Origin of the sequence: Rhizobium sp. BK060 (assembly GCF_014193145.1) — a bacterium.
Lineage (GTDB): Bacteria > Pseudomonadota > Alphaproteobacteria > Rhizobiales > Rhizobiaceae > Rhizobium.
This window is the reverse complement of sequence record NZ_JACHYW010000038.1, coordinates 1-52,384: the sequence shown is the minus strand read 5'-3', so window position 1 is coordinate 52,384 and position 52,384 is coordinate 1. Positions and strand designations below refer to the sequence as shown.

55 protein-coding genes and 1 pseudogene are annotated in these 52,384 nt (G+C 60.6%); 29 read left to right on the top strand and 27 right to left on the bottom strand.

What is annotated here, in order from left to right; genetic code table 11:
* Positions 1 to 655: 655 nt before the first annotated feature.
* Together FHT71_RS28620 and FHT71_RS28615 are read left to right on the top strand one after the other, a co-directional pair.
* A complete protein-coding gene (locus tag FHT71_RS28620; RefSeq protein WP_132595333.1) occupies positions 656 to 862 on the top strand; it encodes a hypothetical protein in 207 nt (68 codons plus the stop codon).
* Positions 863 to 1,066: 204 nt separating this feature from the next.
* On the top strand, positions 1,067 to 2,107 hold the full coding sequence (locus FHT71_RS28615; RefSeq protein ID WP_132595331.1) for a fatty acid desaturase: 1,041 nt from the start codon (positions 1,067 to 1,069) through the stop codon (positions 2,105 to 2,107).
* A 163-nt stretch (positions 2,108 to 2,270) separates the two neighbouring features.
* Here FHT71_RS28615 and uvrB read toward each other — a convergent pair whose 3' ends face one another.
* Positions 2,271 to 5,279, bottom strand: coding sequence for an excinuclease ABC subunit UvrB (gene uvrB / locus FHT71_RS28610; RefSeq protein ID WP_132594327.1), 3,009 nt, complete (start codon positions 5,277 to 5,279; stop codon positions 2,271 to 2,273).
* Between the two features lie 178 nt (positions 5,280 to 5,457).
* On the opposite strand from uvrB, the gene FHT71_RS28605 reads away from it, so the two are divergent.
* The 4 genes and pseudogenes from FHT71_RS28605 to FHT71_RS28590 all read left to right on the top strand — a co-directional run bounded on the left by FHT71_RS28605 (position 5,458) and on the right by FHT71_RS28590 (position 7,402).
* Positions 5,458 to 6,117 carry a dihydrofolate reductase family protein gene (locus FHT71_RS28605; protein WP_132594325.1) on the top strand — a complete coding sequence of 220 codons (660 nt, stop codon included), beginning with the start codon at positions 5,458 to 5,460 and terminating at the stop codon, positions 6,115 to 6,117.
* Positions 6,118 to 6,199: 82 nt separating this feature from the next.
* Positions 6,200 to 6,526 (top strand): hypothetical protein, encoded by a 327-nt coding sequence (locus tag FHT71_RS28600; RefSeq protein ID WP_132594323.1) that lies wholly within the window; start codon positions 6,200 to 6,202, stop codon positions 6,524 to 6,526.
* A 151-nt stretch (positions 6,527 to 6,677) separates the two neighbouring features.
* Positions 6,678 to 6,857 (top strand): annotated as a pseudogene (locus FHT71_RS28595) (hypothetical protein); the annotation flags it as partial.
* Between the two features lie 191 nt (positions 6,858 to 7,048).
* On the top strand, positions 7,049 to 7,402 hold the full coding sequence (locus FHT71_RS28590) for a DMT family protein (RefSeq protein ID WP_007799405.1): 354 nt from the start codon (positions 7,049 to 7,051) through the stop codon (positions 7,400 to 7,402).
* A gap of 28 nt (positions 7,403 to 7,430) precedes the next feature.
* Here FHT71_RS28590 and FHT71_RS28585 read toward each other — a convergent pair whose 3' ends face one another.
* From FHT71_RS28585 to FHT71_RS28570, 4 genes are all read right to left on the bottom strand, one after another.
* Entirely contained in the window at positions 7,431 to 7,763 is a 333-nt protein-coding gene (locus FHT71_RS28585) for a metalloregulator ArsR/SmtB family transcription factor (protein ID WP_183722985.1), read from the bottom strand.
* Complete coding sequence (locus FHT71_RS28580; protein WP_007799409.1) at positions 7,756 to 8,202, bottom strand: SRPBCC family protein; 447 nt, start codon at positions 8,200 to 8,202, stop codon at positions 7,756 to 7,758. The genes FHT71_RS28585 and FHT71_RS28580 overlap by 8 nt, the downstream gene beginning before the upstream one ends.
* Positions 8,203 to 8,272: 70 nt before the next feature.
* On the bottom strand, positions 8,273 to 8,860 hold the full coding sequence (locus tag FHT71_RS28575; protein ID WP_132594319.1) for a hypothetical protein: 588 nt from the start codon (positions 8,858 to 8,860) through the stop codon (positions 8,273 to 8,275).
* Between the two features lie 3 nt (positions 8,861 to 8,863).
* On the bottom strand, positions 8,864 to 9,250 hold the full coding sequence (locus tag FHT71_RS28570) for an acyl-CoA thioesterase (protein WP_132594317.1): 387 nt from the start codon (positions 9,248 to 9,250) through the stop codon (positions 8,864 to 8,866).
* Positions 9,251 to 9,569: 319 nt separating this feature from the next.
* On the opposite strand from FHT71_RS28570, the gene FHT71_RS28565 reads away from it, so the two are divergent.
* From FHT71_RS28565 to FHT71_RS28540, 6 genes are all read left to right on the top strand, one after another.
* Positions 9,570 to 11,390 carry a methyl-accepting chemotaxis protein gene (locus tag FHT71_RS28565; RefSeq protein ID WP_183722983.1) on the top strand — a complete coding sequence of 607 codons (1,821 nt, stop codon included), beginning with the start codon at positions 9,570 to 9,572 and terminating at the stop codon, positions 11,388 to 11,390.
* Between the two features lie 157 nt (positions 11,391 to 11,547).
* Positions 11,548 to 13,209 carry an alpha/beta-hydrolase family protein gene (locus FHT71_RS28560; protein ID WP_132594313.1) on the top strand — a complete coding sequence of 554 codons (1,662 nt, stop codon included), beginning with the start codon at positions 11,548 to 11,550 and terminating at the stop codon, positions 13,207 to 13,209.
* A 128-nt stretch (positions 13,210 to 13,337) separates the two neighbouring features.
* Positions 13,338 to 13,496 carry a hypothetical protein gene (locus FHT71_RS28555; RefSeq protein WP_007799420.1) on the top strand — a complete coding sequence of 53 codons (159 nt, stop codon included), beginning with the start codon at positions 13,338 to 13,340 and terminating at the stop codon, positions 13,494 to 13,496.
* A 161-nt stretch (positions 13,497 to 13,657) separates the two neighbouring features.
* On the top strand, positions 13,658 to 13,852 hold the full coding sequence (locus FHT71_RS28550; RefSeq protein ID WP_037083729.1) for a hypothetical protein: 195 nt from the start codon (positions 13,658 to 13,660) through the stop codon (positions 13,850 to 13,852).
* Positions 13,853 to 13,924: 72 nt separating this feature from the next.
* Entirely contained in the window at positions 13,925 to 14,167 is a 243-nt protein-coding gene (locus tag FHT71_RS28545; RefSeq protein ID WP_007799422.1) for a hypothetical protein, read from the top strand.
* A 145-nt stretch (positions 14,168 to 14,312) separates the two neighbouring features.
* A complete protein-coding gene (locus tag FHT71_RS28540; protein ID WP_132594311.1) occupies positions 14,313 to 15,722 on the top strand; it encodes an aspartate aminotransferase family protein in 1,410 nt (469 codons plus the stop codon).
* 27 nt (positions 15,723 to 15,749) lie between these two features.
* Here the strand turns inward: FHT71_RS28540 and FHT71_RS28535 are convergent, their stop codons facing one another.
* Both FHT71_RS28535 and FHT71_RS28530 read right to left on the bottom strand, forming a co-directional pair.
* Positions 15,750 to 16,169 (bottom strand): DoxX family protein, encoded by a 420-nt coding sequence (locus FHT71_RS28535; protein WP_132594309.1) that lies wholly within the window; start codon positions 16,167 to 16,169, stop codon positions 15,750 to 15,752.
* Between the two features lie 110 nt (positions 16,170 to 16,279).
* A complete protein-coding gene (locus FHT71_RS28530; protein WP_132594308.1) occupies positions 16,280 to 17,326 on the bottom strand; it encodes a GGDEF domain-containing protein in 1,047 nt (348 codons plus the stop codon).
* A gap of 287 nt (positions 17,327 to 17,613) precedes the next feature.
* Here FHT71_RS28530 and FHT71_RS28525 point away from each other — a divergent pair, with 287 nt between their 5' ends.
* The 3 genes from FHT71_RS28525 to FHT71_RS28515 all read left to right on the top strand — a co-directional run bounded on the left by FHT71_RS28525 (position 17,614) and on the right by FHT71_RS28515 (position 21,018).
* A complete protein-coding gene (locus FHT71_RS28525; RefSeq protein ID WP_132594306.1) occupies positions 17,614 to 18,945 on the top strand; it encodes an extensin family protein in 1,332 nt (443 codons plus the stop codon).
* Positions 18,946 to 19,333: 388 nt separating this feature from the next.
* Positions 19,334 to 20,260 carry an ABC transporter ATP-binding protein gene (locus FHT71_RS28520; protein ID WP_132594304.1) on the top strand — a complete coding sequence of 309 codons (927 nt, stop codon included), beginning with the start codon at positions 19,334 to 19,336 and terminating at the stop codon, positions 20,258 to 20,260.
* Positions 20,257 to 21,018, top strand: coding sequence for an ABC transporter permease (locus FHT71_RS28515; RefSeq protein WP_007799433.1), 762 nt, complete (start codon positions 20,257 to 20,259; stop codon positions 21,016 to 21,018). Before FHT71_RS28520 ends, FHT71_RS28515 begins: the two co-directional genes overlap by 4 nt.
* 30 nt (positions 21,019 to 21,048) lie before the next feature.
* On the opposite strand, the gene FHT71_RS28510 is transcribed toward FHT71_RS28515, so the two are convergent.
* Genes FHT71_RS28510 through FHT71_RS28500 form a run of 3 tightly spaced genes read right to left on the bottom strand, consistent with a single transcriptional unit; the run spans position 21,049 to position 22,763 of the window.
* Positions 21,049 to 21,750 carry a TIGR02281 family clan AA aspartic protease gene (locus tag FHT71_RS28510; protein ID WP_132594302.1) on the bottom strand — a complete coding sequence of 234 codons (702 nt, stop codon included), beginning with the start codon at positions 21,748 to 21,750 and terminating at the stop codon, positions 21,049 to 21,051.
* A complete protein-coding gene (locus FHT71_RS28505) occupies positions 21,747 to 21,962 on the bottom strand; it encodes a DUF1289 domain-containing protein (protein WP_037083732.1) in 216 nt (71 codons plus the stop codon). Before FHT71_RS28505 ends, FHT71_RS28510 begins: the two co-directional genes overlap by 4 nt.
* A gap of 18 nt (positions 21,963 to 21,980) precedes the next feature.
* On the bottom strand, positions 21,981 to 22,763 hold the full coding sequence (locus FHT71_RS28500) for an adenosylcobinamide-GDP ribazoletransferase (protein WP_037083738.1): 783 nt from the start codon (positions 22,761 to 22,763) through the stop codon (positions 21,981 to 21,983).
* A gap of 139 nt (positions 22,764 to 22,902) precedes the next feature.
* On the opposite strand from FHT71_RS28500, the gene cobT reads away from it, so the two are divergent.
* Positions 22,903 to 23,919: a nicotinate-nucleotide--dimethylbenzimidazole phosphoribosyltransferase gene (gene cobT, locus FHT71_RS28495; RefSeq protein WP_132594300.1), complete on the top strand. Its 1,017-nt coding sequence runs from the start codon at positions 22,903 to 22,905 to the stop codon at positions 23,917 to 23,919.
* Positions 23,920 to 24,038: 119 nt separating this feature from the next.
* Entirely contained in the window at positions 24,039 to 24,419 is a 381-nt protein-coding gene (locus FHT71_RS28490) for a diacylglycerol kinase (RefSeq protein WP_007802791.1), read from the top strand.
* A gap of 183 nt (positions 24,420 to 24,602) precedes the next feature.
* Here the strand turns inward: FHT71_RS28490 and FHT71_RS28485 are convergent, their stop codons facing one another.
* Entirely contained in the window at positions 24,603 to 26,138 is a 1,536-nt protein-coding gene (locus tag FHT71_RS28485; RefSeq protein ID WP_132594298.1) for a HAMP domain-containing sensor histidine kinase, read from the bottom strand.
* Positions 26,139 to 26,244: 106 nt separating this feature from the next.
* On the opposite strand from FHT71_RS28485, the gene FHT71_RS28480 reads away from it, so the two are divergent.
* From FHT71_RS28480 to FHT71_RS28470, 3 genes are all read left to right on the top strand, one after another.
* Positions 26,245 to 26,781, top strand: a complete 537-nt coding sequence (locus FHT71_RS28480; protein ID WP_132594296.1) for a thermonuclease family protein — start codon at positions 26,245 to 26,247, stop codon at positions 26,779 to 26,781.
* Positions 26,775 to 27,425 (top strand): uracil-DNA glycosylase family protein, encoded by a 651-nt coding sequence (locus FHT71_RS28475; protein ID WP_183722981.1) that lies wholly within the window; start codon positions 26,775 to 26,777, stop codon positions 27,423 to 27,425. Before FHT71_RS28480 ends, FHT71_RS28475 begins: the two co-directional genes overlap by 7 nt.
* 67 nt (positions 27,426 to 27,492) lie before the next feature.
* Positions 27,493 to 27,981, top strand: coding sequence for an Lrp/AsnC family transcriptional regulator (locus tag FHT71_RS28470; RefSeq protein WP_007533095.1), 489 nt, complete (start codon positions 27,493 to 27,495; stop codon positions 27,979 to 27,981).
* A 20-nt stretch (positions 27,982 to 28,001) separates the two neighbouring features.
* On the opposite strand, the gene FHT71_RS28465 is transcribed toward FHT71_RS28470, so the two are convergent.
* On the bottom strand, positions 28,002 to 28,997 hold the full coding sequence (locus FHT71_RS28465) for an ABC transporter permease (protein WP_132594292.1): 996 nt from the start codon (positions 28,995 to 28,997) through the stop codon (positions 28,002 to 28,004).
* 40 nt (positions 28,998 to 29,037) lie between these two features.
* Positions 29,038 to 29,862, bottom strand: a complete 825-nt coding sequence (locus FHT71_RS28460; protein WP_245505566.1) for an ATP-binding cassette domain-containing protein — start codon at positions 29,860 to 29,862, stop codon at positions 29,038 to 29,040.
* 130 nt (positions 29,863 to 29,992) lie between these two features.
* Here FHT71_RS28460 and FHT71_RS28455 point away from each other — a divergent pair, with 130 nt between their 5' ends.
* Positions 29,993 to 30,973: an NAD(P)-dependent oxidoreductase gene (locus FHT71_RS28455; RefSeq protein ID WP_132594290.1), complete on the top strand. Its 981-nt coding sequence runs from the start codon at positions 29,993 to 29,995 to the stop codon at positions 30,971 to 30,973.
* Positions 30,974 to 31,023: 50 nt separating this feature from the next.
* Positions 31,024 to 32,013, top strand: a complete 990-nt coding sequence (locus FHT71_RS28450; RefSeq protein ID WP_132594288.1) for a substrate-binding domain-containing protein — start codon at positions 31,024 to 31,026, stop codon at positions 32,011 to 32,013.
* Positions 32,014 to 32,082: 69 nt separating this feature from the next.
* On the opposite strand, the gene FHT71_RS28445 is transcribed toward FHT71_RS28450, so the two are convergent.
* Both FHT71_RS28445 and FHT71_RS28440 read right to left on the bottom strand, forming a co-directional pair.
* Complete coding sequence (locus FHT71_RS28445) at positions 32,083 to 32,784, bottom strand: DNA alkylation repair protein (protein ID WP_132594286.1); 702 nt, start codon at positions 32,782 to 32,784, stop codon at positions 32,083 to 32,085.
* A complete protein-coding gene (locus tag FHT71_RS28440; protein WP_007802809.1) occupies positions 32,781 to 33,650 on the bottom strand; it encodes an NAD(P)-dependent oxidoreductase in 870 nt (289 codons plus the stop codon). Before FHT71_RS28440 ends, FHT71_RS28445 begins: the two co-directional genes overlap by 4 nt.
* A gap of 250 nt (positions 33,651 to 33,900) precedes the next feature.
* Between FHT71_RS28440 and FHT71_RS28435 the strand changes: the two genes are divergently transcribed.
* The 4 genes from FHT71_RS28435 (at position 33,901) to FHT71_RS28420 (ending at position 37,858) form a co-directional block, all read left to right on the top strand.
* Entirely contained in the window at positions 33,901 to 34,866 is a 966-nt protein-coding gene (locus FHT71_RS28435; protein ID WP_183722979.1) for an aliphatic sulfonate ABC transporter substrate-binding protein, read from the top strand.
* A 30-nt stretch (positions 34,867 to 34,896) separates the two neighbouring features.
* Positions 34,897 to 36,072, top strand: a complete 1,176-nt coding sequence (ssuD, locus tag FHT71_RS28430) for an FMNH2-dependent alkanesulfonate monooxygenase (protein WP_183722977.1) — start codon at positions 34,897 to 34,899, stop codon at positions 36,070 to 36,072.
* Positions 36,073 to 36,186: 114 nt separating this feature from the next.
* Positions 36,187 to 37,023 (top strand): aliphatic sulfonate ABC transporter permease SsuC, encoded by an 837-nt coding sequence (gene ssuC, locus FHT71_RS28425; protein WP_183722975.1) that lies wholly within the window; start codon positions 36,187 to 36,189, stop codon positions 37,021 to 37,023.
* A gap of 10 nt (positions 37,024 to 37,033) precedes the next feature.
* Complete coding sequence (locus FHT71_RS28420) at positions 37,034 to 37,858, top strand: ATP-binding cassette domain-containing protein (RefSeq protein WP_132594278.1); 825 nt, start codon at positions 37,034 to 37,036, stop codon at positions 37,856 to 37,858.
* Positions 37,859 to 37,890: 32 nt separating this feature from the next.
* Here the strand turns inward: FHT71_RS28420 and FHT71_RS28415 are convergent, their stop codons facing one another.
* From FHT71_RS28415 to FHT71_RS28400, 4 genes are all read right to left on the bottom strand, one after another.
* Complete coding sequence (locus FHT71_RS28415) at positions 37,891 to 38,643, bottom strand: ABC transporter ATP-binding protein (protein WP_132594276.1); 753 nt, start codon at positions 38,641 to 38,643, stop codon at positions 37,891 to 37,893.
* Positions 38,637 to 39,704 carry an iron ABC transporter permease gene (locus FHT71_RS28410; protein ID WP_132594274.1) on the bottom strand — a complete coding sequence of 356 codons (1,068 nt, stop codon included), beginning with the start codon at positions 39,702 to 39,704 and terminating at the stop codon, positions 38,637 to 38,639. Before FHT71_RS28410 ends, FHT71_RS28415 begins: the two co-directional genes overlap by 7 nt.
* Entirely contained in the window at positions 39,704 to 40,840 is a 1,137-nt protein-coding gene (locus FHT71_RS28405) for an ABC transporter substrate-binding protein (protein ID WP_183722973.1), read from the bottom strand. The genes FHT71_RS28410 and FHT71_RS28405 overlap by 1 nt, the downstream gene beginning before the upstream one ends.
* Positions 40,841 to 40,937: 97 nt before the next feature.
* Entirely contained in the window at positions 40,938 to 42,071 is a 1,134-nt protein-coding gene (locus tag FHT71_RS28400; RefSeq protein ID WP_183722971.1) for an ABC transporter substrate-binding protein, read from the bottom strand.
* Positions 42,072 to 42,182: 111 nt separating this feature from the next.
* Here FHT71_RS28400 and FHT71_RS28395 point away from each other — a divergent pair, with 111 nt between their 5' ends.
* Positions 42,183 to 42,998 carry a class I SAM-dependent methyltransferase gene (locus tag FHT71_RS28395; RefSeq protein ID WP_132594329.1) on the top strand — a complete coding sequence of 272 codons (816 nt, stop codon included), beginning with the start codon at positions 42,183 to 42,185 and terminating at the stop codon, positions 42,996 to 42,998.
* A gap of 293 nt (positions 42,999 to 43,291) precedes the next feature.
* On the opposite strand, the gene FHT71_RS28390 is transcribed toward FHT71_RS28395, so the two are convergent.
* The 4 genes from FHT71_RS28390 to FHT71_RS28375 form a co-directional block, all read right to left on the bottom strand.
* Positions 43,292 to 43,768: an SRPBCC family protein gene (locus tag FHT71_RS28390; RefSeq protein ID WP_183722969.1), complete on the bottom strand. Its 477-nt coding sequence runs from the start codon at positions 43,766 to 43,768 to the stop codon at positions 43,292 to 43,294.
* An 8-nt stretch (positions 43,769 to 43,776) separates the two neighbouring features.
* Positions 43,777 to 44,109 carry a metalloregulator ArsR/SmtB family transcription factor gene (locus FHT71_RS28385; RefSeq protein ID WP_132594266.1) on the bottom strand — a complete coding sequence of 111 codons (333 nt, stop codon included), beginning with the start codon at positions 44,107 to 44,109 and terminating at the stop codon, positions 43,777 to 43,779.
* Complete coding sequence (locus FHT71_RS28380; RefSeq protein WP_132594264.1) at positions 44,106 to 44,789, bottom strand: glutathione S-transferase family protein; 684 nt, start codon at positions 44,787 to 44,789, stop codon at positions 44,106 to 44,108. The genes FHT71_RS28385 and FHT71_RS28380 overlap by 4 nt, the downstream gene beginning before the upstream one ends.
* A 277-nt stretch (positions 44,790 to 45,066) precedes the next feature.
* Positions 45,067 to 45,882 (bottom strand): class I SAM-dependent methyltransferase, encoded by an 816-nt coding sequence (locus FHT71_RS28375; protein WP_007802833.1) that lies wholly within the window; start codon positions 45,880 to 45,882, stop codon positions 45,067 to 45,069.
* 125 nt (positions 45,883 to 46,007) lie between these two features.
* On the opposite strand from FHT71_RS28375, the gene FHT71_RS28370 reads away from it, so the two are divergent.
* Positions 46,008 to 46,730 (top strand): DUF2270 domain-containing protein, encoded by a 723-nt coding sequence (locus FHT71_RS28370; RefSeq protein ID WP_007802835.1) that lies wholly within the window; start codon positions 46,008 to 46,010, stop codon positions 46,728 to 46,730.
* An 18-nt stretch (positions 46,731 to 46,748) separates the two neighbouring features.
* Here the strand turns inward: FHT71_RS28370 and FHT71_RS28365 are convergent, their stop codons facing one another.
* The 4 genes from FHT71_RS28365 to FHT71_RS28350 form a co-directional block, all read right to left on the bottom strand.
* Positions 46,749 to 47,015: an aspartate-semialdehyde dehydrogenase gene (locus tag FHT71_RS28365; RefSeq protein ID WP_132594262.1), complete on the bottom strand. Its 267-nt coding sequence runs from the start codon at positions 47,013 to 47,015 to the stop codon at positions 46,749 to 46,751.
* A 159-nt stretch (positions 47,016 to 47,174) separates the two neighbouring features.
* Positions 47,175 to 48,005, bottom strand: coding sequence for an ABC transporter permease (locus FHT71_RS28360; RefSeq protein ID WP_007802838.1), 831 nt, complete (start codon positions 48,003 to 48,005; stop codon positions 47,175 to 47,177).
* Complete coding sequence (locus FHT71_RS28355; protein WP_007802840.1) at positions 48,002 to 48,805, bottom strand: ABC transporter permease; 804 nt, start codon at positions 48,803 to 48,805, stop codon at positions 48,002 to 48,004. The genes FHT71_RS28360 and FHT71_RS28355 overlap by 4 nt, the downstream gene beginning before the upstream one ends.
* Before the next feature lie 112 nt (positions 48,806 to 48,917).
* Positions 48,918 to 49,694 carry an ABC transporter substrate-binding protein gene (locus tag FHT71_RS28350; RefSeq protein WP_007802843.1) on the bottom strand — a complete coding sequence of 259 codons (777 nt, stop codon included), beginning with the start codon at positions 49,692 to 49,694 and terminating at the stop codon, positions 48,918 to 48,920.
* 322 nt (positions 49,695 to 50,016) lie between these two features.
* Between FHT71_RS28350 and FHT71_RS28345 the strand changes: the two genes are divergently transcribed.
* Positions 50,017 to 52,245, top strand: a complete 2,229-nt coding sequence (locus tag FHT71_RS28345; RefSeq protein WP_183722967.1) for an OmpA family protein — start codon at positions 50,017 to 50,019, stop codon at positions 52,243 to 52,245.
* The last annotated feature ends 139 nt before the right edge of the window (positions 52,246 to 52,384 follow it).

Genomic DNA, 52,384 nt, shown 5'->3' with positions numbered 1-52,384 from the left:
GCGTCGCGCGCAGCATCCAACTGCTCGTCCCCCCGCAAGAGCTGCCAATTCTGGGCATAGACCAACCCGTCATAATCTCTGAGATGGGACACTAGTTACCTCAACCCATTCTACCCGCCTGGCCCGAGTCTTTGGACACAAGCCAAGTGCGAGCGCTTCAATGACAATGTGGACCAGCTTCTGGTATCGCTTCGGGGAGAGTTGGGGGCAGAATTCGTGATGGCAGATGAGCAGAAACGCCATACCGAGGTCCCGACCCTTGGCGAATTCCTCGCCGCGAATCCCAATCAGAAGCCGATGCGCTAGCATTAGATCGAATGTCCGCAATGGGTGCCAATGGCGGCCTCTGAAATATATCTCCAATCAATCCGCGCACTGGAATTCCATCTTAATTTCCGCGCGCATTCTCTTATTGTTATAGAACGGCATTTGTTGTTTTTTGTGATTTTCATCTCCGGATAATATTTCTTGGCGCTTCTATCAGCCAAGGGCAATCGGTGCTATTTAAGCCGCACTAAGCGCTGTGCCGCAGAAAGATCCCCATGACATACCGGGCGCTTCGTGATCGCGTCGTCATCCGACGCGCCGAAGATGATACCCAATACGAGGGCAGGATTTCCGATACCGCATAGGAGGAACCCAGGAAGGCGGGGTGATGTGCATCAATCACGCCCAGGACGAAAGCGGAAAGCTCAATTTCAAGACGGAAAGGATCGAACCAATGGCCAAGGGACAAATGAGAAGCAACCGCGAGACGCGGAAGCCTAAACAGGAAAAGTCGCCGGTGAAGGTCGAGGCGACCTTCGCCAATCAGGTCAAGGACGCGACGAAAAGCAGCCCAGGCGGCAAGCACAAAAGATGAAGCCAAAGGGAAACGCGCCAGGCGGCCGAGCGCCGTTTGTCAAGCGAGCATCCCCACGCCAACATTCCGAACCTCAGGACATCCAGCAACGATGAACTCTTTTTATGCGATCTATCGCTTCGACTACCCGCTTTTCCTCATTAAATCTGGGGTCGCAATCGCCCTTGTCTCCTCGACATTCATTGCCATGCGCGGAACTATTCTTTGATCGATGCTCTTCACCGCGACCTAAGCCCACCCCTTTTCGACGAAAAGGCTTGGCTCAAGATCATCGCCAATTATCGCCAACCGCATCTCAAACGCAGTGTTTTTGAACTTGCAGTAACGGCCATTCCATTTGCGTTTTGCTGGGCTGGTGCCGTGGCAGCGGTTCACTACGGCTTCTGGGCCGGGCTGGTTCTGATCGTTCCCGCAGCCGCCTTTCTGCTTCGCTTGTTTATGATCCAGCACGATTGCGGCCACGGCTCCTTTTTTGCGCGTCGGCGCATCGACGATTGGACGGGCCGCGTGATCGGTGTCCTGACGCTTACGCCCTATGATTACTGGCGCCGAGCGCATGCGGAGCATCATGCCTTGGCGGGAAATCTCGAGGGGCGCGGCATTGGCGACATAACAACGCTGACGGTATCGGAATATGACCGCCGTTCCTGGACCGGTCGGCTTAGCTATCGCCTGTACAGGCATCCGGCAGTCATGTTCGGCATCGGCCCGGCATGGCTGTTCCTGTTCAAGCAGCGGCTACCCTTCGGCATGATGCGATCGGGTTCCTTGCCCTGGATATCCACCATGGCGACAAATCTGGCGATCGCGCTTATCTCCGCAACATTGATGTGGGCAATCGGAATCCTGCCCTTCCTGCTGGTGCATCTGCCTGTCGCCTTACTGGCCGCAACCGCAGGCATCTGGCTCTTCTACGTGCAACATCAGTTTGAAGAAACCCATTGGTCAAGAGAACCGGAATGGCAATTTCCACATGCGGCCCTTCACGGTGCATCGCATTACGACCTGCCGCTGGCCCTTCGCTGGATCACTGGCAACATCGGTATCCATCACGTTCACCACCTGTCAAGCAGGGTGCCCTATTACCGGCTTCCGGAAGTGCTGAGAGACCACCCGGCATTGGCCGGCATTGGCCGCATCACCATGATGGAAAGTCTGCGCTGTGTAAAACTGGTTCTGTGGGATGAGCACAGCCGACGCCTGATCTCATTTCGCGACGCCGCAAAGCTGCGGCGCGCGCAGTAGTCTGGTCGAACGTACCGTTCGGAGCGGATCGGGCTTCAAATGGTTGAAGGTCGCGGCGCCGGCCTCCTTACCAGCGGATTTGCCAGATACACTGAAGCATGCTCCGGCCGCTGTAGATGCGGTGGGTCGGATGGCCTGCATTGGCCGTAAGCGGTCGTTGCGTCTACCGCCCCGGCCGACCCGTCTTCCCCTTCGTGCGCCCCTTGCGGCGTTGTTCTGCCGGATCCTCATAGCTCCCAACCCCCGTCTTGCCGCGCACCAGCGGGCGGACGTCGTCGGTCTGCTGTTCCAGCGGCGGCGAGACGCGCTTCTTCGTGCCGATCGATTCCCCTGGCTTCTCCGGCAGCTGGCCGGCGACCGGTTTTTCTGTGCGGCCGACGGTCATTTCGTCGAGGGAGTTCCGGCGGAAGAGGCTCTTGCCCGCGGGCTCGGCTATGTCGCGGCCCATTTCGTCGAGGTCAGGCTTGCGGAATAGCGGCGTCGCGCTGTCGGTGCCCGGCCCCATGTCCTCGAGGGTGGGTTTGGCCAAGTAGGAGGTTCCTCGCCCGCCCTCGCGGTTCGAGGCTCCGCCCTTCGGGTTCCGCACCTCACCATGAGGGCTACCCGCCGCGGTCGCAGCTCCGTCCGCATCCTGAGGTGGGCGCGTAGCGCCCCTCGAAGGACGAGGGCGGCCGCCTTCCAGCGCCTTCGACTCTTCTCGCGCCATTGGATCGTCCATGACGGCGAGTTCGGCGGCCTTGAGCCGCTTGATCTCGTCGCGCAGGCGCGCGGCCTTTTCGAAGTCGAGGTCGGCGGCGGCGTCGCGCATCTGCTTTTCCAGCGCGTTGAGATGCGCCTGCAGGTTGCCGCCGACGAGGTTGCCGCCGTCTGCAAAGCCCTTGCCCGAGGCGCCCGATATGTCGGCGCGGACGTGGTCGCGCTCGTAGACCGAGTCGAGAATATCGGAGATCTTCGCCTTGACGCTCTCCGGCGTGATGCCGTGTTCGGCATTGTAGGCCATCTGCTTTTCGCGGCGGCGGGTGGTTTCCTCCATCGCCCGCTTCATTGAGCCGGTGACGTTGTCTGCATAGAGGATGACCTTGCCGTCGACGTTACGCGCGGCGCGGCCGATGGTCTGGACCAACGACGTTTCGGAGCGGAGAAAACCTTCCTTGTCGGCGTCGAGGATCGCAACGAAGCCGCATTCGGGAATGTCGAGGCCTTCGCGCAAGAGGTTGATGCCGACGAGCACGTCGAAGGCGCCGAGGCGCAGATCGCGGATGATCTCGATGCGCTCCAGCGTGTCGATGTCGGAGTGCATGTAGCGTACGCGCACGCCCTGCTCGTGCAGGTATTCGGTGAGGTCCTCGGCCATGCGCTTGGTCAGCACGGTGCAGAGGGTGCGGTAGCCCTTGGCCGCCGTCTCGCGGATCTCACCGAGCACGTCGTCGACCTGGCTGCGGGCGGAGCGGACTTCGACGGGCGGATCGATCAGGCCGGTCGGACGGATGACCTGCTCGGCGAAGACGCCGCCGGACTGTTCCATCTCCCAACCGCCCGGCGTTGCCGAGACGGCGATTGTGTCGGGGCGCATGGCGTCCCACTCCTCGAAGCGCAGCGGCCGGTTATCCATACAGGAGGGCAGGCGGAAGCCGTATTCGGCGAGCGTCGCCTTGCGGCGGAAGTCGCCGCGGTACATGCCCCCGATCTGCGGCACGGTGACGTGGCTCTCGTCGATGAAGACGATGGCGTTGTCGGGCACGTATTCGAAGAGTGTCGGCGGCGGATCGCCGGGGTCGCGGCCGGTCAGGTAGCGCGAATAGTTCTCGATGCCCTGGCAGGAGCCGGTGGCTTCGAGCATTTCGAGATCGTAGCGGGTGCGCTGCTCCAGGCGCTGGGCTTCCAAGAGGCGGCCGGCCTTTTCCAGTTCGACCAGGCGGTGCTTCAGTTCCTCCTTGATCGACTTGATGGCGGCGTTCAGTGTCGGGCGCGGGGTGACGTAGTGCGAGTTGGCGTAGATCTTCACCGATTTGAGATCGCCGGTCTTCTGGCCGGTTAGCGGGTCGAATTCGGTGATGGCGTCGATCTCGTCGCCGAACATGCTTATGCGCCAGGCCGCATCTTCCAGATGGGCCGGGAAGATTTCGATGGTGTCGCCGCGCACGCGAAAAGAGCCACGCTGGAAATCCATGTCGCGGCGCTTGTATTGCTGGGCGACGAGGTCGGCGAGCAGCTGGCGCTGATCGAGGCGGTCGCCGACATTCATCTGGAAGGTCATGGCGGTATAGGTTTCGACCGAACCGATACCGTAGATGCAGGAGACGGAGGCGACGATGATGCAGTCGTCGCGTTCCAGCAGCGAGCGCGTCGCCGAGTGGCGCATGCGGTCGATCTGCTCGTTGATCGAGGACTCCTTCTCGATATAGGTGTCGGAGCGCGGGACGTAAGCTTCCGGCTGGTAGTAGTCGTAGTAGGAGACGAAGTACTCGACCGCGTTGTCGGGGAAGAAGTTCTTGAACTCGGAATAGAGCTGGGCGGCGAGCGTCTTGTTCGGCGCGAGGATCAGCGCCGGGCGCTGCGTCTGCTCGATTACCTTGGCCATGGTGAAGGTCTTGCCGGAGCCTGTGACGCCGAGCAGCACCTGGGAACGATCGCCGTTCTCCAGGCCCTCGACGAGGTCCTTGATGGCGGTCGGCTGGTCGCCGGCGGGTTGGTATTCCGAGTCCATGCGGATCGAGATGCCGCCCTCGGACTTCTCCGGCCGGGCAGGGCGGTGGGGCGTCCAGATCTTGCCGTTCTTGTGCAGCGGGTTGCCGCTCTCGATCAGCGCCGACAAAGCCTCGACCGTGGCGGTGACGGCGGTGCCAGCCTGCAGCGAGGCGGCTTCCTCCAGCGTCGTGTCCATGCCTGCCACCGGATTGAGGCCGGCGGCGGCGCGGGTCTTCGGATCGGTCGAACCGCCCATAGAGGTGCCGCGCGCGGATTTGGAGGCGGCGATCTCCACCTTCATGCGGTGCTTTCCGGCCTTCGAGGCGATCTGGCGCTGGCTCTCGACGCCGGAGGCCTCCGCATCGGCTTCCAGCTGCTTCACCCAGTCGGCGACGGAACCCTCTAGAGGGGCACCTTCAAAAGACGACTGTGGGGCTTCCTCGAAGCCATTCGGGGCGGGAGATTTCTTCGGAGCTTTGGCCATGGCCGGAATATGGCGAGACTCACTGCGAAAGTGAAGAGGCAAAGAGTACAAAAGGGAAACAAAAGAATCGTTCGGATTTGGCAAACAGTGGCGTTTGATTTTTATCTCCACCGGTTGTCGGCACCACCCGCGGCCGACCGTCCTTGGGGCAGTGAACGTTCTCGCCAAGGAGAGAGAGATGCGGAAGATCATTACAGGTGCATTCGTCAGTCTCGACGGCGTCATGCAGGCGCCGGGCGGTCCGGACGAGGATCCGATCGGCGGCTTCAAGTATGGCGGCTGGGCCGCGCCTTATTTCGACGAAGCGATGGGCGAGGCCGTGGGCGAGATGTTCGCCAATCCTTTCGATCTGCTGCTCGGCCGCAAGACCTACGACATCTTCGCCGCGCACTGGCCTTATGTGGCGGCCGACGACCCGATCGGTCCGCTGTTCGACCGGATCACCAAATACGTCGCGACCCGCAATCCGGAGTTCAGGCCCAGCTGGCAGAACAGCCAGGTGCTGGGGGCCGACGTGGTTGGCGCGCTCAGGGCGTTGAAGAGCAGCGACGGCCCGGATCTCCTGACGCAGGGATCGACCGACTTCCTGCAGACGCTGTTCAAGAACGACCTGGTCGACGAACTGCATATTTCATTCTTTCCCGTCGTGCTCGGCAAGGGCAAGAAACTGTTCGGCGACGGCGCCTTTGCTGGCGCCATGAAACTTGTCGGTTCCCGGGTTTCGGGCTCCGGCGTGACCACTAACAAATATGTTCGTAGCGGCGACATCGTGCCCGGCTCGTTCGAGTTCGAACAGCCGACGGCCGCCGAGCTGGAGCGGAGAAAGAGCCTGACGTGAGCGACCATTCAGTGCCGTATGCGGAGAACCGCGCATCGCCGTTGCTCTTCGCGTCGATCGAAAGCGTATGTGGAGGTAAGTCATGGAGGACGTTCCGGTCATCAAAATGCGGCGCAAGGGCAAGAACCTTGAGCAGCGGATGCTAATCCCGAGCGAAAAGATGGTCGTCGACGCCTTGCGGGCGGCTCAAGCGGGTCGTCTGTCGGCTCTGGGGGAGATCAGGCGCACGCTCGCGGCGGAATACGGCGCGGATGCGTGCTGCCCGGTGACGGTGCAGCAGCATCTGGTACCCATTAGCCAGGATGGCAGCGCTCCGTTCTGGCGCGTCGTTGACCCGGACCGTCCATTTGCCCGACGTATGACGGGCGGGCCGCATCGTATTCGCGAGAAGTTGGCGGCCGAACGCTGAGCGACGGTCAAACTGTCGCAGGCGGGAACCAGGACAGCAAAATGCTGACGTTAGACGAGGCTGCCTGTCACAGCGTCAACCTCGCCCATCCCCGGGCGATCCCTCTCTTCGACGGCATCCGGAAATTGCCCGCCTCGCCGCCGCTTTCGGACTGAGGAACAATGATGTCCGCAATGTAGAGCCTGCGCGCGCTACCCCGCAGCAGCGCAACACTGTCATCGCCAGCTATCTCGGCGGGACGCTCGATGCCTTCGATTTCTTGATACTGGTCTTCGTTCTCAAATATATCGCCGAGGAGTTCCACACCGACGTTCCCGCCGTCTCGGATGCCTTCTCGTATTAGGCGCACAGCCCTTGAGGATCTCCCACAAATCAACGTCAATCATTGATTGTGTTTGGAGGACATCTTAGATGTCGCCCTCGGCTACTGGGCAAGCGTGAAGCTGCAAGTCAGTGCAGCCTCTTGCGGAGCGGAAATTTGGCGATACATGCTGCCGCCAGTTTCAACGTCGGGAATCACCCATGCCCTTTGCCTTCAACCCGGCCGCCGTCTGGCCGATTGTGATGCTTTTCGCTTCCAACATTTTCATGACCTTCGCCTGGTATGGGCATCTCAAGCACAAGGGCGCGGCGCTGTTCATCGCCATCGTCGTCAGCTGGGCGATCGCCTTCTTCGAATACTGCCTTGCCGTACCGGCCAACCGTATCGGTTCGGCCGTCTATTCGACGGCGCAGCTCAAAACAATGCAGGAAGTGATCACGCTGCTCGTCTTCTCGGGTTTCTCGGTCTTCTGGCTCGGCGAGAGCCTGACCTGGAACCACGTGATCGGCTTTGCCCTGATCGCGATCGGCGCATCCTTCATTTTCCGCGGTTAGGGCCGACAGGCTGGCTGGCGCGCTACGCCTACCGCTCCACGAAGGCGCGCAGGCGTTCGAGCGCGTCGTCCCATTGCCGGGAGACGCTGTCGAGATAGGCGCGCATTTCGCCGATCCGATCCGGTTGGAATGCGTAGTGGCTTTCCCGCCCGACCTTCGTCGAGTGGACGAGGCCCGCCTGTTCCAGCACGCGCAGATGCTTCGTCACCGCCTGGCGGGTGAGCACGGTGCCGACCGAAAGACCTGCGATCGAGCGTTCGCGCCCGTCACTGAGGGTCGTCAGCAGCGACAGGCGCGTCGGGTCTCCGAGGGCGGCAAACAGGATCGCCGCGTTCTCGCGATGGAGTTCGACGTTAGCGATCGACGTATTCCTTGATGTTTTTCATCTGCGCGGCCCAGCCGCCGTCGTTCATACGGAAGGCTTCCTCGCGCCGGTGCGGCGGGACCTTATCGAAGCCCGATTCCGTGACCGTCAGTCGTGAACCGGACGGCGTCGGCTCCAGGCGGAACTCGACGAGAGTCGGCGGTTCACCGGAATAATCGATATTGGGATCGACGGCGTAGGGATGCCAGGTGAAGGAAAAGAGCTCGGGCTCCTCCATGCGCTTGACGGTCGCCTGCCAACGAATGTGTTCGTAGCCGGGATAGGTGATGTTACCTGTCGAATTCTCGCCCGGCACGAAGGGGCCGTCCAGTTGGACGCGGAACCATTCGCCGAATTCGCGGTGATCGGTGATGGCTTTCCAGACGCGCTCGACTGGTGCATTCAGTTCGATGATCTTCTCGATGCGGTCAGACATATCAGCAACCTCCTGGTTGCCTTTTAATCTCATATCTGTCGTTGATTGGCAACCAAAAAGTTGCGCATCTCTATCCGAGGACGTCATAAATGCGGAAGATAAAGCTGACCTGATAGACCAGATTGAGCCAGATAAAGGCCGCGTGAAAGCGGCGGTTGGCCGTCCATGCGGCAATGACGCAGAGGATGACATAGACGATATTGCGCGCCGGAAACTCCCAGCCGATTGACTGGATGTGATCCGTGCCCTTGATCGCAGTGTCGACGATATCGATGGCATAGGTGAGGGCGAGCGTGCCGAAGAACCAGCGCCGGCGGGAGTAGAAATACTCCTCGTAGCCACCGTATTCGTCGAGCGAGGCGGGGAAGAGCAGGGCGCAGAGCATGAAGAACAGGCAGCAGAAAGAAACCAGAAACAGGTAGATGCCGAAATGCAGCACCGGCACCGCCTGCAGCCGGTATTCCCACCACCAGATGTGGATGATGAAGAGAAACATGGAGGCCGCCCAGCCGAGATGCACGGCATAGGGCCTGGCCTTTGCCGGATGCTGGATAATGCCGGCGATGCCGGTCAGCAGCCGCGCAAGGCTCAGCGAGATCACCATCCCCATCACCACCTTGATGTGGAGAAAGACCTCGGGCGAGGCGACCGTTTCCATGGCTTACTCTGCGGCGACCGGCTTCGGCTTTCCACTCTCGTCGAGCGCAACCATGATGAAGGTCGCCGCTGTCACCTGTTCCATGTTGTTGTAGCGGGCGCGCGTTGCCCATGCCTCGACCGAGAGCGTGATGGAGGTGCGACCGACGGCCTCGATCGTTGTGTAGACCGAGAGCGTATCGCCGATCTTCACCGGCAGGGCGAAGGCCATCTCCTTGACGGCGGCCGTGACGACACGGCCTTTGGCGCGCTCGGACGCGGTGATGCCCGAGGCAAGGTCCATCTGCGCCATGACCCAGCCACCGAAAATATCGCCCGCCGGATTGGCGTCGGCGGGCATGGCAACGGTGCGAAGGGTCAGCGCGCCGTTCGGCTTGGCGTTGTCGGTCATGCAAGGCTCCTGTTCGGCAAGATAGATAGCGATTCCGAAAGGACCGTAGCGCAGATGCCTCTGAAGCGAAACGTAGCGCTGTCCAGAGGCAGTAGGTTCGTCGCCGCATCTGCTACCATAGTTCTATGAGAAATTACCTAGCGCGATTTGTGGCAACCGCTTATTGCCGATATAGATCAATGATTTGCACGGAAATTTGAGCTGCTGACGAAAACGCTCACCCTACGGCAGCTGAGTCAACTCTAATTAAAATTCACGATCCGGTAAGGCCCGCATAGCAGTATTTGACTATTCTCAAATTCTGAACTGTCGGGGCTCAATGCGTAACGTCAAGATTTCCACCCGCCTCTATTCTCTCGTGGGGCTGGCGCTGACTATTCTGGTTCTCGCCATCACCTTCTTCCTCAACTATTCGCACGCGAAGCTGGAGAGCGAGCGCAAGCATGGTCTTGCACAAATGGATGCGACGGCGATCGCCATCTTCCAGAAATACTACAAGCTGGAACAGTCCGGCGCCATGACGCGTGAGCAGGCGCAGACCGCAGCAAAGGACGTGATCTCGGCCATGCGCTACGGCGGTAATGGCTACTTCTGGATCAATGACATGCATCCGACGATGGTCATGCATCCGATCAAGCCGGAGCTGAACGGAACGGACCTGTCCCAGAATAAGGATCCGACCGGCAAGTTCATCTTCGTCGAGTTCGCCAATACCGTGAAGAAGAGTGGCGAAGGCTTCGTCGACTACTACTGGCCGAAGCCGGGCGCGGCCGATCCGGTTCTGAAATATTCGCACGTGGTCGGCTTCGAGCCGTGGGGCTGGGTCGTCGGCACCGGCGTCTACGCTGACGATCTTGCGGCGCTTTATCGCCAGAACGCGATCTTGGCGGCCGGCGCCTGCCTCGTCGGCGCGATCGTCATCCTCGGCGTCGCTTTTGGCATCGTGCGCAGCGTGACGTCTCCGATTGCTCGGCTGAAGGGCGCGATGAACGCCATTGCTGATGAGCGCGACGCCGTCGACATCGTCGACCACGACCGGCGCGACGAGATCGGCGCCATGGCGAAGTCTCTGCTTGTGCTGCGTGATTCCGTCCGCGAGCGAGCCCTGATGCGCGATCGCGAGAGCCGGCACCAGCTGCAGATCGAGGAGGAGCGTCGCGGCAACGAGGCCAACTGGCGCTCGGCAGCGGATCGCCAGACCTTTGCCATCCAGTCGCTCGGTGCGGGACTTGAGAAACTGGCTGCCGGCGACCTCACCGTGTCCATCGGCGATCTCGGCGACGACTACGCCAAGCTGCGTTCCGACTTCAACTCGGCCGTCGATGCGCTGAGCGGCGTCATCCAGGCGATCGCGGAATCGACCCGCGTCGTTAACGACAGCGCCAGCGACATCAGTGAAGCCACGAACAATCTGTCGAAGCGCACCGAGCAGCAGGCGGCCGCGCTGGAGGAGACGGCGGCGGCGCTCGACGAGATCACCGCGACCGTGCGGACCGCTTCGGAACGTGCGGCCGAAGCCCGCGAGATGGTGGCGGAAACCAAGACCAGCGCCGGCAAGTCCGGCGAGATCGTCCGCAATGCGGTCACCGCGATGAACCGCATCGAGGACTCATCAAACCGTATCAGCCAGATCATCGGCGTCATCGATGAGATTGCCTTCCAGACGAACCTGCTCGCGCTGAATGCCGGCGTCGAGGCGGCGCGTGCAGGCGAGGCGGGCCGCGGTTTTGCTGTGGTAGCACAGGAAGTGCGCGAACTTGCGCAACGCTCCGCCAATGCCGCCAAGGAGATCAAGGTATTGATCCGCACCTCGGCAAGCGAGGTCGGCAACGGCGTGACGCTGGTGCGTTCCACCGGTGATGCGCTGCTTGAAATCGAGGAACTGGTCAATCGCGTCAACAATCACGTGACCTCGATTGCGACTGCAGCGCGCGAGCAGGCCACGGGACTCAACGAGATCAACACGTCCGTCAACCACATGGATCAGATGACGCAGCAAAATGCCGCGATGGTGGAGGAGACGACGGCCGCAAGCCAGACGCTGGCCGAAGAAAGCCGGCAGCTGGGCACCTTGCTGGCCAATTTCAGGCTGCGCGCCGCCGGTGGCAGCAGCGCGGGACGGATTGCCCGCGCTGCCTGATTAGCTGACTAACAAATAGGCCAAGGGTCTCCCGGGCGACGCCACGGGGGACCTTTTTCGTGATGCCTACCTGCCCGTTGCGTCCCTTGAATTTGCGCTTTCAGATAGTAAGGTGCAGGGCCGGTCGTTATCGGCGCGAGAAGCAAGAGAGGAACGCATGAGACGTTTGCTGCTGCGCCTATTCGCATCGCTTTCGACGCCGGGGTTGGCACTTGGCTTCATCTTCTTTGCCGCGTCGCTGACGCCGAGCCTCATGCCACGATCCTTCTTTGTTCAAGGCGCGCTATCCGGCATCGCCGCCGCCGTAGGGTATCTGTTCGGGGTAACCTTTACATGGCTCTGGAAATACCTAGAGCTGCCGATGCCGGCGGGACGAAGACTGCCCGGCAACTTGATCGTTTGCGGACTTGGTATTGTGCTGTCAGTGCTCGTCCTGTGGCGCGCTGCGGGATGGCAGAACTCGATCCGCGACTTATGGCACATGGAGCGGGTCGATACGGCTGAGCCCTTCAGCGTCGCCTTTGTCGCAATCGTCGCCTTCTTCATTGCGGTTCTGATCGGTCGGCTGTTCCGGCTGACGTGTTTGTTCCTGTCGGAATGGCTATCGCGCTTCGTGCCGCGCCGCGTTTCTCAAGTGATCGGGGGTGTCCTTGCGATCGCACTCTTCTGGTCTGTCGTTGACGGCGTGCTGCTGCGTGCAGCGTTGCATCTAGCCGATAGTTCATTCCAGAGGGTCGATGCGCTTCTGGAAGACGGCGTCCCCATGCCAGGTGATCCGGCAAAGACCGGAAGCGCCGCCTCGCTTGTCACTTGGGAGGGACTTGGGCGTCAGGGCCGTAATTTCATTGTGTCCGGCCCGACAGCTGCGCAGATCGGCGATTTCTGGAAGACGCCGGCGCGCGAGCCGCTGCGTACCTATGTGGGTCTGAACAACGCGGAAACGATTGAAGAGCGCGCAAAGCTCGCGCTCGAAGAGATGAAGCGCCAAGGCGCGTTCGAACGCTCGCTCCTCGTCATCATTGCTCCGACGGGAACTGGCTGGATCGATCCGGAGGCAATGGATACGCTCGAATATCTGCATCACGGCGACGTGGCGAGCGTCGGGCTTCAGTATTCGTATCTCACGAGTTGGTTGTCGCTGCTGGTCGAGCCGGAATACGGTTCTGCGTCCGCCAGGGCGTTGTTTCGGGAAGTCTACGGTTACTGGACGACCTTGCCACGGGACGGGCGACCGAAGCTTTACCTGCACGGCCTCAGCCTCGGAGCGCTGAATTCGCAGGTCTCGGCCGATATCTTCGACATCGTGGCGGATCCATTTCAGGGGGCGTTTTGGAGCGGGCCGCCTTTTGAAAGCAGGATGTGGCGAGACGTGACGGCGGCGCGCAATCCCCAATCGCCTGCGTGGTTGCCGCAGTTCCGCGACGGGTCTCTCATCCGGTTCACCAACCAGACGAACCAGTTGAATATTCCCGGCGCAAACTGGGGACCCATTCGCATCGTCTATCTGCAGTATGCCAGCGATGCCGTGACGTTCTTCGATCCCTATTCTTTCTATCGGGAACCGGCCTGGATGAGGCGTCCGCGCGGGCCGGACGTTTCGCCGAGCCTGCGCTGGTTTCCCGCGCTGACGATGCTGCAATTGCTGGTCGATTTGGCGATCGCAACGAGCTCTCCGATGGGGTACGGCCACGTCTATGCTCCGCAGCACTATATTGACGGTTGGGTTGCCGTGACGGACGCGAAGATTGATGCCGAGAAGATCGATGCGCTGAAACGGCTGTTCGAGGCCCGATCGGTGCAGGCAGGCGTAGGTGACTAGTTATCCACAGTCAGCGTCCTAAACCGGGAAACGCTGTGCATTAACCATGGTTGTTAGCTTTTCATTTAGCGTCTCGTATCAGTTTGCGCCGCAGTGGCTGGGAAACCACAGCATTGAGGCTCGAAACAATGACCTACAGCGGATTGCTTCTTACTGCTATCGTGGCTGGTTTGATCACAATTCTGGCGGTCGGCAGTCGTCCGGCGAGTGAAGCCGCGTCCAACTGGCCGCAGATGCAGGTGATGAAGACAGACCGGATCGTCACGGGCAGCGTTCCTGCGCGATAATTGAGAAAGTGTCAGATTTATACCGTGTCAGCGGCGGCGGGCGCTTCGAATCGGCACGTTGGACCTCCCTTGGAGAGGTGTCGAGGCTGACATTCAGACTTTGTTAGGCATCGCAACCGCGAGGCCTTTGTCAACATCGGCGGATGACCTAAGTCGAGATCATGGGAGAGAAATCATCATCCGAGTCGCGGCCGTGTCTGATCGATCTGGTGATCGTCGGGGTGGTCGCGGGGCTTCTGGCCTGCCTGCTGCGTGGCGGCAACATCGGTGCGATCGCGCCGGTGGGTTTGGGAACAGCCTTGTCCTGGTATTTTTTGGGCTTCCCGATCATCAGGACAAGAAATCGCTCGCGCTAATTGGTCGTCCGAAGCAAGAGCACGTTAAGAGTCAGGGGCTTAATCGGGTAGGGTTCTTGAGGCAATTTACCCATGTGTAGTACCGATCAACGTTACGACGTCATTTGCGACCCACTCGATCTCTGGATGGTGTGGGACAACCAGACAGAAGAGCCTGCATCGTTCGGCGGACAGATATTGCATGGCTTGACGGAACGCCACGCCGTCGAAGTTGCCAAGATCATGAACGAGCTGTACGGCAACGAGAAGCGCGACGCGGCTCGTTTATCCGGCAACGACTTTAGCCCGACTGCGTGTCGCAGTGCCGGGGGTTGATGTTCTCGGGCGTCACCGTTGCGAGTTGTGAGCGCCGGGCTGGCACGGGCATAAGGTTCAGGCTATTCTCCGTCACCGCAGGCTTGGGCAGCGATGTCGCGTGCGTATTCGGGAGGCGCGCGGCATAGGCGGGGAGGCGGATGCCGTGAGCACTAAGGAATTGTTCTCGATCGCCGCCGCTAATGCGGCACGTTTTCGCGACACGACGGACAGCCGTCCGCATCGTCCTTTGCGGGACTATCCCGCCGCCGTGGAGGCCTTTGGCGCCCCGCTGCCTGAACTGTCGTCGCCGATGATCGACGTACTCGACGAGCTGGTGGTGACGGCGGAACCTGGCTTGCACTTGATGACCGGAGCGCGCTTCTTCGGCTGGGTCATCGGCGGCTCGCATCCCATGGGAGTTGCCGCTGATTTCCTGACGAGCGCCTGGGGACAGAATGCCGGCAACCATGCGGCGTCGCCTTCGGCGGCGGCCGTTGAAACAGTCGCCGCACGCTGGCTGCTTCAGCTGCTTGGACTTCCGGCGGGCTGTTCTGTCGGCCTTGTCACCGGCGCGACCGTCGCGAACTTCACCTGCCTCGCGGCTGCTCGAGGCGAGGTGCTGTTGCAGGCCGGCTGGGATGTCGATGCCAACGGACTGTTCGGAGCACCGCCGATCACGGTGCTGATTGGCGATGATGCACATACGACCGTGTTCTCCGCGCTGCAGTTTCTCGGCCTCGGCCACGATCGCGTGGTACGGATCCCGACGGACGATCAGGGGCGCATCGTACCAGCGGCGTTCGAGCAGGCCATGGCTGCCGTCTCCGGCCCTTGCACAACGATCCTCCAGGCAGGGCAGATCAATACTGGCGCCTGCGATGATTTCGGCAGACTGATCCCGATCGCCAAATCGAAGGGCGCGTGGGTGCATGTCGACGGGGCGTTCGGCCTCTGGGCGCAGACCTCGGCGCGGCGGCGTCATTTGACCGCCGGCGTGGAGCAGGCGGACAGCTGGGCTACCGATGGGCATAAATGGCTGCAGACGCCCTATGATTGTGGCTATGCGATCGTGCGTGACGAACTGGCACATCGGCGGGCGATGACCATTTCGGCGAGCTATCTGCCACTTGCCAGCGAGGGCGAGCGGGATCCCTCGCACTATGTGCCGGAGCTGTCGCGGCGGGCGCGCGGCTTTGCCACATGGGCGATGATCCGGCATCTCGGGCGTAGCGGCATCGAGACCCTGATCGACGGAGCGTGTGAGGCAGCTGCCGGCGTGGCGCTGGCGCTCGCTGAGGAGGCGGGAATTGCAATCGGCAACGATGTTCAGCTCAACCAAGTGATCGTGCGCTTCGGAGCGGACTTGCCGAGCGAACAGGCCGACGACCTGACCAGGCGAACGATCGGCGCCTTGCAACGCGAAGGCGCTCTGTTTGCCGGCGGAGCGACATGGCGCGGCAGACAAGTCATGCGCTTATCGGTTACCAATTACCAGACGAACGCTGCCGAAGTGGCGAAGGCGGTCGACGCAATCTTGAGAGCCTATCGGGCAGAGCGGCGAGACGCCGTGTGACCATATGGTGACCTGCCGTGCGCCACCCTACAACCCGCGGCCCCTCAGCCAACTGTCAATCGAGAGAGAGCCAGCACCGACGGCGGCGAGCACGAACATGCCGCCTGCAATGGCGAGGTCCTTTTCGAAATGAAAGAGTTCGTTCTGGTCGCTGAAGTTGGTGTGATAGAGCGTGGCAGTGGCGACGCAAAACAGGCCCAAGGCGGTCGCGCCGACGCGCGTCAAAAGCCCGGCGGCGATGGATAGGCCGGCGCCGATCTGGAGAGCGATCGTTGCCACAAGCAGTGGAACACTCAAGCCGAATTGTGCAGCCATCTCGACGGCGCCCGAAAAATTCAACGCCAGCGAGACGCCCTCATGCAGAAAGATCCAGGCGAGAAGCAGCCGGCCGATCAATAGCGCAATATCGATCGCTCCTGTGCCGACCGAGGATTTGCCGTCTGCCATAGGAACCTCCATGCCGCGCTACCAACGATCCGAGACAGCGTGCTCGCATTATAGCCCAGAGACGAGGATTCGTCAGCCTTGCCTCCTGAGCCCGCGGCGTGAGCAGGAGGCTAGGCAGCGTCCATTTTTGGACTGTCGATACCCGCGGGAGCCCCGTGGATCCAGAAGCGGTTCTTGCCGTCAGTCTTGGCCTTGTAGAGCGCGGAGTCGGCACAAACGAAGATGTCGAAGTTCATTGATGGATCGAAGAAGGCGACGCCCACGGACGCACCAACATGCATTCTGGACCCGTCCCGTTCGACCGAGCGGTTGAGGCAGTGGACGACGGTCTCAGCAAGCTTGGCGACGCTTTCGGCGCTGTTGTAGCCGCTGACAAGGACAGCAAACTCGTCGCCGCCAATACGGGCTACGAGGTCCGTTCCCTTGCACGCTGCCAGCAGCCGCTTGGCCGTTTCCCTGAGGCACTCGTCGCCAGCCTGGTGGCCGAACGTGTCGTTGATGCCCTTGAAGCCGTCGAGATCAATGAGAAGCAGGGCTGCGGCGGTTTCGCCGACAGCGTGCTGGGGCAGACGCTGCAGGGCAGACTGGAACTGCGCGCGGTTCGGTAGGCCGGTGAGGATGTCGAATTCCGCGAGATAGCGAATCTGGTCGAACATCATCTTTTCGGCCGTGATGTCGAGTTTCATGCCGAAGATGCGGACAGGGACATCGCCCTCACATTCGACGGTGGCCGTGATACGGATCCAACGGGTATTGCCCTTCGGCGTCACGATCTCGGCATCGAGCGTAAAGCCGCTTCGCTCCTCAATCGCGTGACTGCGCAGCCGCACAAGTTCAGCCAGCGAATCCCTGGAATAGCATTTCAAGATCTCCGCGCGATCGAGATCGGCCTCGTATGGCACGTCGAAGAGATCATAGACCATCTTGGTCCAGACAAGGCAGTTGTCCGGCAGGCTGCATTCCCACACGCCGATCCGTGCGGCTTCGGATGAGCGATCGAATATCTTGCGGCTGTGGGCGAGGGCAATCGCCTGCTGTTCGAGCTGCTGTTCTTTTTCCGCGACGGCACTTTGGAGCGCTTCTACCACAGCCTGGCTGCCGCGCGTGGATGGTGCCAGGCGAGCGGCGATTTTGGCGAAAGTAGCGAGGAGCTTCATTCCCGACCCAACGGTTGACGATCCAAATCCTACAATCGTTGGAATGACTTAAGATTTCGTTTTGTGCATTGTGCAGCAAGTTGCGTTGTCGAACGAAACGATGCCCAAACCGGAACATCTGCGCGTCCAAGCAAGCGTTTCTCCTTCGGGCCTGCGTGCGCTGTTCCGGCTCTATATCGGGCTCAAGACGCGGGCTTAAGCAATCCAGGTAAGCTTTCGTTCACCGTTCTTCATTAAATTTCGGCGTAAGTTTTAGATCCTTGCCGTTCCTCGGAAGCGATGAGAGCATGGCGTTTGTTTCCATACTTCGGCAATACGTGCTGCCAGTGCTGCTCTCGACGGTTCTGGTGACGTGTTCGACCGATGGCCTAATTCCGCCTGGTGATGTGGACAACGGCACACGGGTAGGGTCGATTTCTACGCCTGAGCGTCGCGTGGCTGCGGCGCGGATGCAAACGGCACCGATTGAGCAGGCCTATCCGGTAGCAAATGCCCCGGTCAGTGATGCTGCGGGATCCGTCGACTACCTCAACACACCCAATCTTGCCGGAATGGGACAACGCCGCGCCCAGAGCCAACCGCAAACGCGTCAAGCACCTGCACAGCCCGGGCGGCTGCCGATGATCGACAGCGACGAAGCAATGGCGGGCGCGCAGGGCGCCGCCGGCTCTCTTCGCAATCAGCCTTCGACCTGGGGCGGCACCCAGCAGCTCATCGTGCCCGAGGACGGTGTCAATATGGACGCCGAGCTTGGAGCCGAGCCTGTGGTCGGCCTCGCCGAGGAGCAACAGCAGCAAATCGCCGAGGGCCAATCCGATCAGCCCGTCGTCGATGGCATCGGTACCGATAATCCGACGCAGCTCAATCGTGCGCGGATTCCGGCGCCCACAGCGCAGGCGCAGATGGGCAACGCGCCTGTGTGGAACGATGGAAGGCCGGTGGTTGCGCCAGCGCGCGTGCCTGAGGAGAACGAGGAGCGGGAGGTCGCCATGCTGCGACCGAACAACCCGACCGCACCAATGACGAGCGAACCGGCCGCCCCCGTAGATCCGAGCGTGATGCCGGCCTCGGAGCTTGCCTGCCGCCGTGAATTGAAGCGGATGGGCGTCGTCTATTCCGAGAAGCCGCCGATCTCGAACGGGCCGGCCTGCCAGGTGCCGTACCCGATCTCCCTGCAGGGGTTGTCCGGCAATATTGGCGTCCGCCCGGCGGTGACGCTGAATTGCCAGGTGACGCTTGCCTTCGCCAAATGGGTCAAGAACGAGCTCGCGCCATCTGCTCGGTTTCGCTACTGGTCCGGCATCAAGACCATTCAGCCGCTCGGCGGTTATAGCTGTCGGCGCATGAACAACAGCCGGCAGCGCTACAATCCGATGTCTGAGCATGCCCGCGGCAACGCAATCGATGTCGGCAAGTTCGTCCTGAAGAGCGGCCATGCGATCGACGTGCGTAAGAAGGGGCTGTTCTCGTTCCGTGAAGGCAGGCTGCTGCAGGCCGTGCGCAGCGACAGCTGTAAATATTTCAACACAGTGCTCGGACCCGGTAGCAATCCGGAGCATTGGAACCATTTCCACTTCGATCTCAGGGCACGCCAGAGCGGCAGGGTCTACTGCGATTGAAAGGAAAGGCCGGCTCGAAGGCCGGCCCAAGGAGAACGCGGCGCGGGCGGCGCCGCCCAGCCGGGTCAGGTCTTGTGATGACTGGATACACTCATTGCATGTCGAGGAAGCAAAGGGAGCGTAACGAGGTCGCTCAGGCGGCTCTCCGCAAGGGGTGCGGCGGGACGGAGAGTGCTTGCTTGCCTCGCCGTCTTTATGGCTGAAAAATATCACCGGCTGATGACATCTTGTCGCTTTGAAGTTTTCCACAGGCGCGAATGTTTTTTTCTTTCAGACGCGTTTTCACGCAAGTGAATACTCTGTTCATCTGTGCCGGGATGTCAAAACTACTCAAAGCGGATATATAGCGCCCCAGCAACTCCCGCCGCAGACGTCAGAAGAGCCCTTTATGGCCCCGATCATTTCCATCCGAAACCTCACCAAGACCTATGCCAATGGATTTCGAGCGCTCAAGGGCATCGACCTCGATGTCGAGAGGGGCGAGATCCTGGCGTTGCTCGGGCCGAACGGGGCGGGCAAGACGACGATGATCTCGATTGTCTGCGGCATTACCAATCCGAGCGGCGGCATGGTGACCGTTGACGGTCATGACGTCGTCAAGGATTTCCGGGCGACGCGCTCGATGATCGGCCTCGTTCCCCAGGAGCTGACCACGGATCAGTTCGAGACGGTGTGGAACACCGTCAGCTTCTCGCGCGGGCTGCATGGCAAGCGACCCGATCCGGCCCATATCGAGAAGGTGCTCCGCGATCTTTCGCTATGGGACAAGAAAGACAACATGCTGCGGCAACTGTCCGGCGGTATGAAACGGCGGGTGCTGATTGCCAAGGCGCTGTCGCATGAGCCGGAAATCCTTTTCCTCGACGAGCCCACCGCGGGCGTCGATGTGACGCTGCGCAAGGACATGTGGCACGTCGTCGAAAAGCTGCGGCGCTCCGGAGTCACGATCATCTTGACCACGCACTACATCGAAGAAGCAGAAGAGATTGCCGATCGCGTCGGCGTCATCAACGGCGGTGAGCTGCTGCTGGTGGAAGACAAGACGGCGCTGATGGCGAAGCTTGGCCGCAAGCAGCTCATTCTCGAATTGAACGAGCCGCTGCAAGAGCTGCCGGAGCGCTTCGCCGGCAACGGTCTTTCGCTCGCTGCAGACGGCAGCCGCCTGATTTACGATTTCGATGCTCAGAACGAGCAGGAGAGCGTCGCCACGCTGCTGACGCGGCTCGGCGAGCACAATATTCACTTCAAGGATCTTTCGACGCAGCAGAGCTCGCTGGAAGACATCTTCGTGGCGCTCGTGGGAGGAGCGAAATGAACGTCGAAGCAATCAAATCCATCTATTTCTTCGAAATGGCGCGCACACGCCGGACGCTGTTGCAAAGCGTCGTTTCGCCCGTCATTTCGACCTCGCTCTATTTCATCGTTTTCGGCGCGGCGATCGGCTCGCGGATCCAGGAAGTCGAGGGCGTGTCCTACGGCGCGTTCATCACTCCCGGACTGATCATGTTGACGCTGCTTGGCCAATGCATCAGCAATGGCTCCTTCGGCATCTATTTTCCGAAGTTCACCGGAACGATCTACGAAGTGTTGTCGGCGCCGGTGGCTATGAGCGAGATCCTGCTCGGCTATGTCGGGGCTGCGGCGACAAAGGGGTTGATGATCGGGATTATCATCCTGCTAACCGCGAATATATTCGTGGATGTGAGGATCGAGCATCCGGTGATGATGGTCCTGTTCTTCCTGCTGACGGCGATCACGTTCAGCCTGTTCGGATTCATGATCGGCATCTGGGCGACCAACTTCGAGCAGCTGAACCTGATCCCCATGCTCGTCGTGCCACCGCTGACCTTCCTTGGCGGCAGCTTCTATTCGATCAGCATGCTGCCACCGTTCTGGCAGGCTGTGAGCCACTTCAATCCGGTGCTCTATCTCGTCAGTGGCTTCCGCTGGAGCTTCTTTGGCATCGCCGACGTCAATCCGCTGGTGAGCCTCGGGATGATCTCGATCTTCCTGGCGATCTGCCTCGGGACGCTCGGCTGGATCTTCAAGACGGGATACAGGCTGCGGAGCTAGCAGGGACCGGCGCGAGGTGCAGGGCCGTCCCTAGTCTCGCATCCGCAGCTCGTCCGTCTGGATCTGCAGAGACCCGAGGGTGGACAAAAAGCTCATGCCGAGGAGGCTCTGGTCGAGCTTGCCATCCTGCGCGACGCTGGCGGGAACGTTGTGGCGTACGATCGGGCCAATTGCCACCTCGGCGAGCGTGACACGGGCTGCGCGGGCGCGACCATTGGCCGTCATGACGCTCATTGAATACTCGAGATTGTCGGGGATGATGCCCACCCGCTCCGCGTCCTCGCGGGAAAGCGCGATCATGCTGGCGCCGGTGTCGACCAGCATCGAAATGCTCTGGCCGTTGATCGTAACATACGCTTCGTAGTGTCCGTTCAGCAGCTTGTGAAGGATCACCTCTTGGCCGCCCTCGCTGGTCGTCACGATCACTGCGCGGCCCGGCACGAGCCCGGCGAGCAGACGGTTGCCGACGCCAAGCGCCTCCTGCCGATAGAGATAGACGGTCGCAAGACCAAGGATCAGCACGAGCCAGATCATCAGGTTGCGCAAAGTCTCGCTCGCGCTGGTGCGCCGCGCCCAAATGCCGGCGGCCAGCATCAGCACGATCGGAAGCAGATAGACAAAGCGGCCGAAATCGTCGGTCCGCATGCCGAAGATCCGGCTCGTGTCGTCGCTGAATATAAGTACGGCGAGGCCCAGGCCAATCACCGCAAGGACGATCGTCAGACGGTTCATGCACGCGGCTCCGCTGTCGCCTGCATCGTCGGCTGTGGCGGGATTGCCAGCCGGCTTGCGGCAAGCCGCGCGGGCAATACGGCCATCAGCTGCCGGCGTTCCTCGTCGGAGAAGGACATCCAACCGCCGATCTCGGGAAGCGTACGGCCGCAACCCATGCACAGGCCGGTTGCCGGATCGATGGAGCAGACATGGATGCAGGGTGTTTGCATGCGATCTATATCGAGGTTTCACAAAGCCATGGCAAGGGCGCAAACGGCGGCGATTTCCGAAATCTGCTGGGCGGCGCCAAGTGTATCGCCCGTATGGCCGGCGAGCTTGTGACGGACGTACCGGGTGAAGGCCATGACCGACAAGCCACAGGCAAGAAGCGCGCAGACGACGGGGAGGAGATCGAGGCTCGGCCAGAGCAGCAGGGCGGCGAGAAGGCCGCCGGTAACCAGCGCCATGTGCATCGCGCCCTCGCCCGGTTGTCCTGCGGCGGCGGCCACGCCATCGGGTTTTGCCGATGGCAGCCGATGCCAGTGCCAAACGAGAGCGCCACGGCTGATGCAGGCGATCGCCGGAATAGCGAGTGCTGCGGCCAGCGGCGGTGCTGCTCGTGCGACTGCGGCAAGTGCCGCTGCTCGAAGCGCAAACGACAGGATCAAGGCGATCGCGCCAAAGGTGCCGATGCGGCTGTCCTTCATGATCGTGAGTGCATGCTCGCGGTCACGCCCGCCACCGAGGCCGTCGGCGCAGTCGGCCAGGCCATCCTCGTGAAGCGCGCCGGTCAATGCCGTCTGGACGGCGAGCGCGGCGAAAGCCGACATCAGCCGGTCTGCGCGCAGGCAAAGCATCACGAGGAAGACAAGCGCAGGCAGGAGTGCGATGACAATGCCCGCGACTGGAAAGGCGCGGGAGGCTCTATCAAGCTTGCCGTTGAAATCGGCGAAGGCTGAAGGCGGCATCGGAATGCGGCTGAGGAAGGCAACGGCGCGGGCGACGTCGGTTGCGTATTTTCCAATGTTCATTGTGCAGCCCGACCCCGCGACCATTTGCAGCGCTTTTGGAGTTGTCCGCCTCCGCGCCTGCCTTTAAGAGAGTGGCGACGAAAGAAGCTGATTTGCAGCGAAAAGACAAGTTACCGACCAAGACAAGGAAACCGCATTCATGAGCGTTTCAGGCCTGCCATTCGACGATTTCCGGGCACTTCTGCGCGATCTGCCGGGGCCGGATGCCAGAGCACTCGCGGCCGCGCGCGAACGCGATGCGCAGCTGACGAAGCCGCCGGGCGCACTTGGGCGGCTCGAGGAAATCGCATTCTGGCTTGCCGCTTGGACGGGCAAGGCACCGGCGGTGAACCGGCCGTTGGTGGCGATCTTTGCGGGCAATCACGGCGTCACCAGGCAGGGCATCACGCCGTTTCCTCCGACCGTGACGCAGCAGATGGTGGAGAATTTCGCGGCTGGCGGCGCGGCTATCAACCAGATCTGCGTGGCCTATGATCTCGGCCTGAAGGTCTTCGATCTCGCGCTCGACTATCCGACCGGCGACATTACCGAGGAACCCGCCTTGTCCGAACGTGACTGTGCGGCGACCATGGCCTTCGGCATGGAGGCGATCGCAGGCGGCACGGATCTTCTCTGCATCGGCGAGATGGGGATCGGCAACACCACGATCGCAGCGGCGATCAACTATGCGCTTTACGGCGGCACCGCGCGCGACTGGGTCGGTCCGGGAACCGGCTCGGAAGGCGATATGCTGGAGCGCAAGATTGCAGCCGTCGAAAAAGCGGTCGCGTTGCACAGCGATCATCTCGACGATCCGCTGGAGATCATGCGCCGCCTTGGCGGCCGGGAGATCGCGGCGATGGCCGGGGCGATCCTTGCCGCGCGTGTCGAACGGATTCCGGTGCTGATCGACGGCTATGTCGCGACCGCCGCAGCAGCCATCCTGAAGGCCGCCAATCCTTCGGCGCTTGATCACTGCCTGATCGGCCATGTCTCCGGCGAGCCGGGACATCTGCGGGCCATAGAGATGCTCGGTAAGACGCCGCTTCTGGCGCTCGGCATGCGGCTCGGCGAGGGGACGGGGGCGGCCCTGGCAGCCGGCATCGTCAAGGCCGCGGCGGCCTGCCATTCCGGCATGGCAACGTTCTCGCAGGCCGGCGTCAGCAACAAGCACTGAGCTTTCAGGTTTGTGACAGGTTGATGACAGAGTTCTTGCCGCGGGGACCGTGAACCGGTATTCGCAATTTCTGACTGGTGGCGGCAACAGCCGCCATCGACGGACGACGAGGGCACTTGATGAAACCTGCCGTGACAAAACTCACCGGCATCAGCCACTTTCTGGCAGCCGCCGGCTATTCGATCGGCGGCTTCCGGCGGCTGATCAAAGAGGCTGCGTTCCGGCAGGAACTGCTGTTCTTCGCGGTTTCGTTGATCCTCTTGATTGCTGTCGGCGCGACGCTTTCGGAGCTGATGATCGCCATCGTGCTGTTTCTCGCCCTCTTCGCCGTCGAGGCGCTGAACACGGCGATCGAGGAGGTCATCGACAGGATTTCCCCGGAGATCTCGATGGTTGGAAAGCACGCCAAGGATCTCGGATCGTTTGCCGTCGTCTGCATGATCGCCGCCTGCGGCGTGTTCCTGTTGTTCACGATCGGGAAGCATCTGTTGTTTGGGTGATGACGTCTGCAACCGGCAGTGGGCTTTAGGTTGTATCTGTTATCTAATGCATCTTTAGAATGTGTTTAGAATGTGTTTAGAATGTCACTCTATCCTCGGGCGCAACGCCAGGGGATGCGATGTCAACGAGCGGTCAGGACTTCACAGACGATCCTGATTTCAAGCGGATCGTCGATTAAATCGTTACGCAAAGCTCCTGCGCTTGCGTGAGACCGCCGGCGCATCCTCGACGGCCGGGACGGTCTGCAGCACGCGCTTGGCCGGCAGGATGGCGATGACTTCGGTGCCTTCGCGCAGCTTCGACTTAAGGATGAACTGGCCGTCGTGCTTGGCAAGGATCGCCTGAACGATCGGCAGGCCGAGGCCGGTGCCCTGTTCGGCGCTCTTGATCGCGATCGAGCCCTGGCCGAAGGCGGAGAGGACTACCGGGATCTCTTCTTCGGGAATCCCGGGACCGTTGTCCTTGATGGAGATGTATTGGCCGCCGCCCGCCGTCCAGCCGACCTTGACGTGGATTTCGCCCGCCTGCGGGGTGAACTTTACGGCATTTGAAAGGAGGTTGAGAATGACCTGGCGCAGCGACTTCTCGTCAGCCCAAACGGCTGGCAATTCAAGCTCGAACTGCTGCGAGATGGTGATGTTCTTGCCGCGGGCCCGCAGCTGTACCATGCCGATGCAGTCTTCCGAAATATTCAGCAGCGAAACCGCTTCCTCGCTTAGCTCGTATTTGCCGGCCTCGATGCGTGAGAGATCGAGGATCTCGTTGATGAGATTCAGCAGATGTTCACCGGAGCGGTGGATGTCGCTGGTGTATTCCTTGTAAGTGGGGTTGTTGAGCGGCCCCATCACCTCCGCGGACATGACCTCCGAGAAGCCGAGGATGGCATTGAGCGGCGTTCTCAGTTCATGTGACATGGAGGCGAGGAAGCGGGACTTTGCCAGGTTGGCCTCCTCCGCCCGGCGGCGGGCCTCATCCGACATCGACTTGGCGACTTCGAGCTCGGCGATCAGATCGTCTTTCTCGGCCTGATAGGCGAGGATCTTCAGGTTGGACTGGAAGAGCCGGTCACTGATGTAGTTGAAGAGGATGACCGTCGTTGTGAAGATGGCCGTCAGGCTGATCTCGAGGATTTCGCGGGAGAGGCCGGCCTTGGCAACCAATCCGAGAACGACAGGCGCGAACGTAATGAGCGCTGACGGCGTCAGCATGAAATTCGACATTGCTGTAATAGAGAGCGCAATGAGCAGCGTGGCGCCCTTGTAGAGCAGGAAGCTCGACGGTTCGCACGTGGTGCAATCCTGCAGGGCGAACACAGCCCAGCAGCAGCCAACCATGAATTGCCCAAGCAAGAGAACACGGCGCCATTTGCGCGCCGTCGTCGTATTGATTTCCTGCCCGCGGGCGCGGCGCGCGAGAAACACGTTTGTGGCATGGGCCGTCAGCGTCAGCAGCGCCCACAGAAAGATTTGAGTGTTTTCCGTGAAATAGACGCCGAGAGCGGCGATGATCGTAACAAAGAGCGGTACGATCGATGCGCCCTGGAGGACGGCATTTATGTGCATCACGAGCACGTCGCGATCGAATGCGCCGCTTGCCGCGTGGCTCGACTGGAGGCGCTCCCGCGTCAGCCGAACAGCCTTCGACACTGGCTTGTTTCGGTGACTGCGTGACTTGTCGACGATATTCTTATCGGTCGATGTGCTAACGCCAGTACTCATTGTGCACGTTGAAACTTGATCCGCGGGTGGCTACACCCTAGACCGCAATTCTTAAGATGATGTTAGCCATCTTTGCCAAGAATTTGTTTTTTAAGGAGGCGAAAGCGTGACACGCGGTTTGCGAGTGATGCGCGACGGCGTGACGGCGCTGGCTCTGCTGGCATTCCTGTGGCTGATTGCGGCCAAGCTGAGCGATCACGCCGAAACTGTCCATTCCGGCCAGTTTCGTGCGGCTGACGGCGATAGCCTGAACCTCGGCAAGGAGCGGATGCGGCTTTACGGCATCGATGCGCCCGAACTCAGCCAGACATGCGAATGGGCAGGCATTGCATGGACCTGCGGGCAGCAGGCGAAGCGGACACTGCAGGCTCTTGTCGCGCCGACCGACACGCAATGTAGCGGAACCGGGCGGGACCGTTTCGATCGCTTGCTGGTGGTCTGTCATGCCGGTGGCGTAGATCTAAACGCCGAAATGGTGCGCCGGGGCATGGCGGTATCCTATGGAGCCTATGGTGACGAGGAGGCGTGGGCGAAGGCAGAGAAGGCCGGGCTCTGGGCGGGCACGTTCGAGATGCCTCGAAGCGTACGGGACCATACGCCGCGACCAGATGCCCGCGGCATCATGGGATTGCTCGGATGGTGATCGAGAAAAACGCCTCTGACGAGCGGGCGCTCGATATTCTTCGGCGGGAGATCGCCGCCTGTCGTATCTGTCGAGACGCGCCGCTTAGCGGGGCGGACACTCGTTTGCCGCACGAGCCGCGGCCGGTCGCGGTGTTGTCGTCGAAGGCGAGGATACTGATCGCGGGGCAGGCGCCGGGCCTCAAGGTTCACGAGAGCGGCATTCCGTTCAACGATGCGTCCGGCGATCGCCTGCGCGACTGGTTGCAGGTCGATCGGGAGACGTTCTACGATTGCGACTGTTTCGCCATCGTGCCGATGGGCTTCTGTTTTCCCGGCTATGACGCCAAGGGCAGCGACCTGCCGCCGCGGCGCGAATGTGCGCCTCATTGGCGGAGCCGGGTGATCTCGACAATGCCGCAGATCGAACTTGTGCTGGCAATCGGCCAATATGCGCAGGCTTGGCATATGGGCGCGGAGCGTCGCGAAAACATGACCGAGACGGTGCGGGCGTGGCAAACGACGCTGTCGCGTCCGCGCTTGCCCGGAATCTTGCCGCTGCCCCATCCGAGCTGGCGCAACACTGGCTGGATCAAGCGCAATCCGTGGTTCGAGGCGGAGCTCCTGCCAGTTCTGCGGGAGCGCGTAAAACTCTTGATCGACTGAAACAAAATTCTTTTAAACTGCCGGAATCGCGTTATACAGAGAAAATAATTCGAAGGGGCTTTGTTGTATGGACCGTCTTGACCGCAAGATCCTGCGCCTTTTGCAGGAAGATTCGACCTTGGCCGTTGCCGATCTCGCCAAGAAGGTCGGGCTTTCAACGACACCGTGCTGGCGGCGCATCCAGAAGATGGAAGAGGACGGCGTGATCAAGCGTCGCGTCGCCATCCTTGATCCGGAAAAGGTCAACACGAAGGTCACGGTCTTTGTCTCGATCCGCACGGCAACGCACTCGATCGAGTGGCTGCGGCGCTTTTCGGAAGTCGTTGCCGATTTCCCCGAAGTGGTCGAGTTCTATCGCATGAGTGGCGACGTGGATTATCTGCTGCGCGTGGTCGTGCCTGACATTGCCGCCTATGACGCCTTCTACAAGCGGATGATCGCAAAGATCGAGATCCGCGATGTTTCGTCCGCCTTCGCCATGGAGCAGATCAAGTATTCGACGCAGCTGCCGCTTGACTACATGATCCTCGACAACGCCAAGTCGAACGAGGACTGACAGACGGCTGCGGCCATCTGTTATTCGCTCTGGCGAAGGTTCCTCAGCCGGTCGAACAGAACCGCAAGCACGATCGCGCCGCCGATGAAGGTGCCTTGCCAGAAGGCGTTGATCCCCAAGAGACCAAGGCTGTTGCGGATAACCTCGATCAATGCTGCGCCAACGATGGCGCCGAAGGCGGTGCCGACGCCGCCGGCGAGGTTTGCGCCGCCGATCACGGCTGCGGCAATCACCTGCAATTCCATGCCCGCGCCGATGTTTGTGGTTACCGCACCAAGCCAGCCGGTCTGGATGATGCCGGCAACACCGGCTGATAAGGCCGAGATCATATAGACCGCGACTTTGATCTTCCTGACTGGCACACCGGTCAGCGTCGCAGCGTGTTCGTTTCCACCGATGGCGAAGACGTAGCGGCCAAAGCGCGTCCAGCGCAGCACGAAGCCGGTCAGAAGCGCCAGCACGGCCATGTAAAGCACAGGATTGGCGATGCCGAGCCATGCACCGCCGCCGAGCGCCAGCAGCTTGTCGTGATCCGGGCCGAACTGGAAGACGACGGTGTTGTTCGAGGCCACCATTGCGAGGCTGCGGGCAATGGACAGCATGCCGAGCGTGACGACGAACGGCGGGAATCCGAGATAAGCGATCAGGATGCCGTTGAATGCGCCGATTACTAGCGCCGTGCCGATCGAGGCGGCAATGCCCGTTCCGATGCCGTAGCCGGCATGCATGGTAACCGCCAGCACCATACTGCAGAGGCAAAGCACCGACCCAACCGATAGGTCGATGCCTCCGGTGACGATGACCAGCGTCATGCCGAGAGCAATAATCGCGACAAACGTGACGTTGCGCGTGATGTTGTAAAGGTTGGTGGGCGTGGCGAAGGAGCTCGTGGCGAAGGAGAGGAAAATGCAGGCGAGGATAACGGCCATGAGGACCCAGAAGGTCTGGCTCGCGAAAATGGACGAGAGCCAGTTGCGCTGCTTCTGCGCGATCGTCTGATCTAGAGTTATTGCCATGGTCGACCTTCGCTTACATTAGGTAGGTACAGTGCGCTAATCACACCTGTTCGATTGCGCCTGTTATGAGCCCAGTGACTTCCTCCGGCGAACTCGCCGCTATCGGTTTGTCGGCAACTTTGCGCCCGCGCCGCATGACAATCACGCGATCAGCAACCGAGAAGACATCAGGCATGCGGTGGCTGATCAGAATGACCGCGATGCCGCGATCGCGCAGTTGACGGATGTGAGCAAGAACCTCGGCAACCTGGCGCACGGAGATGGCGGCCGTCGGCTCGTCCATGAGCACGAGCTTTGCTTCCGCCAGCATAGTGCGGGCGATCGCGACGGCCTGGCGCTGACCACCCGACATCTGTTTGACCAGATCTCGCGGCCGCGTCTCCGATTTCAGGTCCTTGAAGATTTCGCCAGCGCGCTTGTACATTGTCTTGTAGTCGAGAATGCGTAAGGGCCCGAAACCGCGGCGCATCTCGCGGCCTAGAAATACGTTGGCGGCCGCCGTCAGATTGTTGCAGAGCGCGAGGTCCTGGTGGACGATCTCGATGCCCCGCTGCCGGGCTTCTACCGGCCGATGCAGGACTAGGTCTTCGTCGTCGAGCCGCATCGTTCCGTGGCTTGGACGGAAATTGCCGGCAATCATTTTCACGAGCGTCGATTTGCCGGCGCCATTGTCGCCCATCAACCCAACGACCTCTCCCGCCTCCAGCGAAAAAGAGACGTCGTTGACCGCCTGTATGGCCCCGAAATGTTTCGAGATGTTCGCGAGCTCGAGAACTGCCACCAGCTGTCTAGCCTCCCAAAGCCGCGACCGTGTTTCAGCCGCGATTTCACCCGCCAGTTTCCTCCCTGCGAGCGCTTTCAACATTACCCAGAACCGCGTGAGACCGTCAATCGGATGCTGCTAATTTACGGTCTCCGCTACAATTATTCGTTTTATAGTACAATTTCGTTGACGCGCGGAAGTGTCTGTATATTAGCTGTTGATGGAGGAGAGCATGCTGATCCTTGTCACCGGTGCAACGGGCAAGGTCGGGCAGCACTTCATCGCTGGGCTGCTCGACGATCCGCGATTTTCGAAGGCGCGCATTCGCGCGCTTTGTCATAACCGCTTGTGCCCAGAAACCGAACGTGTCGAGGCGGTGCGCGGCTCGATCAGCGATCGCGGAGTGGTGACGCGTGCGCTTGCTGATGTCACGCATGTCGTGCATCTCGCGACATGCAAGGAGACGCCTGATGACATCATGGACGTCACCGTCAAAGGACTTTTCTGGCTTCTCGAGGGCTTCAGGACAAGCGCCACTGCGCGCCAATTCATTCTCATCGGCGGCGATGCGGGGATAGGTCACTTTTTCTATCGCCATGAGGCGCCAATCACCGAAGCTACGCCACACCAGGCTTATCCCGGTTGCTATGCGCTATCGAAGGTACTGGAAGAGGTGATGCTGGAGCAGTTCAAGATCCAGTATGGCATCAATGGCTGCTGCCTGCGGGCGCCATGGATCATGGAGAAGGACGATTTCAAGTTCACATTGTCGTTCGGGGATGATGTTTTCGGCGGACCGGACTGGAAGACGCTCGTTCCGGCGGGCGACGCCGCGCGCCATGTCCGGGAGCAGACGGTTCCGCTGTTGCGTGATGCCGATGGCCGCCCCTTGAAGCGCAATTTCGTTCACGTCGACGACCTTGTTGCGGCGATCCTTGCCGCGCTCGACAATCCACGCGCGAGAGCTCAACTGTTCAACATTTGCATGGATCGACCCGTCGACTACGGCGAGGTTGCCGCCCACCTTGCGCGCACACGCGGCCTTGGCTCCGTCGACATACCGAGCCAGTTCCATTCGAACTGGATGGACAATAGCAAGGCCAAATATTTGCTCGGATGGCGGCCCGTCTACGATCTGGAAATGCTTATCGACTCGGCCTGGGGGTATGTGCGTTCGGAGGAGGATCCTCGCATCGTCTGGTATCCGGGTTGATCATGTGGCGGGCGATGGCGTCCGCCATTTTTCAATGGGAGGAAGAAGCTATGAGGAAGGCATTATTGCTTACGGCCGCGGTGCTGGCGCTGACGGCCGGACAGGCCCTGGCGGCCAAGAAACAGTTGGTCATCGTGGTGAAGGGCCTCGACAACCCGTTCTTCGAGGCGATCAACCAGGGCTGCCAGAAGTGGAACAAGGAAAATCCGGACTCCGAATATGAATGCTTCTACACCGGTCCCGCATCGACCTCCGATGAAGCCGGCGAGGCGCAAATCGTTCAGGACGTACTGGGCAAGGCGGAAACGGCGGCAATCGCCATTTCTCCGTCGAACGCCAAGCTGATCGCGCAGACGCTGAAAACGGCAAACCCAAAGGTGCCTGTCATGACGCTCGACGCCGATCTTGCGGCAGAGGATTCAGCACTGCGCAAGACCTATCTCGGCACCGATAACTATCTGATGGGTGCGCGCATCGGCGAGTACATCAAGAAGGCAAAGCCGAAGGGCGGCAAGATCTGCACGATCGAAGGCAACCCGGGTGCCGACAATATTCTGCGTCGTGCCCAGGGGATGCGTGACACCCTGACGGGCCAGAAAGGCCTGGCCGCGCTGAAAGGCGAGGGCGGGTGGACGGAAGTTGCCGGTTGCCCGGTCTTCACGAACGACGACGGCGCCAAGGGCGTTCAGGCCATGACTGACATTCTCGCGGCCAACACGGATCTCGATGCCTTCGGTATCATGGGCGGCTGGCCGCTATTCGGCGCGCCGCAGCCCTACCGCGATCTGTTCAAGCCAATGGCCGACAAGATCGCCAAGAACGAGTTCGTGATCGGTGCCGCCGACACGATCGGCGATGAAGTCGCCATTGCCAAGGACGGCCTCGTGACGGCACTTGTCGGGCAGCGGCCATTTGAAATGGGCTACAAGGCACCATCGGTGATGATGGATCTGATCGCCGGCAAGCCGGTCGACGACCCTGTCTTCACCGGCCTCGACGAGTGCACGAAGGATACCGTCGACACGTGCATCCAGAAATAGTTGGGCAGGAGGGACAGTGGGTGGGCGGCGGTCGTCTGCCCGCTGCTCTTTGACGGACGAATGTGGCGGTCACCACGCTGCCGATGTCCGCTCCTTCCTAGCCACGACCTTCTCGCTGGTCAGTTCCCGGACGGCGTCCTTGCCGATCCAGCGTGCGGTCCGGTCGTCCGACGCGGCAAGGCTCTCCGCAAGCCTGAGCGCAGGACCATGGCAGCGGAGGTTGCGTTTGCCGATGTTTCTCAGCGCCCAATTCACTGCCTTGCGCACGAAATTGCGCGGGTCGCCAGCATGTGCCTCTATGAGCGGAAGCCATGCCAACAGCGTCTCGTCCGGCTCTGTCTTCAGATGAACGGCGGCGCCGGCGATCATAGCGAAGGCGGTCCGTCGGACGAACTCCCGGTCATCGGCTGCGAATTCGGGGACAAGCGCCTCGAGACGAGCTCCCACGTAGAGGTCCGCAGCGCAGTCAACGATTTCCCACGAGTTGAAATCATCGGCCCAGGTTCGCGCAATGTCCGATGTCAGCTTCTTGGGTTCCGCTGTGTAGAGAGCGAGCAGGTGGGCTTCGCGGATGTTGCTCTGCCAAAGCTCGAGGGCGCGACCGTGGTTTCGCTTGACCGCTCTGGCGACTTTTTGGAGATCCGGATTGGATATTCCGAGCGCAGTTTCGGTGACGATACCGAAACTGGCCATCCCGGCGATGTTTTCCTCCGAGCGCAACGTTTGCAGGTGCGCAATCAGCTCTGCGGCGCTGGAGGAAGGACCGATCATTTCTCCAATCGAGCCAACAGCGAGGACGTATCCCATCTGTTGCCGCCCATAGCCTGCACGTCGCCGTAGAACTGGTCGACAAGGGCGGTGACCGGCAGCTTCGCGCCGTTGCGGCGCGCTTCGCTCAGGACGATCCCGAGATCCTTGCGCATCCAGTCGATCGCAAAGCCGAAGTCGTACTTGCCCGCGTTCATCGTCTTGTGCCGGTTCTCCATCTGCCAGGAGCCGGCGGCACCCTTGGAGATAACCTCGACAACCTTCTCGATGTCGAGGCCGGCGCGCTTGCCGAAATGAATCCCTTCCGCGAGCCCCTGGACGAGGCCGGCGATGCAGATCTGGTTGATCATCTTGGTCAGCTGACCGGCGCCAGCCGGTCCCATGAGGCCGACCATGCGGGCGTAGGCATCGATCACCGGCTTCGCCTTCTCGAACGTGGCTTCGTCACCGCCGCACATGACCGTCAGAACGCCATTCTCGGCGCCCGCCTGCCCGCCGGAAACTGGGGCGTCGATAAAGCCACAGCTCTTGTCTTTCGCCGCGGCATAAAGCTCGCGGGCGACTTCCGCGCTCGCGGTGGTGTTGTCGATCAGGATCGCACCCGGCTTCATCGACTCCAGAGCGCCGTTCTCACCCATTGTCACTGAGCGGAGATCATCGTCATTGCCGACGCACGTAAAGACGAAATCCGCGGCTTTGGCGGCTTCCGCGGGAGTGGGCGCCGATTTGCCACCGAATTTCTCTGCCCAGGCGGCCGCCTTTTCTGCGGTCCGGTTATAGACCGTGACGTCATGGCCGCCTTTCACCTTGAGATGGCCCGCCATGGGAAACCCCATCACGCCGAGACCGATGAATGCGACTTTTGCCATGTGCCTATCCTTTCGTGAATGCAGGGCACGAGGATTAGCCGAAAGCACGGCGCGCGGAAAGTCGGGTGGGACGCAAGTGACCTTGAGGTGGAAAAATTTTCCCCGAAAGCGGCGATTACTGGTCCGGATAATCCCGTGAGGACCGAAAGATCATAAATATAAATGTCGATTGATTTTATAGAGTTTATCAGAATTGGGATATCGAAACTTGAAGCGGTGAAACCTGCCGGCTTCCAAAGAGGGAACAACCATGATTTCACGACGTCAGACATTGGGGCTTTTCGGCGCCGCGGTGGCCACGGCATTGTTGCCCGGCATCAAGGGCGCGCGTGCGGCAGCAACCGAATTTCGCATCGGCTGGCAGAAGAACGGGGTACTCGCTTTGGCCAAGCGGCGCGGCGCGCTGGAAAAGCGGCTTGCCGACCGCGGCATTACCGTCAGCTGGTCGGAATTCACCTCCGGTCCGCCGCTGCTCGAGGCACTCGGCGCGGGCGCGCTCGATTTCGGTGCGACCGGTGACGTGCCTCCGCTTTTCGCCCAGGCGGCTGGCGGTCATCTCTATTATGTGGGCCTCTATCGAGGCAGTCCCGCAGGCTCGGCAATCCTTGTCAGAAAGGACTCGCCGATCCAGACGCTAGAAGATCTCAAGGGCAAGAAGGTTGCTTTCAAGCGCGGTTCGAGCGCCCATAACGTTACGGTCAAGGCCCTGCGTAAGGCAGGCCTGGCGCCTGAGGACATCGAGGGCGTGGATCTCAGCCCGGCGGATGCGGCGGCTGCCTTCAAGAATGGCAGCATCGACGCCTGGTCGATTTGGGACCCATATCTCGCGATCGCAGAAGCCGATCCGGAAACGCGGGTTCTGACAACGGCCGAGGGCATTGTCGACTCCTATAGTTTCTTCCTTGCGAATGCCGAGTTCACCGACGCAAACGCGCAGGTCATCACCGATGTGCTTGATGAACTTAAGCAAGTCGGTCGGTCTGCACAGAGCAATCTCGATCAGACAATCAAGGAGCTCTCCGAAATTACCGGCGTGCCGCAGGAGGTAACGCGCGTGACGCTGACGCGTGCTGGCGCCGATCTTGGCAGCGTATCCGGCATCACGGATGCGGCTGCGGCCTACCAGCAGGGGCTGGCCGATGAGTTCTACAAGCTCGGCATCGTCCCGAAGCAACTGAACACCGGCGATATTATCTGGCGCGCCAAGGCAAGCTGATTTCCATTCCGACTAGAAGGCATCACATCCATGACCGGCAAACACGACCCCATCAATTTCCTCTGGTTCATCCCGACCTCGGGGGACGGCGCCTATCTCGGTTCGAACGAACAGACGCGCGCTCCGGAGATCGGCTATCTCACGCAAATCGCCCAGGCAGCCGATCGCTTGGGCTACTCTGGTGTCCTTCTGCCGACGGGCGTTGCCTGCGAGGAGTCCTTCGTGACAGCCGCCGCACTCGCCGCCAAGACCGAGAAGCTACAGTTTCTGGTGGCAATTCGTCCTGGCACGGCATCGCCGGCATATTACGCGCGCCTGACGACGACGCTGGACCGCATTTCGAACGGACGTCTGCTGCTCAATATCGTCGTTGGCGGCAGTCCAGCGGAGCTTGCCGGCGACGGCATTCATCTCGCACATGATGAGCGTTATGCCCATGCCGATGAATTCTTCACGGTTTTCGAAGAGCTGTTGGAGAGGGGTGTCGCGAGCTATGACGGCAAGTACATCAAGGCGACAAATGCGCGCCTCGGCTTCCCGTCGGTGCAGAATCCGCGGCCGCCGCTCTACTTCGGTGGTTCGTCGGATGCCGGCATCGATTTCTCGGTCGGCCGCGTCGACAAGTACCTGACATGGGGCGAACCACCGGCGCAGGTTGCCGAAAAGGTTCAGAAGGTGCGCGCCGCTGCCGCGCAAAAGGGCCGCGAAGTCAGCTTCGGCATTCGCCTGCATTTCATCGTCCGCGAAACGGACGAGGAGGCATGGGCAGCGGCCGATCGCCTGATCTCGAAACTTGACGATGAGACGATTCGCGAGGCGCAGGAGCGCTTCGTCAACGAATCCGATTCCGTCGGCCAGAAGCGCATGGCGGCATTGCACGGCGGCCGGCGAGACAAGTTGGAAGTGTCGCCGAACCTGTGGGCCGGTGTCGGACTGGTGCGCGCCGGGGCAGGAACAGCGCTGGTCGGCTCGCCGAAAACCGTTGCCGCGCGTCTGCGCGAATACCAGGACGTTGGCATCGACACCGTTATTGGGTCGGGCTACCCGCACCTAGAGGAGGCATACCGCGTTGCCGAGCTGCTGTTCCCCGAACTCGGGATCACGCGCCAAGAGCAGCGACACGGCTTCCAGACCGATTTCGGTAAGCATCAGGTCTTCGGCGGCGGCAGCCATGGCGGAAACCTGAAAGTGGTCTCCGGCTCCTGATCCGCCAATTGGCGCCGTCCGCTATCGGGCGGCGCTTCTTCATTGACGATGCACAGGCTTACCATGCCTCACCAGAAGCTCGGGTGAAGCAAGCAGAAGCGAGGAAAAACCTTCATGTCGACTTTCGATACGCCGATCGGGCGGGCGCTGACCGAACGCGTTGAGCGCAAGGGAAGGGTCCGCGTCTCGCCTCCGGGGCGGCATAAGCTGTTGCCCTTTCTCGTGCCGGTGGCAATTATTGCCGTCTGGCAGTTGGCCTCGTCGGCCGGCTGGATCTCCTCCCGCATCATGCCGTCACCCGTGGATGTGGCGATTGCCTTCTGGTCGACGACGATCACAGGACAATTGCCACACGATATCCTCGTCAGCGCCGGTCGCGCCTTTGCCGGTCTGCTGGTCGGCGGCTCGATCGGTTTCCTCCTTGGGATCGCCAACGGCGTCTCGAAAATCGCGGAGCAACTGACGGATACGACGCTGCAGATGCTGCGCACGATCCCGCATCTCGCCATGATCCCGCTGGTCATCCTGTGGTTCGGGATTGGTGAGGAATCCAAGTTGTTCCTGACTTCGCTCGGCGTGCTGTTTCCCATTTATCTCAACACCTATCACGGCGTTCGCAACGTCGATCGTGACCTGATCGAAATGGGCCGTGTCTATGGCATGGGAAGCTGGACCCTATTCAGGAAGGTGATCTTCCCTGGCGCGCTGCCGTCGATCTTCGTCGGGCTGCGTTACGCGCTCGGCATCATGTGGCTGACCTTGATTGTGTCGGAATCAATCGCGGCCTCATCAGGTATTGGTCACATGGCGAACAACGCCCGCGAGTTCATGATGACTGACATCGTCGTGCTGGCGCTGGTGATCTACGCCATTCTTGGCAAGCTTGCCGATGTCGTTGCCCGTGCGCTGGAGCGCCGGGCGCTCAAATGGAACCCGGTTTACCAGAAGTAGGAGAGGCGCCATGACCATCATCGCGCATGAGCGTTTTCAAGGGGCTGTGGACGAGCTCGAATACGAGACCGACCGTGCGACGCCGGCTGGCAGTGGGGCTGCTGCGATCACGCTGAAGGGACTTGAGAAGAGTTTCGGCAGCAATCGCGTGCTGCGCGGCATCAACCTCCACATTCCTGCCGGGCAGTTCGTCGCGGTCATCGGCAAGAGCGGTTGCGGCAAGAGTACGCTGTTGCGCATTCTGATGGGGCTCGACGAGCCGACGAGCGGCGAACTGCATTTCGAGAACGCCGATGGCTCTGATGCTGAAGCGAACGCGAGGATCGTGTTTCAGGAGCCTCGTCTGCTCCCTTGGCTGAGCGTCGCCGAAAACGTAGTAGTCGGCCTTGGCGATGGGATCGATAAGCGCGTTGCCCTCAGGGAGGCCCAGGCTGTGCTCGGCGAGGTGCAGCTTGCCGAAAAGGCGAACGAATGGCCAGCGCGTCTTTCAGGCGGGCAGCGGCAGCGCGTGGCGCTGGCGCGGGCACTCATCAGCAAGCCCGGCGTGCTGGCACTGGACGAGCCGCTCGGCGCGCTCGACGCGTTGACACGGATCAGCATGCAGGAACTGCTCAATCGCGTCTGGCGGGAGCTAGGCTTTACGGCAGTTCTGGTCACGCACGACGTCAGCGAGGCGGTGCATCTCGCCGATCGTGTGATCGTGCTGGAAGAGGGGCGCGTTGAGCTTGATCTGGCGATTCCCTATCCGCACCCGCGCCGACATGGCAACCCCGCGCTGGCAGAGCTCGAAGGGCGGCTGCTGGCGGCGATCCTGGGGACGGGCACCGCCCACTGAACGGCGCAGGTCGTGATGTGCGACGGGCGATCTCAGATTGCGCCGTCGACGATCACCATCGGCGTGCCCTGCGAGCAGCGCTCGATGCGAGCGTCGATCTTGTAGATGTCGCGAAGCATGGCGTCGGTGATGACGTCTGATGTTGGTCCGCTCGCCACCATTGCTCCATTGGCGATGACAATCGTGTTCTCGCAATAGCGCAGCGCATGATTGAGGTCGTGGAGCGTGATGAGCACGATCATCCCGTCGCGGCGGGCAAGGTCGGCGATAAAGCTCAGCACTTCGATCTGCCTGTGGAGGTCGAGTGCGGAGGTCGGCTCGTCCATCAGCAGGACCTCGGGCCTGCGTACCAGTGCCTGTGCGAGAGACACGAGTTGGCGCTGGCCTCCTGAAAGTTCGCCGAGACCACGGAAGGCCAGATTTTCGATACGGAGGGCCTTCAGGATTTCATCGATGCCGTCAAGCTCGTCGTCGGCAACCCGCCAACCGCTGCCTTGCTTGGCAGACAGAAGGATCGACTCGTAGACGGTCAGGACGGCATTGGCGCCTGTATCTTGCGGCATGTAGCAGATCGTCCGTGATCCACGCTCGGTATCGGAAAGCTCGACCAGTCCCGGACCTTTCACCAGCGCCGCGATCCGCTTGAACAGCGTCGATTTGCCTGCCGCGTTGGGGCCGATGATGGCCGTGACGCTGCCGCCTTTCAGGTCGTCGATGCTCACGTTCGATAGAACGGTCGTGCGCCCGTAGGAGGCGCCGACATCTGCGAGAGCCAAGGCTACCATGCGCGCCTCCTATTGCTGAAGATGAGAACGAAGAAGAACGGTACGCCGACGAGCGCCGTAATCACACCGATCGGCAGGATCGCACCTGGGATCAGGATCTTGCTGACGACCGATGTCACCGACAGGAGAAGGGCGCCGCAGATGACCGAACCCGGCAGGAAGAAGCGCTGATCCTCGCCTACGACCATGCGGGCGATATGCGGGCCGACGAGCCCGACGAAGCCAATGGTGCCGACGAACGACACTGGGATGGCGGCCAGAAGACTGACGATCATCATCGTTTGTAGACGCAGCCTGCGGACGTTGATGCCGAGGCTGGCCGCCTTGTCGTCGCCGAGCCGCAGGGCCGTCAATGCCCAGGCCTGCCGCATGAAGAGCGGCACGGTGACGACGAGCACGGCAGCGGTGAAATAGACCTTTGCCCAAGTCGCCTTGGTCAGGCTGCCCATGGTCCAGAAGACGACGGCGGCCAACGCCTGTTCAGAGGCGAGATACTCCAAAAGCGACAGCGCGGCATTGAAGGTGAAGACGAGGGCGATGCCGAGCAGTACGATCGTTTCGACGCTCACGCCGCGCATCGTCGAGGCGAAGTGAATGAAGAGCGCAGCGGCCATCGCCATCAGGAATGCATTCAACGGAATCATGTATTCGATTGCGCCCGGAAAGATCGCAACGCCGCCGACAAGCGCCAGGGCGGCGCCGAAGCTCGCGGCGGCGGAAATGCCGAGCGTGAAGGGGCTAGCCAGCGGGTTCGAAAGGATCGTCTGCATCTGCGCACCCGCCACGGAAAGCGAAGCACCGACGGTCACCGCCATCAAGGCGATCGGCATGCGGATATCCCAGATTATAACGCGAAGCTGGTTGGCAGCCGCTGCCGGGTCAAAGAGCGCCGACAGTACGTCCGAAAGCGCATAGTTGGCAGGCCCGAGCGCCATATCGGCCGAGATGCTGAAACAGAGCGCTACGGTTAGCCCGACGAGGATGAGGATACGGCGAAACGCAAGGGCGCGATATTGCTCGCGCCCTGTCGCTTCAACCTGGACCTGACTGAATGAGGCCATCAGTTGGAGCCCTTTTCGAGAGAAACGAAGTATCCCGGCTGGTAAGTCACCGGCAGGAACCTCTTGTGGAATTCTGCGAAGTTGGCTTCGGGATCGAGATCAGCGAAGAGATCCGGGTGAAACCATTTGGCAAATTGCTGAATCGGGAAGAACTCGTAAGGCGCGCCATAGAACTGGTGCCAGACGCCATGCACGTTGCCGTCCTTAACAGCTTTCAGTTCCGGAAAGGGCGTGCGGGTCATGAGATTTGCCAGCCGCTCGCGGGCCAGCGCCATATCCGCGCCGCGCCCGACGGGCACGAACTGGTTGATGTCGGACTCGGCTGCCCAGTTCGATCCGGTGACGATGACATGCTGCGGATCCGAAACGACAAGTTGTTCGGGATTGAGATCGCCGAACGTTGTCTTGATGACGTCGGCGGCAACGTTGTGGCCGCCCGCCTGTTCGACCATGGCGCCGAAATTGACCGGGCCGAAGGTGCGGCAGCACGTGTTCTCGCCGGAAATGCCAGGCGCGCGTTCGATGAAGACGTGCGGTCGCTTGAGATCCTTGACGGTCGCAAGCCTGTCGGTCACGCGCGCAATCTCTGCGCGGCGATAGGCGATGAACTCCTTTGCACGCTCCTCCGCGCCGAAGAGCTGGCCTAAAATCTCGATCGAAGTCTCGCTGTTCCTGTCGGGATCGATGCGAAAATCGAGGTAGATCACCTTGATGTCGGCGGCTGCCGCTTTCTCTTCGAATCCGCTCTCCTTCGCGGACTTTTCCGCCTCGAGATTGAGCGTAATCACATCCGGTGAGAGCCAGATCGCGGTTTCGAGGCTGAAATCGCCCTGCGGCACATAGCCGAAACGCGGCAGCTTCTCGATCTGCGGGAAACGTTCGGCATAAGCCTTGTAGCTATCAGGGTCTTTCCTGACGAGGTCGTCGCGCCAGCCGACGATGGTACCGAAGGTCTGCTCACCCTTGAGCGCTGCAATCACATGGATCTGACGCGCCTCGCCAACGATGACGCGCTTGGCTGGCAGGTCAATCTCGACCGTGCGACCGGTGACATCGGTGATTTCCGCAGACAGGGCGGGCCTGGTTACGAGCGCAAGCGCAAGGACGGCAATGTGCCGGAGTGTCGTGAGCCGCATGGACACCTCTCAATCTGAAAAAGGAAATAACGGAGCCGCATACGCGCGGCCCGTCTTGCTATGCCGGCGGACCTTCGGTGGTCCCGCCGGTCGCGTCCTACTGGTCGTCCTTCAACGAAACGAAGTAACCCGGCTTGTATTCCAGCGGCAGGAAGCGCGCGTGTAGTTCCTTGAACGTCGCTTCGGGGTCAAGATCGGCGAAGAGATCCGGATGCAGCCACTTTGCGATCTCCTGGATTGCCACGAACTGGTAGGGGTTGTTGTAAAACTGGTGCCAGATGGCGTGAACGTTCTTGTCTTCGACGGCCTTGACGTCGGTGAAGGCAGGGCGCTTCGTCAGGGCCTCGAGCTTGCGGTGCGCTTCCTTGAGGTCAGCGCCATAGCCAACGCCGACCCAGGCGCCGCCCGGAACATACTTGTCCCAATTGCCACCGGTAATGATGATCTGGTCAGGATTGGAGGCAATGATCTGCTCGGGATTGACGGTGCCGAACGTGCCCGGAATGATGTCCTTGGCCATGTTCTTTCCGCCCGCGATTTCGACCATCTTGCCGAAGTTCTCGTCGCCGAAGGACATGCAGCAATCGTCGGAGTAGCCACCGGCGCGCTCGACGAACACGACGGGCTTGGCCGGATTGTTCTTTTCGAGGATGTCGGTGACGCGCTTGATGCTGTCGGCACGGAACTTGATGAAGTCCTCGGCAACGGCCTCCTTGCCCATCAGCTGGCCCATGATGCGCATGCTGGGCTCGGTGTTTTCCATCGGCTTTTCGCGGAAATCTATGTAGACCAGCGGGATGCCGACCTTGGCGAGCTTCTCGATATAGCCGGCTTCTTCGGTTGCTGTCTTGGCATCGACGTTCATCAGAATGACGTCGGGCTTGAGCGCCACGGCCTGCTCGACATCGAAGGTGCCGTCCTTCATGCCGCCGAAGGTCGGAAGCTTGGCGATGTCAGGATACTTCGCGAGATAGGCCTGGTAGGATTCGGGATCCGCCTTGGGCAGGTCGTCGCGCCAGCCGACGACGTGCTCGAAAGGCGCCTCCTTGTCGAGAGCAGCCAGGAAGTAGATCTGCCGTCCCTCGCCAAGAATCATGTGGTTGACGGGCGCGCTCACTTCGACGCTTCGGCCGGTCACGTCCTTGATCGTGATCTTGTCGGCCAGGGCGGGCAGGACCGCGGAGACGAGAAAGCCCATTGCAAGCGCTGCTGTTTTGCCTGTAAGTCGCATCGAAAAGTATACCCCCATGGAAAACTTTTCGTCGTCTATTATTTTATGACTTAAGCAGTCAAGTTATATCTATTAGAACGATTTCAAACTGAAATGGCGATTGGCATGAGTATGAGTGAAACGGGAATTGCAGGCGGGCACAATTATGGACTTCGCGAGGAGATCAAGGCCTACTGGTCAGCACGCGCGGCGACCTTCGATCTGTCTCCTGGGCACGAGATTTTTTCCGAGCCAGAGCGCCTTGCCTGGCATCGCCTGATTCTGAAGCATCTGGGGCCGGGCAACGGCAGGCTGGCGCTCGACCTCGCCAGCGGTACCGGCGTGATTTCCCATCTGATGGACGATCTGGGGTTCAAGGTGACCGGGCTCGATTGGGCCGAGCCGATGCTGGAGCGAGCGCGCGCCAAGGCAAAGGCGAGGGGGCGCTCGATTTCGTTTAGAATGGCCGATGTCGAGAACACGATGGAGCCCGACGAAACCTACGACGTCATCATAACGCGCCATCTGGTCTGGACGCTAGTGGATCCGAAGGCGGCTTTCGCCGAATGGATGCGTGTTTTGAAGCCGGGCGGGACGATCCTCATCGTCGATGGGGATTTCGTGAATGTCAGCCGGGTAGAACGCGTTCTGAAGGCGCTCGCGAAGACCATGGAGAGGGCAGGCTTGCTCAAGGCCGATCCGCCGCATGCACCGCCCGAGCTCATGAAAAATCACAGTGACATCGTTTCGCGCGTTCACTTTTCGGAAGGGGCACGGGCGGATCTGGTCGCAGGCATGCTCGGCGACGCCGGCTTCGAAGGGATCACGATCGACACGAACCTGCGCGAAATCCACAGGAGCCAGGCGAAGCACTGGAACTATCTGAAGGCGCTGTCGCGCGGAATCCAGCATCGCTTTGCCATCAGCGCGCGTAAACCGGCCGGCTGAAGACAGCCAAGCAACCGCAATAGCGGGCGCAGTTTCGCGAGGCGGCTAGAACAGCAATGCGTTGAGGGTGACGAGCACGACAAAAGCAACGACGACCAAGGAAGCTCCCCAAGCAACCGTGCGGTTGGCATTGGCCAGGACTTGTGGTCTGGGGCCGCGCTTGGGATTGAATTTGTGCCGACGCTTTAGTGCGGTTCCACCTTGTGAAGATCGCTTCTCTGCAGCCATACCGCCTCACTTGCAGCCGTGGGATTGTTAAGACGCCAATCTATAGCATGAAAGCGGTCCAATATTTAGTGTGCGGTGCTGCCGTCTCGCTCGACATAGGCCTGGATGCGATCGATCAGAATCTCGGTTCCTTGCCGCCGTGAGCCGCCGTCGGCGTAGCCATCGAGGAAAACGACCTGCTCGGTGAAGAGCATGGTTGTTCCCGATGGAGTCGCCTCGAAGGTGATTGTCGCAAGCGATGCCGAAATGCGCGTTTCGCCGAGCTTCATGTCATAGGCATAGATGATGCGTGCCTGCGGCACGATATCGAGATAGCGCGCCTCATAGGCGTGCGGAACGCCGTCGCTGTCGGCGACGCGGTTTCGCTCCCGGCCGCCGACACGGAAGTCGAGGCTGTATTCGAGGGGCACCCATTCGTCGTGGCAGGCAAACCACTGGCGCTTGGCTTCCGGATCGGCCCAAGCGGCAAAGACGCGTGAGACCCGCGCCCGCATCTTTCGCTCGATCGAGAAGGTTTCGTGCATGGCGGAATATTTCATCATCACGGTCGTCACTCCGGTTGGTCGTCTGCCAGGAACTGGTCCAGGCGGTCAAAGGCTTTGTTCCAGCTCGCCTTGTGCGCGGCAAGCCAGTGCTCCATCTGCGCCAGTGCATCTTTCTGCAGGCGGTAGGTGCGCACACGGCCGCTCTTTTCCGAGTGGACGAGGCCGCTTTTTTCCAGAACCGCGAGGTGCTTCATAACGGTCGGAAGCGCCATCGACAGAGGTTCCGCGAGCTCCGATACCGAGGCGGGCCCATGGCCGAGGCGATCGACCATGCCGCGCCGACTGCGGTCCGACAGCGCGCGGAACATCTGATCGAGCGCGGCGGGTTCGTGCATCATTCGGCGGCTTCGTCCGGCCGGAAGCGCGCAGGCAGGCGTTCGCGGTAGGGATAGAACTTGAAGTAGGGGCGCGCCTCTTCCAGGACGCGCGCAAAGGAAGGGCGCGTCAGAAGCCTGTTATAGTAACCTTGCAGCTTCGCTTGGTCCACGAAGGGAACCAGTGTCTCGGAGTAGAAAAGGGCAGGCGCTGCGGCACAATCGGCCATGGTGAAGCTGTCCCCGGCAATCCATGGGTATTCGCCGAGCTGCCGCTCGATAATGCAGTAGGCTTTGCGCAGCGCCGCCTCAGCCTCGGCTACACGGGCTGGATCGCCGCCGCCACGCAGGCGTTCGCCAACGATTCGCTGCATCGGATCCTGCACATGCAGATCGAAGAAACGATCCCACAGCCTGACTTCGAGCGCTTTGTCGAAATCGTCTGGGATGAGGGTCGTCCTGCCCGGATAGTACTGATCGAGATACTCGATGATGATTGTCGTTTCTGGGATCGTGCGGTCGCGCGCCTCGTCGCGCAGCACTGGCATCTTCCCGAGTGGCGAGATGCTGAGGAACGCCGCTCTCGATGCCTCGTTTCCGAGATCGACATGAACGGCCTCGAAGGGGGTGGCGTTCTCGTAAAGCGCGATCAAGACTTTGTGGCAGAAGGATGCAAGCGGGTGACTGTGGAGGGAAAGCGACATGCGGCCAGCCTTTCACGCTGTTAAAAACTTGCGCGATTGGCTAAGTATCAGGTCGTCGATGTGGGTTCAATGGAAAAGTTGCGTCATTGGCTAACTATCGGCGGACGGAGGCGGTGTTGGCCCGTTGTCCAGCCGCTTCGAATGCTCGACAGTTGCGCCTGCCCGACCCAATCAATCGTCTGATAGATCCCACGTCATTCGTCTAGCAACGCAACACAATCACTGATTGCATTCAGTGTCGCAACTGCTGCGTCGCGGAAATCTTTCGCTGCAGACATCAGCCGAGGCGCGCGATCACCAGATGGCCCGGGCTCGGTTGACCATCCTGCATGCGGACGTTGATCTCCCTCATCTCGACGAGTTCGAATCCGGTCGCCGTGAGCCTTTCGCGAATGTAAGCCGCCGAATGCAGGAAGCGCTGGTGGGGGCCGACCAGGTAAGGTTGGCCTTTCGCAGATGCCTCGGGCAGTTCCTCCGAGGAGAAGATGAAGAGGCCGCCAGGATTGAGGTTTTCCGCCGCGCCGAAGAACAGCGGCTCCAGTGCGCCGAGGTAGGGCAGGACGTCCGTTGCGGTGATGAGGTCGAATGGATCCTCGTCATTGTCATCGAGGAAGTCTTCGACTTCTGCGACGAAGAGCGTTTCGTAGAGATCCTTCTCGTGGGCAATCTCGACCATGTTTTCGGAGATATCGATGCCGGTCATGTCCTCGCAGAGATCGCCGAGCGCGCTGCCGGTAAGGCCGGTGCCGCAGCCGAGGTCGAGCATACGCTTGAAGGGACCAAGGTTCAGGTCCTGCAGGCGTTGGCGGACCATCATCGGCACGTGGTAGCCGAGCTGTTCCACCAGAACGTCCTCGAAGACCTCGGCATGCTGATCGAACAAGGTCTCGACATAGGCGTCCGGCGCCTTTGTCGGGGTCTCGCCGCGTCCCATGGAGGCGATCCTCACGGCCGCACCGCCATGATCGTCGGGATCGATGGCAAGAACCTCTTCATAGGCCTTCACGGCTGCATCAACATCACCCGCCTTCTCAAGGGCAAGAGCCCGCTCGTAGGCTTCCGCGAGTGCGTCTTCGTCGATCTTCTTGGCCATAGCAATTCACCATCGTTTTTATTCCAGAGCTGCGTCTAAGGCGACTGAAAGTCTTTTGCAATGGCGACGTCCGAGGCGCAGAATAAGCATCCCCTAATGGATAAGAACAAAATGGAGGAAATGCCATGGTCGCCGAAATCAGCAAGGCAAGTTTCGAGAAGGAGATGGATAGTCCGCGACCGACGCTCCCGGCCACTCCAGGCGAGATCACGAATACGCTCAGCCATTATTATCGCGGCGAGCTCGGCCGCATGATAAGCTGGCGGGATCGCATCGACCGAACATCGAATTGGGCAATCACAGTCGCGGCGGCACTCCTTTCAGTCTCTCTGTCAACGCCCACGTCACACCATGGCGTGCTGCTTTTCGGGATGATGCTGATAACCCTATTGTTGCTCATCGAAGCGCGCCGCTACCGCTTCTTCGACATTTATCGCTCCCGTGTACGCAAGCTGGAGCGGGGCTATTTCGCGCAGGTTCTTGCGCCGAATGGTGACGCCAGGCCCGATTGGGCCGGGGCCATCGCCAAGAGTTTGCGCAAGCCGCAGTTTCTCTTGAGCTATCCCGGGGCGGTGAAGCGCCGACTGCGGAGAAACTATTGCTGGATGTACCTCATCCTGCTTCTCGCATGGTGCCTGAAGATTACGACACCCAAACTCCAAACCGAAGGAAATCCGCTGACGCAGGCGCATTCATGGAGCTATGTCATCGACAACGCGGCGCTTGGCCCGATTCCGGGTTGGGGCGTACTCTGCATTGTGAGCTTGGCCTATGTCGGCATCCTGTACGGCACACTGCATCGCGAGATGGACGAAGACGAATTCGTCCAGGGGGAGGCTCATGTCTGACCGGCGCTTGCTGCACAGTCAGTTGAGGATGAACTCGCCTCTCAGGGCGCGCCATTCGGTGGCCGAGATGAGTTTTCGGTGTATGTAGCGCACCGAATGCAACGGCCCGTCCAGCTTTTCCTGCCAAAATTTCAGGAAGCTACGCATCTCGGGAAAGTCTGGAGCAAGATCGTAGTCCTGCCAGATGTAGGTCTGAAGGATCGCTTGGTGATCCGGCATCCTGTAGATGATTTGAGCCGTCGTGAGGCCGTAGCCCTGAAGCTGCCTTTCCATGTCCTTGTGCATCGTCGTCTCGCTTCTGGTTCCAAACGATCGCTTGTTAGTGATCTTGGAAATGGAACCATCACATGCTTAACCGAAGCTTGACGAATTGCCAGCGGTTTGTGGATTTGTTTTATAATTTCAAATCGTTAGCAGCTATCGTCGGTGAGTGCTGCCAGGTTCTCAGCGTTTCAGGTGGCGGGTGATGCGACGCTCGATCCAGCCCCAGAGGTGGCGCAATGCTTCGACCATGCTGAGGTAGAAGATCGCCGCCCAAAGGTAGGTTTGATAGTCAAAGGTGCGCGAGAAGGCGTAACGCGTTTCACCCATCAGGTCGAGGACGGTGATGATGGCGACGACCGCCGAGCCCTTGATCAGCAAGATGATCTCATTGCCGTAGGGTCGCAAGGCGACGATCAGCGCTTGCGGCAAGATAATCTTGCGGAAGGCGATGACCTTGTGGATGCCGAGCGAGGCTGCGGCTTCGTGCTGGCCGCGCGGAACGCTCTGGATGGCGCCACGTAGGATTTCAGCCTGATAGGCGGCCGTATTGATGGTCATCGCAAACAGGCCGCAAAACCAGGCATCGCGGAAGAACCACCATAATCCGACGGTTTCCAGCTGCGGACGGAAACTGCCGAGACCATAGTAGATGAGGAAGAGCTGCGCCAACAGCGGCGTGCCGCGGAACACATAGACGTAGCAGTAGGCGATGCCGTTGATGAACCTGTTCTTCGACATGCGGGCAAAGGCTACCGGCAACGACAGGATGGCACCGAAGAACACCGAGATCACCACCAGCGCGATCGTCGTGTACAGACCATGCAGATAGCGAGGGCCATAGCGGGTGAACTTCTCCGGATCCCAGCCGCTCACGACCATGGCGACCAGCGCAGCCGCAAGGGCGGTCCAGAGTGCGACGACGATGTAGCCGGTGATGCGCGTAGCGGTGATCGGCTTGTGCGCTTGCTTCGGCGCCGGCTGTGCCGGAATGAGCGTCTGGGCGTGGCTCATCGGCTAATCTCCGACCGCTTGGCCCACCGCTCGATGTAGCTGAGGCCGAAGGAGGAAATGACAGCAAGGCCGAGATAGAGAGCGCAGGCGACCGCGTAGAACAAAAACGCCTGTTTGGTGACCTTAACAGCCACACCGGTCTGGCGCAGGATATCGGCAAGGCCGATGATCGAGACATAGGATGTGTCCTTGAGCAGGATCATCCAAAGGTTCACGAGGCCGGGAAGGGCGATGCGCACCAGTTGCGGTAGCACGATCAGGAGCAGGGTGCGGCCACGATGAAAGCCCAGCGCGTCGCCGGCTTCGTACTGGCCTTTCGGAATGGCGCGGAACGCCGACAGCAACACTTCCGAGCAATAGGCGGAGAATACGACCGAAAGGGCGATCATCCCGGCGAAGAAGGCGTTGATTTCGATGCGGCCGTCGTAGCCCATGGAGGCGAGGATGGACTGGATCAGAATCTGCATGCCGTAATAGATGATGAACAGCGTCAGCAGTTCAGGCAGGCCGCGGAAGATCGTGGTGTAGATGCCGGCAGCAAGACGGACCGATTTCTCTTCCGATTGCTGGCCCAGCGCCACGAGAAAGCCGATGATCAGTCCAATTGGCAGGGTAACCAGAGCGACCGCAACGGTGACTTTCAGACCGGCGGCGATCTCATCGCCCCAACCAGTGTCGCCACAGGCCAGGATCGTTGAAGAACCGAACCAGGTGAAGAGTCCTGCGGGTCCGCAAAGCGGATCGAAGATGTAACCAATCCAGGCCCAAAATGAGCCTAGTGCGGAAAATAATCCGCCCATGCCAGTTTCCCCTCGCGGTTTGTACCGCTTTGATCTTTCTATTCTTGTCAAACAAAAATGGCGGAAGAGCAAGCCTTCCGCCATCAGCTTTATGGGCGAGCTACAGCTTTTCTTATTCGCCGTAAACGTCGAAGTCGAAGTACTTGTCCTGGATCTTCTTGTATTCACCGCTGGTGCGGATCGCGGCGATCGCCGTGTTCAGTTTTTCACGCAGTGCGTCGTCGCCCTTGCGGACGGCAATGCCTGCACCCACGCCGTTGATTTCCTTGTCGACCGGGAGCGGCGTCAGGATCTTGCAGCATGCGCCGGCATCCGATTTGACCCACTGCGACAGAACGACGATGTCGTCGATGACGGCGTCAACGCGGCCGTTCGCGATGTCGAGCTTGTACTCGTCTGCTGTCGGGTAGAGCTTCAGCTCGGTATCGGGCAGGTGCTTTTCAGCGTAGTTCGAGTGGGTGGTGGAGGTCTGCGCGCCGATCATCTTGCCCTTCAGGCCGGCAACGTCGGTGACGGTCGAATCCTTCGGTACGGCGATTGCCGGCGGGGTGTTGTAATACTTGTTGGTGAAGTCGACGAGCTTCGAGCGCTCCGGCGTGATCGACATGGACGAGATGATCATGTCGAATTTCTTGGCCTGCAGCGCGGGAATGATGCCATCCCAGTCACTGCTGACGATGGTGCATTCGGCCTTCATCTCGGCGCAGAGCGCGCGGGCGATGTCCATGTCGAAGCCCAGGAACTGGCCGCTGGCGTCAACATATTCGAAGGGTGGATAGGTCGAGTCTGTGCCGATTACATACTTCTCGCCATCAGCCATGGCGGCGCCTGCGAAAAGAGACATCGCAGCGACGGAAACGGCGGCAAGAATACGGGTGGAGATACGCATGTTAGTCCTCTCTGTTGGTGCTGCCGCTCGTGTTCTTCTTTCGGACGGCGGCTGAGCAGGGCGGTGCTGGGCACTGCCTTGACGCGATACTCAACCCTTTTTCTATGGAATTGCAACTGGAATCGGAGGGGCGCGGCGAAGGGTCAGCTATGGCGAAGATGAACAATGCCGCACTGCCACATTCATACCGGGTTAATAGTCCAGTTCCTAAAACTCGTGGAACAAATGCAGTCCTCGCGCGGTTTTCGCCGCGGGTGATTGCCCCAAAATCGGACGTGGCCACGACTGCGTCTCAAAAACATAAAGTCAACGAGGAGCCCCTATGGGAATGAAATCCAGATTGTTTGCCAGTGCCGCCTTTCCGCTGTTGTCGCTGTCGCTTGTAATGCCCCCAGTGCATTCTTTTGCCGCGGTTGCCAGCGTTGAGCAGGTTCGCACGGCGCCGGAGGCGGTCGCGGGCAGCTTCGAGGTTGCGCAGGATGCAGCACCTTCAGACGAAGAGATTCTGAAGAAGCGGCGGAAACAACAGGATGGTGGCGGCGAGCAACAGGCGCCAGCGGCCCAGGAGCAGCCACAACAACAGGAAGCCCCTGCCGAGCAGCCGCAGCAACAGCAGGAAGCGCCTGCCGAAAAGCCCCGCAAGCAGCCTGAGCCGGCAGCCGAAGCGCAGCCCGAGCAACAGGCAGCACCGGCCGAGAAGCCGCGCCGCCAGCAAGAACCTGCCGCCGAACAACAGTCTCAGCAGCAGGAAGAAGCTCCCGTCGAAAAGCCGCGCAAGAAGCGCCAGCCCGCTGCCGAGCAGGCAGAGCCCGCCGCTCCGCAGGAGCAGGTAGCTCCGGCTCAGGAACAGCAACCCGCGGACAACCAGGAAAAGCCGCGTCGAAATAAGCGCGACAAACAGCCATCGCAACAGGAGGCCGCGCCGCAGCCACAGACAGAACAGGTCGCCCCGCAGCAGGAGCAGGCTCAGCCGCAGGGTGAAGAGTCGCAGCCCAAGGGTAAGGGAGGCAAACAGCAGGCGACTGAAGGTTCCGAACAGCCGGTAAAGCCGCGCAAGAAGCCGGCCGCCGCTGAAACGCAGCAGCAGGAAACGCAAAAGCCGACAGCGGAACAGACACCCGTTCCACAGGAATCGCCGGCGCCCGAAAAGGCTCCGAAGCCACTGGAAGCTCCGACAGCCGAAAAGCCGCCAGTTCCCGCACAGGAGCCTGCGACAGAGGCCGAGCCTGGCGGCACACAGCCGACCCAGCAGCAAGGCGAGCAGGTGCCCGCACCTCAGCAGGGCGAACAAATCCCGGCTCAGCCAAACGGCGCACCAACCGATCAGCCGGTAACGGGCCAGGCCGAGCAGGCTATCCCGGCACCGGAGAAGATCACGCCCAAGGAACTCGAGCGTCGCAAGGAAATTGCCGCGGATCCGAGCAAGAGCACGGAGACCGTCGTTTTGCCGGTTGAGAACGGTGCCGCCGTTCTCGATAGCGACAAGGACGCCGACCGCTCCGGTGGCATCCAGTCCCGTCGCGATCGTGACAGGCAGCGTGGCCAGGAGCAGAATTTCCGCGTTCCGAAATCCGACGCTGACGCCCAGATCATAACAGAAGGCGCCAAGGCCGCCCCGATCAGGATCGAAGCCGTCACCAGCGAACAGGGCCAGCGTCTCGACAGGCGTCCGCAGTTCGAACAGCCGGAAGGCGCACGCTTCGGCGAGCGCGGCGACGACAATCGCGTGATCATCCAGATCAACAACCAGACGATCATTCGCGGTGATGACGACCGGCGCTTCCTGCGGGATGGCGAACGTCCGATCTACGAGCAGCTGCCGCGGGACCGTTACCGCGAGACGATCGACCGTGACGGCTATCAGATCGTGACGATCCGTAACCGTTATGGCGACATCATTCAGCGGTCGCGCGTCGACAATCGCGGGCGTGAGTCCGTGCTCTACTATTCGCCCGACCTCTATGAAGATCCGGACCGCGGCTACTTCGAGGATCCGGGCCGTGATCTGCCGCCGATGCGCCTGCGCATTCCGCTTGATGACTACATCATGGACACGAGCAGCGACGACGACCGCGACTATTACGACTTCCTGCGCGAACCACCTGTGGAGCCGGTGGAGCGTGTCTATTCGTTGGATGAGGTGAAGTATTCGGCCCGTATCCGCGACAAGGTACGTCGTATCGACCTCGATACGATCACCTTTGCGACGGGTAGTGCCGAGATCCCGATGAGCCAGGCGCGCAGCCTGCGCAAGGTTGCCGATGCGATTAACGAGGTGCTGCGCAAGGACCCGTCGGAAACCTTCCTGATCGAAGGTCACACGGACGCTGTCGGCTCCGACCAGAGCAACCTCGTCCTGTCGGACCAGCGCGCAGAGTCGGTGGCGAACGTCATGACTGACGTCTATGGCATCCCGCCTGAAAACCTGGCAACACAGGGCTACGGCGAGCGTTACCTCAAGGTCAATACGCAGGGGCCGAACCAGGAAAACCGCCGCGTTACCATCCGTCGCGTGACGGCCCTCGTACGCCCAGTCGCCTCGCGCAACTGAGCCGAGAGGCAGAACTGATCGAAAGCCGCCGGAAGACCGGCGGCTTTTTCGTTGTGCGCGAGGCATGGCGCGTCGTGGGAGGGCACCGTTTGACCTGGATGGTATCCGGACTGCGACTGATCCGTCGCTACCTGCAGGC

Excerpts from the sequence above, each read along its gene's own strand:
- FHT71_RS28370 (WP_007802835.1), top strand. The coding sequence starts at position 46,008 with ATGGTCGCCGAAATCAGCAAGGCAAGTTTCGAGAAGGAGATGGATAGT.
- FHT71_RS28605 (WP_132594325.1), top strand. The coding sequence starts at position 5,458 with ATGCGGAAGATCATTACAGGTGCATTCGTCAGTCTCGACGGCGTCATG.
- FHT71_RS28580 (WP_007799409.1), bottom strand. The coding sequence starts at position 8,202 with ATGTCTGACCGCATCGAGAAGATCATCGAACTGAATGCACCAGTCGAG.
- FHT71_RS28530 (WP_132594308.1), bottom strand. The coding sequence starts at position 17,326 with ATGAAGCTCCTCGCTACTTTCGCCAAAATCGCCGCTCGCCTGGCACCA.
- FHT71_RS28390 (WP_183722969.1), bottom strand. The coding sequence starts at position 43,768 with ATGATGAAATATTCCGCCATGCACGAAACCTTCTCGATCGAGCGAAAG.
- FHT71_RS28375 (WP_007802833.1), bottom strand. The coding sequence starts at position 45,882 with ATGGCCAAGAAGATCGACGAAGACGCACTCGCGGAAGCCTACGAGCGG.
- FHT71_RS28600 (WP_132594323.1), top strand. The coding sequence starts at position 6,200 with ATGGAGGACGTTCCGGTCATCAAAATGCGGCGCAAGGGCAAGAACCTT.
- cobT (WP_132594300.1), top strand. The coding sequence starts at position 22,903 with ATGAGCGTTTCAGGCCTGCCATTCGACGATTTCCGGGCACTTCTGCGC.
- FHT71_RS28450 (WP_132594288.1), top strand. The coding sequence starts at position 31,024 with ATGAGGAAGGCATTATTGCTTACGGCCGCGGTGCTGGCGCTGACGGCC.
- FHT71_RS28435 (WP_183722979.1), top strand. The coding sequence starts at position 33,901 with ATGATTTCACGACGTCAGACATTGGGGCTTTTCGGCGCCGCGGTGGCC.
- FHT71_RS28620 (WP_132595333.1), top strand. The coding sequence starts at position 656 with ATGTGCATCAATCACGCCCAGGACGAAAGCGGAAAGCTCAATTTCAAG.
- FHT71_RS28440 (WP_007802809.1), bottom strand. The coding sequence starts at position 33,650 with ATGGCAAAAGTCGCATTCATCGGTCTCGGCGTGATGGGGTTTCCCATG.
- FHT71_RS28465 (WP_132594292.1), bottom strand. The coding sequence starts at position 28,997 with ATGGCAATAACTCTAGATCAGACGATCGCGCAGAAGCAGCGCAACTGG.
- FHT71_RS28485 (WP_132594298.1), bottom strand. The coding sequence starts at position 26,138 with ATGAGTACTGGCGTTAGCACATCGACCGATAAGAATATCGTCGACAAG.
- FHT71_RS28445 (WP_132594286.1), bottom strand. The coding sequence starts at position 32,784 with ATGATCGGTCCTTCCTCCAGCGCCGCAGAGCTGATTGCGCACCTGCAA.
- FHT71_RS28535 (WP_132594309.1), bottom strand. The coding sequence starts at position 16,169 with ATGGCAGACGGCAAATCCTCGGTCGGCACAGGAGCGATCGATATTGCG.
- FHT71_RS28560 (WP_132594313.1), top strand. The coding sequence starts at position 11,548 with ATGAGACGTTTGCTGCTGCGCCTATTCGCATCGCTTTCGACGCCGGGG.
- FHT71_RS28405 (WP_183722973.1), bottom strand. The coding sequence starts at position 40,840 with ATGCGGCTCACGACACTCCGGCACATTGCCGTCCTTGCGCTTGCGCTC.
- FHT71_RS28420 (WP_132594278.1), top strand. The coding sequence starts at position 37,034 with ATGACCATCATCGCGCATGAGCGTTTTCAAGGGGCTGTGGACGAGCTC.
- FHT71_RS28400 (WP_183722971.1), bottom strand. The coding sequence starts at position 42,071 with ATGCGACTTACAGGCAAAACAGCAGCGCTTGCAATGGGCTTTCTCGTC.
- FHT71_RS28490 (WP_007802791.1), top strand. The coding sequence starts at position 24,039 with ATGAAACCTGCCGTGACAAAACTCACCGGCATCAGCCACTTTCTGGCA.
- FHT71_RS28475 (WP_183722981.1), top strand. The coding sequence starts at position 26,775 with ATGGTGATCGAGAAAAACGCCTCTGACGAGCGGGCGCTCGATATTCTT.
- FHT71_RS28515 (WP_007799433.1), top strand. The coding sequence starts at position 20,257 with ATGAACGTCGAAGCAATCAAATCCATCTATTTCTTCGAAATGGCGCGC.
- FHT71_RS28505 (WP_037083732.1), bottom strand. The coding sequence starts at position 21,962 with ATGCAAACACCCTGCATCCATGTCTGCTCCATCGATCCGGCAACCGGC.
- FHT71_RS28355 (WP_007802840.1), bottom strand. The coding sequence starts at position 48,805 with ATGGGCGGATTATTTTCCGCACTAGGCTCATTTTGGGCCTGGATTGGT.
- FHT71_RS28380 (WP_132594264.1), bottom strand. The coding sequence starts at position 44,789 with ATGTCGCTTTCCCTCCACAGTCACCCGCTTGCATCCTTCTGCCACAAA.
- ssuC (WP_183722975.1), top strand. The coding sequence starts at position 36,187 with ATGTCGACTTTCGATACGCCGATCGGGCGGGCGCTGACCGAACGCGTT.
- FHT71_RS28525 (WP_132594306.1), top strand. The coding sequence starts at position 17,614 with ATGGCGTTTGTTTCCATACTTCGGCAATACGTGCTGCCAGTGCTGCTC.
- FHT71_RS28360 (WP_007802838.1), bottom strand. The coding sequence starts at position 48,005 with ATGAGCCACGCCCAGACGCTCATTCCGGCACAGCCGGCGCCGAAGCAA.
- FHT71_RS28385 (WP_132594266.1), bottom strand. The coding sequence starts at position 44,109 with ATGATGCACGAACCCGCCGCGCTCGATCAGATGTTCCGCGCGCTGTCG.
- FHT71_RS28500 (WP_037083738.1), bottom strand. The coding sequence starts at position 22,763 with ATGAACATTGGAAAATACGCAACCGACGTCGCCCGCGCCGTTGCCTTC.
- FHT71_RS28410 (WP_132594274.1), bottom strand. The coding sequence starts at position 39,704 with ATGGCCTCATTCAGTCAGGTCCAGGTTGAAGCGACAGGGCGCGAGCAA.
- FHT71_RS28455 (WP_132594290.1), top strand. The coding sequence starts at position 29,993 with ATGCTGATCCTTGTCACCGGTGCAACGGGCAAGGTCGGGCAGCACTTC.
- FHT71_RS28570 (WP_132594317.1), bottom strand. The coding sequence starts at position 9,250 with ATGACCGACAACGCCAAGCCGAACGGCGCGCTGACCCTTCGCACCGTT.
- FHT71_RS28365 (WP_132594262.1), bottom strand. The coding sequence starts at position 47,015 with ATGCACAAGGACATGGAAAGGCAGCTTCAGGGCTACGGCCTCACGACG.
- FHT71_RS28350 (WP_007802843.1), bottom strand. The coding sequence starts at position 49,694 with ATGCGTATCTCCACCCGTATTCTTGCCGCCGTTTCCGTCGCTGCGATG.
- FHT71_RS28550 (WP_037083729.1), top strand. The coding sequence starts at position 13,658 with ATGGGAGAGAAATCATCATCCGAGTCGCGGCCGTGTCTGATCGATCTG.
- FHT71_RS28460 (WP_245505566.1), bottom strand. The coding sequence starts at position 29,862 with ATGTTGAAAGCGCTCGCAGGGAGGAAACTGGCGGGTGAAATCGCGGCT.
- ssuD (WP_183722977.1), top strand. The coding sequence starts at position 34,897 with ATGACCGGCAAACACGACCCCATCAATTTCCTCTGGTTCATCCCGACC.
- FHT71_RS28470 (WP_007533095.1), top strand. The coding sequence starts at position 27,493 with ATGGACCGTCTTGACCGCAAGATCCTGCGCCTTTTGCAGGAAGATTCG.
- FHT71_RS28520 (WP_132594304.1), top strand. The coding sequence starts at position 19,334 with ATGGCCCCGATCATTTCCATCCGAAACCTCACCAAGACCTATGCCAAT.
- FHT71_RS28545 (WP_007799422.1), top strand. The coding sequence starts at position 13,925 with ATGTGTAGTACCGATCAACGTTACGACGTCATTTGCGACCCACTCGAT.
- FHT71_RS28575 (WP_132594319.1), bottom strand. The coding sequence starts at position 8,860 with ATGGAAACGGTCGCCTCGCCCGAGGTCTTTCTCCACATCAAGGTGGTG.
- uvrB (WP_132594327.1), bottom strand. The coding sequence starts at position 5,279 with ATGGCCAAAGCTCCGAAGAAATCTCCCGCCCCGAATGGCTTCGAGGAA.
- FHT71_RS28555 (WP_007799420.1), top strand. The coding sequence starts at position 13,338 with ATGACCTACAGCGGATTGCTTCTTACTGCTATCGTGGCTGGTTTGATC.
- FHT71_RS28395 (WP_132594329.1), top strand. The coding sequence starts at position 42,183 with ATGAGTGAAACGGGAATTGCAGGCGGGCACAATTATGGACTTCGCGAG.
- FHT71_RS28565 (WP_183722983.1), top strand. The coding sequence starts at position 9,570 with ATGCGTAACGTCAAGATTTCCACCCGCCTCTATTCTCTCGTGGGGCTG.
- FHT71_RS28345 (WP_183722967.1), top strand. The coding sequence starts at position 50,017 with ATGGGAATGAAATCCAGATTGTTTGCCAGTGCCGCCTTTCCGCTGTTG.
- FHT71_RS28590 (WP_007799405.1), top strand. The coding sequence starts at position 7,049 with ATGCCCTTTGCCTTCAACCCGGCCGCCGTCTGGCCGATTGTGATGCTT.
- FHT71_RS28510 (WP_132594302.1), bottom strand. The coding sequence starts at position 21,750 with ATGAACCGTCTGACGATCGTCCTTGCGGTGATTGGCCTGGGCCTCGCC.
- FHT71_RS28415 (WP_132594276.1), bottom strand. The coding sequence starts at position 38,643 with ATGGTAGCCTTGGCTCTCGCAGATGTCGGCGCCTCCTACGGGCGCACG.